50 protein-coding genes and 1 pseudogene are annotated in these 55,382 nt (G+C 73.2%); 29 read left to right on the top strand and 22 right to left on the bottom strand.

Translation table 11 applies throughout. The annotated features are described in order from the left end of the window. Window positions 1–188: 188 nt before the first annotated feature. Window positions 189–2,624: a carbon starvation CstA family protein gene (locus tag ACT3TZ_RS06685; RefSeq protein ID WP_444582620.1), complete on the bottom strand. Its 2,436-nt coding sequence runs from the start codon at window positions 2,622–2,624 to the stop codon at window positions 189–191. 373 nt (window positions 2,625–2,997) lie between these two features. Here ACT3TZ_RS06685 and ACT3TZ_RS06680 point away from each other — a divergent pair, with 373 nt between their 5' ends. The 3 genes from ACT3TZ_RS06680 to ACT3TZ_RS06670 are packed head-to-tail and all read left to right on the top strand — an operon-like array spanning window position 2,998 to window position 6,057. Further along, window positions 2,998–4,695, top strand: a complete 1,698-nt coding sequence (locus ACT3TZ_RS06680; protein WP_444582637.1) for a sodium:solute symporter family protein — start codon at window positions 2,998–3,000, stop codon at window positions 4,693–4,695. 25 nt (window positions 4,696–4,720) lie between these two features. Continuing rightward, the gene (locus tag ACT3TZ_RS06675) at window positions 4,721–5,065 is read left to right on the top strand and encodes a hypothetical protein (protein WP_444582619.1); all 345 of its coding nucleotides are present in this window, start codon (window positions 4,721–4,723) and stop codon (window positions 5,063–5,065) included. A 14-nt stretch (window positions 5,066–5,079) separates the two neighbouring features. Next, window positions 5,080–6,057 carry an arsenic resistance protein gene (locus ACT3TZ_RS06670; RefSeq protein WP_444582618.1) on the top strand — a complete coding sequence of 326 codons (978 nt, stop codon included), beginning with the start codon at window positions 5,080–5,082 and terminating at the stop codon, window positions 6,055–6,057. Window positions 6,058–6,263: 206 nt separating this feature from the next. Here the strand turns inward: ACT3TZ_RS06670 and ACT3TZ_RS06665 are convergent, their stop codons facing one another. Together ACT3TZ_RS06665 and ACT3TZ_RS06660 are read right to left on the bottom strand one after the other, a co-directional pair. Continuing rightward, window positions 6,264–6,803 (bottom strand): TetR/AcrR family transcriptional regulator, encoded by a 540-nt coding sequence (locus ACT3TZ_RS06665; protein WP_444582617.1) that lies wholly within the window; start codon window positions 6,801–6,803, stop codon window positions 6,264–6,266. 22 nt (window positions 6,804–6,825) lie between these two features. Beyond that, complete coding sequence (locus ACT3TZ_RS06660) at window positions 6,826–7,734, bottom strand: alpha/beta fold hydrolase (RefSeq protein ID WP_444582616.1); 909 nt, start codon at window positions 7,732–7,734, stop codon at window positions 6,826–6,828. Between the two features lie 172 nt (window positions 7,735–7,906). On the opposite strand from ACT3TZ_RS06660, the gene ACT3TZ_RS06655 reads away from it, so the two are divergent. From ACT3TZ_RS06655 to ACT3TZ_RS06620, 8 genes and pseudogenes are all read left to right on the top strand, one after another. Then, on the top strand, window positions 7,907–8,515 hold the full coding sequence (locus tag ACT3TZ_RS06655; protein WP_444582615.1) for a class I SAM-dependent DNA methyltransferase: 609 nt from the start codon (window positions 7,907–7,909) through the stop codon (window positions 8,513–8,515). 25 nt (window positions 8,516–8,540) lie between these two features. Next, window positions 8,541–9,596: a hypothetical protein gene (locus ACT3TZ_RS06650; RefSeq protein ID WP_444582614.1), complete on the top strand. Its 1,056-nt coding sequence runs from the start codon at window positions 8,541–8,543 to the stop codon at window positions 9,594–9,596. Window positions 9,597–9,869: 273 nt separating this feature from the next. After that, window positions 9,870–10,679 carry a carbohydrate ABC transporter permease gene (locus ACT3TZ_RS06645; RefSeq protein WP_444582613.1) on the top strand — a complete coding sequence of 270 codons (810 nt, stop codon included), beginning with the start codon at window positions 9,870–9,872 and terminating at the stop codon, window positions 10,677–10,679. Then, window positions 10,666–11,520: a carbohydrate ABC transporter permease gene (locus ACT3TZ_RS06640; RefSeq protein WP_444582612.1), complete on the top strand. Its 855-nt coding sequence runs from the start codon at window positions 10,666–10,668 to the stop codon at window positions 11,518–11,520. The genes ACT3TZ_RS06645 and ACT3TZ_RS06640 overlap by 14 nt, the downstream gene beginning before the upstream one ends. A 20-nt stretch (window positions 11,521–11,540) precedes the next feature. Beyond that, complete coding sequence (locus ACT3TZ_RS06635; RefSeq protein WP_444582611.1) at window positions 11,541–12,974, top strand: ABC transporter substrate-binding protein; 1,434 nt, start codon at window positions 11,541–11,543, stop codon at window positions 12,972–12,974. Window positions 12,975–13,042: 68 nt separating this feature from the next. Then, window positions 13,043–14,263: a trans-sulfuration enzyme family protein gene (locus ACT3TZ_RS06630; RefSeq protein WP_444582610.1), complete on the top strand. Its 1,221-nt coding sequence runs from the start codon at window positions 13,043–13,045 to the stop codon at window positions 14,261–14,263. 229 nt (window positions 14,264–14,492) lie between these two features. Further along, window positions 14,493–15,073: pseudogene (locus ACT3TZ_RS06625) on the top strand (sugar O-acetyltransferase). Between the two features lie 1,152 nt (window positions 15,074–16,225). Continuing rightward, entirely contained in the window at window positions 16,226–17,617 is a 1,392-nt protein-coding gene (locus tag ACT3TZ_RS06620) for a heparan-alpha-glucosaminide N-acetyltransferase domain-containing protein (protein ID WP_444582609.1), read from the top strand. Between the two features lie 183 nt (window positions 17,618–17,800). On the opposite strand, the gene ACT3TZ_RS06615 is transcribed toward ACT3TZ_RS06620, so the two are convergent. Further along, the gene (locus ACT3TZ_RS06615) at window positions 17,801–18,409 is read right to left on the bottom strand and encodes a LysE/ArgO family amino acid transporter (RefSeq protein WP_444582608.1); all 609 of its coding nucleotides are present in this window, start codon (window positions 18,407–18,409) and stop codon (window positions 17,801–17,803) included. Between the two features lie 70 nt (window positions 18,410–18,479). On the opposite strand from ACT3TZ_RS06615, the gene ACT3TZ_RS06610 reads away from it, so the two are divergent. The 5 genes from ACT3TZ_RS06610 (at window position 18,480) to ACT3TZ_RS06590 (ending at window position 23,527) form a co-directional block, all read left to right on the top strand. Continuing rightward, window positions 18,480–19,430 (top strand): LysR family transcriptional regulator ArgP, encoded by a 951-nt coding sequence (locus ACT3TZ_RS06610; protein ID WP_444582607.1) that lies wholly within the window; start codon window positions 18,480–18,482, stop codon window positions 19,428–19,430. Then, the gene (locus ACT3TZ_RS06605; RefSeq protein WP_444582606.1) at window positions 19,387–19,704 is read left to right on the top strand and encodes a DUF3870 domain-containing protein; all 318 of its coding nucleotides are present in this window, start codon (window positions 19,387–19,389) and stop codon (window positions 19,702–19,704) included. Before ACT3TZ_RS06610 ends, ACT3TZ_RS06605 begins: the two co-directional genes overlap by 44 nt. Window positions 19,705–19,871: 167 nt before the next feature. Further along, window positions 19,872–21,023, top strand: coding sequence for a DUF819 family protein (locus ACT3TZ_RS06600; protein ID WP_444582605.1), 1,152 nt, complete (start codon window positions 19,872–19,874; stop codon window positions 21,021–21,023). Further along, entirely contained in the window at window positions 21,023–22,237 is a 1,215-nt protein-coding gene (locus tag ACT3TZ_RS06595; protein WP_444582604.1) for a dipeptide epimerase, read from the top strand. Before ACT3TZ_RS06600 ends, ACT3TZ_RS06595 begins: the two co-directional genes overlap by 1 nt. 60 nt (window positions 22,238–22,297) lie before the next feature. After that, a complete protein-coding gene (locus tag ACT3TZ_RS06590; protein WP_444582603.1) occupies window positions 22,298–23,527 on the top strand; it encodes a C40 family peptidase in 1,230 nt (409 codons plus the stop codon). Between the two features lie 4 nt (window positions 23,528–23,531). Here the strand turns inward: ACT3TZ_RS06590 and ACT3TZ_RS06585 are convergent, their stop codons facing one another. From ACT3TZ_RS06585 to ACT3TZ_RS06565, 5 genes are all read right to left on the bottom strand, one after another. Next, on the bottom strand, window positions 23,532–24,320 hold the full coding sequence (locus ACT3TZ_RS06585; RefSeq protein ID WP_444582602.1) for a serine hydrolase: 789 nt from the start codon (window positions 24,318–24,320) through the stop codon (window positions 23,532–23,534). A 132-nt stretch (window positions 24,321–24,452) separates the two neighbouring features. Then, on the bottom strand, window positions 24,453–24,962 hold the full coding sequence (locus tag ACT3TZ_RS06580) for an NUDIX domain-containing protein (protein ID WP_444582601.1): 510 nt from the start codon (window positions 24,960–24,962) through the stop codon (window positions 24,453–24,455). Further along, on the bottom strand, window positions 24,959–25,573 hold the full coding sequence (locus ACT3TZ_RS06575; RefSeq protein ID WP_444582600.1) for a hypothetical protein: 615 nt from the start codon (window positions 25,571–25,573) through the stop codon (window positions 24,959–24,961). The genes ACT3TZ_RS06580 and ACT3TZ_RS06575 overlap by 4 nt, the downstream gene beginning before the upstream one ends. Window positions 25,574–25,742: 169 nt before the next feature. Beyond that, window positions 25,743–26,414, bottom strand: a complete 672-nt coding sequence (locus tag ACT3TZ_RS06570) for a class F sortase (RefSeq protein WP_444582599.1) — start codon at window positions 26,412–26,414, stop codon at window positions 25,743–25,745. An 88-nt stretch (window positions 26,415–26,502) separates the two neighbouring features. Beyond that, the gene (locus tag ACT3TZ_RS06565) at window positions 26,503–27,552 is read right to left on the bottom strand and encodes a GNAT family N-acetyltransferase (protein ID WP_444582598.1); all 1,050 of its coding nucleotides are present in this window, start codon (window positions 27,550–27,552) and stop codon (window positions 26,503–26,505) included. A 378-nt stretch (window positions 27,553–27,930) separates the two neighbouring features. Between ACT3TZ_RS06565 and ACT3TZ_RS06560 the strand changes: the two genes are divergently transcribed. The 3 genes from ACT3TZ_RS06560 to ACT3TZ_RS06550 are packed head-to-tail and all read left to right on the top strand — an operon-like array spanning window position 27,931 to window position 30,808. Beyond that, window positions 27,931–28,959: an NAD(P)/FAD-dependent oxidoreductase gene (locus ACT3TZ_RS06560; protein WP_444582597.1), complete on the top strand. Its 1,029-nt coding sequence runs from the start codon at window positions 27,931–27,933 to the stop codon at window positions 28,957–28,959. Next, complete coding sequence (locus ACT3TZ_RS06555) at window positions 28,941–29,759, top strand: class I SAM-dependent methyltransferase (protein WP_444582596.1); 819 nt, start codon at window positions 28,941–28,943, stop codon at window positions 29,757–29,759. Before ACT3TZ_RS06560 ends, ACT3TZ_RS06555 begins: the two co-directional genes overlap by 19 nt. Window positions 29,760–29,815: 56 nt before the next feature. Continuing rightward, on the top strand, window positions 29,816–30,808 hold the full coding sequence (locus ACT3TZ_RS06550) for a DMT family transporter (RefSeq protein WP_444582595.1): 993 nt from the start codon (window positions 29,816–29,818) through the stop codon (window positions 30,806–30,808). Here the strand turns inward: ACT3TZ_RS06550 and ACT3TZ_RS06545 are convergent. Beyond that, complete coding sequence (locus ACT3TZ_RS06545) at window positions 30,780–31,352, bottom strand: PTS sugar transporter subunit IIA (protein WP_444582594.1); 573 nt, start codon at window positions 31,350–31,352, stop codon at window positions 30,780–30,782. The two genes, ACT3TZ_RS06550 and ACT3TZ_RS06545, sit on opposite strands and share 29 nt — an antisense overlap. A gap of 225 nt (window positions 31,353–31,577) precedes the next feature. Here ACT3TZ_RS06545 and ACT3TZ_RS06540 point away from each other — a divergent pair, with 225 nt between their 5' ends. Then, complete coding sequence (locus ACT3TZ_RS06540; protein ID WP_444582593.1) at window positions 31,578–32,534, top strand: sugar-binding transcriptional regulator; 957 nt, start codon at window positions 31,578–31,580, stop codon at window positions 32,532–32,534. Window positions 32,535–32,649: 115 nt separating this feature from the next. Here ACT3TZ_RS06540 and ACT3TZ_RS06535 read toward each other — a convergent pair whose 3' ends face one another. From ACT3TZ_RS06535 to ACT3TZ_RS06515, 5 genes are all read right to left on the bottom strand, one after another. Beyond that, window positions 32,650–33,543, bottom strand: a complete 894-nt coding sequence (locus tag ACT3TZ_RS06535; protein WP_444582592.1) for a phosphotransferase family protein — start codon at window positions 33,541–33,543, stop codon at window positions 32,650–32,652. A 241-nt stretch (window positions 33,544–33,784) separates the two neighbouring features. After that, window positions 33,785–34,783, bottom strand: coding sequence for an aminotransferase class IV (locus ACT3TZ_RS06530; RefSeq protein WP_444582591.1), 999 nt, complete (start codon window positions 34,781–34,783; stop codon window positions 33,785–33,787). An 8-nt stretch (window positions 34,784–34,791) separates the two neighbouring features. Next, complete coding sequence (locus tag ACT3TZ_RS06525; RefSeq protein ID WP_444582590.1) at window positions 34,792–35,613, bottom strand: hypothetical protein; 822 nt, start codon at window positions 35,611–35,613, stop codon at window positions 34,792–34,794. A gap of 212 nt (window positions 35,614–35,825) precedes the next feature. Then, entirely contained in the window at window positions 35,826–37,115 is a 1,290-nt protein-coding gene (locus ACT3TZ_RS06520) for a galactokinase family protein (RefSeq protein ID WP_444582589.1), read from the bottom strand. Beyond that, on the bottom strand, window positions 37,112–37,963 hold the full coding sequence (locus tag ACT3TZ_RS06515; protein ID WP_444582588.1) for a nucleotidyltransferase family protein: 852 nt from the start codon (window positions 37,961–37,963) through the stop codon (window positions 37,112–37,114). The genes ACT3TZ_RS06520 and ACT3TZ_RS06515 overlap by 4 nt, the downstream gene beginning before the upstream one ends. A 145-nt stretch (window positions 37,964–38,108) precedes the next feature. On the opposite strand from ACT3TZ_RS06515, the gene ACT3TZ_RS06510 reads away from it, so the two are divergent. Beyond that, window positions 38,109–39,590 carry a glutamate--cysteine ligase gene (locus ACT3TZ_RS06510; RefSeq protein WP_444582587.1) on the top strand — a complete coding sequence of 494 codons (1,482 nt, stop codon included), beginning with the start codon at window positions 38,109–38,111 and terminating at the stop codon, window positions 39,588–39,590. Window positions 39,591–39,604: 14 nt separating this feature from the next. Here the strand turns inward: ACT3TZ_RS06510 and ACT3TZ_RS06505 are convergent, their stop codons facing one another. Both ACT3TZ_RS06505 and ACT3TZ_RS06500 read right to left on the bottom strand, forming a co-directional pair. Continuing rightward, window positions 39,605–40,738 carry a WXG100 family type VII secretion target gene (locus tag ACT3TZ_RS06505; protein ID WP_444582586.1) on the bottom strand — a complete coding sequence of 378 codons (1,134 nt, stop codon included), beginning with the start codon at window positions 40,736–40,738 and terminating at the stop codon, window positions 39,605–39,607. Window positions 40,739–41,577: 839 nt separating this feature from the next. Then, entirely contained in the window at window positions 41,578–42,252 is a 675-nt protein-coding gene (locus tag ACT3TZ_RS06500) for a hypothetical protein (protein ID WP_444582585.1), read from the bottom strand. Between the two features lie 418 nt (window positions 42,253–42,670). Between ACT3TZ_RS06500 and ACT3TZ_RS06495 the strand changes: the two genes are divergently transcribed. Then, a complete protein-coding gene (locus ACT3TZ_RS06495) occupies window positions 42,671–43,210 on the top strand; it encodes a hypothetical protein (protein ID WP_444582584.1) in 540 nt (179 codons plus the stop codon). 51 nt (window positions 43,211–43,261) lie between these two features. Further along, window positions 43,262–45,892, top strand: a complete 2,631-nt coding sequence (gene hrpB, locus ACT3TZ_RS06490; protein ID WP_444582583.1) for an ATP-dependent helicase HrpB — start codon at window positions 43,262–43,264, stop codon at window positions 45,890–45,892. 37 nt (window positions 45,893–45,929) lie between these two features. Here hrpB and ACT3TZ_RS06485 read toward each other — a convergent pair whose 3' ends face one another. Both ACT3TZ_RS06485 and ACT3TZ_RS06480 read right to left on the bottom strand, forming a co-directional pair. Next, window positions 45,930–46,523 (bottom strand): short chain dehydrogenase, encoded by a 594-nt coding sequence (locus ACT3TZ_RS06485; RefSeq protein WP_444582582.1) that lies wholly within the window; start codon window positions 46,521–46,523, stop codon window positions 45,930–45,932. A 28-nt stretch (window positions 46,524–46,551) separates the two neighbouring features. Then, window positions 46,552–47,181 (bottom strand): GOLPH3/VPS74 family protein, encoded by a 630-nt coding sequence (locus ACT3TZ_RS06480; RefSeq protein ID WP_444582581.1) that lies wholly within the window; start codon window positions 47,179–47,181, stop codon window positions 46,552–46,554. 145 nt (window positions 47,182–47,326) lie between these two features. Between ACT3TZ_RS06480 and ACT3TZ_RS06475 the strand changes: the two genes are divergently transcribed. The 5 genes from ACT3TZ_RS06475 to ACT3TZ_RS06455 all read left to right on the top strand — a co-directional run bounded on the left by ACT3TZ_RS06475 (window position 47,327) and on the right by ACT3TZ_RS06455 (window position 52,006). Further along, complete coding sequence (locus ACT3TZ_RS06475; protein ID WP_444582580.1) at window positions 47,327–48,529, top strand: methyltransferase domain-containing protein; 1,203 nt, start codon at window positions 47,327–47,329, stop codon at window positions 48,527–48,529. After that, on the top strand, window positions 48,526–49,176 hold the full coding sequence (locus tag ACT3TZ_RS06470; RefSeq protein ID WP_444582579.1) for an SRPBCC domain-containing protein: 651 nt from the start codon (window positions 48,526–48,528) through the stop codon (window positions 49,174–49,176). Before ACT3TZ_RS06475 ends, ACT3TZ_RS06470 begins: the two co-directional genes overlap by 4 nt. Further along, on the top strand, window positions 49,173–50,195 hold the full coding sequence (locus ACT3TZ_RS06465) for an asparaginase (RefSeq protein ID WP_444582578.1): 1,023 nt from the start codon (window positions 49,173–49,175) through the stop codon (window positions 50,193–50,195). The genes ACT3TZ_RS06470 and ACT3TZ_RS06465 overlap by 4 nt, the downstream gene beginning before the upstream one ends. A gap of 101 nt (window positions 50,196–50,296) precedes the next feature. Continuing rightward, entirely contained in the window at window positions 50,297–50,767 is a 471-nt protein-coding gene (locus ACT3TZ_RS06460) for a hypothetical protein (protein ID WP_444582577.1), read from the top strand. A gap of 78 nt (window positions 50,768–50,845) precedes the next feature. After that, window positions 50,846–52,006 (top strand): ATP-binding protein, encoded by a 1,161-nt coding sequence (locus ACT3TZ_RS06455; protein ID WP_444582576.1) that lies wholly within the window; start codon window positions 50,846–50,848, stop codon window positions 52,004–52,006. Between the two features lie 41 nt (window positions 52,007–52,047). Here the strand turns inward: ACT3TZ_RS06455 and ACT3TZ_RS06450 are convergent, their stop codons facing one another. After that, a complete protein-coding gene (locus ACT3TZ_RS06450; RefSeq protein ID WP_444582575.1) occupies window positions 52,048–52,968 on the bottom strand; it encodes a hypothetical protein in 921 nt (306 codons plus the stop codon). A gap of 282 nt (window positions 52,969–53,250) precedes the next feature. Here ACT3TZ_RS06450 and ACT3TZ_RS06445 point away from each other — a divergent pair, with 282 nt between their 5' ends. After that, the gene (locus tag ACT3TZ_RS06445; protein WP_444582574.1) at window positions 53,251–54,195 is read left to right on the top strand and encodes a PadR family transcriptional regulator; all 945 of its coding nucleotides are present in this window, start codon (window positions 53,251–53,253) and stop codon (window positions 54,193–54,195) included. A gap of 291 nt (window positions 54,196–54,486) precedes the next feature. Here ACT3TZ_RS06445 and ACT3TZ_RS06440 read toward each other — a convergent pair whose 3' ends face one another. Beyond that, window positions 54,487–54,969, bottom strand: coding sequence for a hypothetical protein (locus ACT3TZ_RS06440; protein WP_444582573.1), 483 nt, complete (start codon window positions 54,967–54,969; stop codon window positions 54,487–54,489). Then, complete coding sequence (locus tag ACT3TZ_RS06435; RefSeq protein ID WP_444582572.1) at window positions 54,966–55,376, bottom strand: hypothetical protein; 411 nt, start codon at window positions 55,374–55,376, stop codon at window positions 54,966–54,968. The genes ACT3TZ_RS06440 and ACT3TZ_RS06435 overlap by 4 nt, the downstream gene beginning before the upstream one ends. Window positions 55,377–55,382 lie beyond the last annotated feature (6 nt).

The following is a 55,382-nucleotide window of genomic DNA, read 5'->3' as shown; positions in this document are numbered from 1 at the left end:
TCAGGATCCTCCCCTGCGCGACAGCCCTTTCCCGGACCTCCGGATCCGAATGCACGAGGTCATCCACCGGAGCCGTCTGCACGAGCGCATTCACCGGGTGGGGAGGCACGAGCACATCCGTCGCACCCGTCCGACGGGACCTGTCGGACCCGCCCGGCGCCTCCGTCACCCCGCGCATCCCGACCATCTCAGTGATGCCCGCCCCGCGTGAGGTCCTTCTCCGGATGCGCGGCCAGATAGGTCTTCCACCGCGCACCGAGCGCCTTCTCGTCCGCCGTCGCGACCATGCCCGCCGGCGCGAACAGGTGGGACTCGTGGCGCGGCTCCTCGGTGTCCTGGAGGTTCACCCCGCGCAGCGCCTGGACGGTGCGCCACAGCGACACCACCATCACGATGATCGCGCAGGTCACGAACAGGATCGACAGCGACCCCTGGACGAAGGTGTTGAAGACGACGGCCTGCATGTCCTCGACGCTCTTGGCCAGGCCCAGCTCGGTCTTGCCCGCCGCGAGGGCGTCCTTGTAGGCCATGTGGTTGGCCCAGTAGCCGATCTTGGGGTTGGAGGAGAAGATCTTCTGGAAGGACCCGGTGATGGTGACGACCGCCGTGAACAGCAGCGGCGCCACGATGATCAGCAACGACCAGCGACGTCCCTTGCAGGCGAACACCACCAGGCAGATCGCGAGCGCGATCGCCGCGAGCAGCTGGTTGGCGATGCCGAACAGCGGGAACAGCGTGTTGATGCCGCCCAGCGGATCCATGACGCCCATGAGCAGGATCGATCCCCAGCCGGCGACCATCAGGCCGGTGGTCAGCCAGGCGCCGATCCGCCACGAGGGGTCTCGGAAGCGCTTGTGGAGGCCGCCCAGGAGGTCGGCCATCATGAAGCGGGCCACCCGGGTGCCGGCATCGACGCTGGTCAGGATGAACAGCGCCTCGAACATGATCGCGAAGTGGTACCAGAACGCCATCATCCCGGCGCCGCCGACGACCTTGTGCATGATCGCGGCGAGGCCCACGGCGAGGGTGGGGGCGCCGCCGGTGCGCGAGACGATCGACTCCTCGCCGACGTCCTTGGCGGTCTGCTCGATGGTCGCGGCGTCGACCTGCACGCCGGTCAGGCCCAGGGAGTTCACGAAGTCCGCGGCGCCCTGGGGGGTGCCGCCGGTGGCGGTGGCCGCGGAGTTCATCGCGAAGTAGATGCCGCGATCGATCGACACCGCCGCGACCAGCGCCATGATCGCCACGAAGGACTCCATGAGCATGCCGCCGTAGCCGATCATGCGCATCTGCGATTCCTTCTCGACCAGCTTGGGCGTGGTGCCCGAGCCGATCATCGCGTGGAACCCGGACAGGGCCCCGCAGGCAATGGTGACGAAGAGGAAGGGGAACAGCGCGCCGGTGAACACCGGGCCGTCGTCCCGCGAGGCGAACTCGGAGACGGCGGGCGAGGTGATGACGGGCTGGACCAGGATGATCGCGGCCGCGAGCATGACGATCGTGCCGATCTTCATGAACGTCGAGAGGTAGTCGCGAGGCGCCAGCAGCACCCACACGGGCAGCACCGCGGCGAGGAAGCCGTAGATCACGATGATGATCGCCAGCACGGGACGATCGAGGTGGAACACCGACTGGCCCCAGTCGGACTCGGAGACCCAGCGGCCGCTGACGATCGCGAACATCAGCAGGACGACGCCGATCACGGACACCTCGAACACCTTGCCGGGGCGCAGGTACCGCAGGTAGATGCCCATGAACACGGCGATGGGGATGGTCAGGCCCACGCTGTAGACGCCCCAGGCGCTCTCACCGAGGGCGTTGACGACGACCATCGCGAGGATCGCGATGATGATGAGCATGATCGTCAGGGTCGCGATGAATGCGGCGATCCCGCCGATCAGGCCGAGCTCGTCACGAGCCATCTTGCCGAGCGACCTTCCGCGGCGCCGGGTCGAGATCACGAGCACCAGGAAGTCCTGGACGGCGCCGGCGAGGATCACGCCGACGATGATCCAGATGGTCCCGGGCAGGTAGCCCATCTGCGCGGCGAGCACGGGGCCGACGAGGGGGCCTGCGCCGGCGATCGCGGCGAAGTGGTGGCCGAAGAGGATGCGCCGGTCCGTCGGCGCGAAGTCCTTGCCGTCGGCGGCGTACTCGGCGGGTGTCGCGCGGGTGTCGTCGGGGCGCACGAGGCGGCGCTCGATGAACTTGGAGTAGAAGCGGTAGCCGATCAGGTAGGTGCTGACCGCGGCGAAGACGAACCAGATGCCGTTGACGGTCTCGCCGCGTGCGAGGGCCACGAAGAACCAGCCCACCCCGCCGGCGAGCGCGATCGCGGCCCACAGGGCGATCTTCGCGGGGGTCCAGCGCGGCGTGCGCGGGGTGACGGCGGGGGGCGGCTCGTCCTCGACGACGGCGGTGGTGGTGGCGGTGCCCGCGGCGTCGCGGGAGGTCGTGCGCGCTCCGGCGTCCGCGGAGTCGGAGCCGGCGCGAGCACCCTCGGCGGCGCCCGTGAGCTCGGAGTCGTGGCGGGTCACATCGTCGGCAGCACCGGACCTGAGCTCGGCGGGGTCGCTCGATGGATCGTGCGGGGAGGGGGGCATGAGGAGGCTCCAGAGCGTCATCGGTCTGAGGGTGGGGCCGGACGCGGGGGGCGTCCGAGGGATCGGCGTGGGTGGCGCCGTCGTCGTGACATTACACGTCGATCGGGCGGAGCCGGGGCCATACCCCGAGACCGCTCCCACCCCCTCGTCCCACCCCCATCCCGGAGCGCCCGAAGGGGCCACCGTCGCGATCCCGGCGCCCCCGCGTGCGCCACCGCCGCCACGTCCGGCGCATCGTCACCCGGAGCCCCCTCCACGCGTCCCGCCCGTCCACACCCCTGCCCCTCGCGCCGCCCCGGTGGTAGCGTCACCTGCGCCCGGGCCACCCACCCGAGCTCGCCCGACGCCGTGCGAAGGCGCCGGACTCCTCCCCCATTCCCCAGAGGAGCCGATGATGGTTTCCGTCAGACTCGACGCACAGTGGATCGACTACCTGATCGTCGCCCTGTACTTCGTCTTCGTCCTCGGTGTGGGGTGGTTCGCCAAGCGCGGTGTCTCCAACTCCATCGAGTTCTTCCTGTCCGGCCGCTCGCTGCCCGCCTGGGTCACCGGCCTCGCGTTCATCTCCGCGAACCTCGGCGCCGTCGAGATCATGGGCATGTCCGCCACGGGTGCCCAGTACGGCTTCCCGACCATGCACTACTTCTGGGTCGGCGCGATCCCCGCGATGCTGTTCCTCGGCGTCGTGATGATGCCGTTCTACTACGGCTCGAAGGTGCGATCGGTCCCGGAGTTCATGCGGATGCGCTTCGGCACGGGTGCCCATCTGGTGAACTCGCTGTCCTTCGCGGCGGCGCAGCTGCTCATCGCGGGCGTGAACCTGTTCCTGCTGGCCACGATCGTCAACCGCCTCCTGGGCTGGCCGCTGTGGGTGGGCCTGGTGCTCGCCGCGGCCTTCGTGCTCTTCTACATCACGGTCGGCGGGCTCTCCGCCGCGATCTACAACGAGGTGCTGCAGTTCTTCGTGATCGTCGCGGCGCTGCTGCCGCTGACGCTCATCGGCCTGCACCGCGTGGGCGGCTGGGGCGGCCTGAAGGAGAAGATCACGAACGACGGGATGCTCGGCGCTGAGCAGCTGCACACGTGGCCCGGCGAGCAGCTCTCCGGGTTCTCCAACCCGATCCTGTCGGTCGTCGGCATCGTCTTCGGTCTGGGCTTCGTGCTGTCCTTCGGCTACTGGACCACCAACTTCGTCGAGGTCCAGCGGGCGATGGCGTCCAAGGACATCACCTCGGCCCGGATGACGCCGATCATCGGCGCCTTCCCCAAGATGTTCATCCCCTTCATCGTCATCATCCCCGGCATGATCGCCGCGGTGCTGGTCAGCGACATGAAGGAGTTCAAGGAGCTCTCCTACGCGGGTGACACCGCGGCGGCCGGGGCCATGGGCATCTCCTACAACGACGCCCTGCTGCTGCTCATGCGCGAGGTGCTGCCCAACGGCCTGCTGGGCCTGGCGATCGCGGGCCTGCTCGCGGCGTTCATGGCCGGCATGGCCGCGAACATCTCGGCGTTCAACACGGTGGTCAGCTACGACCTGTTCCAGCAGTACGTGAAGAAGGACGCGCCCGATCACATCTACACGCTCGTGGGTCGGATCGCGACCGCCGTGGCATGCGTGGTCGCGATCTTCACCGCCCTGATCGCCGGGCAGTTCTCCAACCTCATGGACTACCTGCAGACGCTGTTCGGGTTCTTCAACGCCCCGCTGTTCGCGACGTTCATCCTCGGCATGTTCTGGAAGCGGATGACGGCGACGGCCGGGTGGGTCGGGCTCGTCTCCGGCACGCTCTCGGCGATCGTGCTGTGGTCGGCCTCGACGTTCCTGGGCGCGTTCACGCTGCCGGGGCAGGGGCTCGCCTTCCTCGCCGCGGCCACCGCGTTCGTGGTGGACATCGTGGTCTCGGTGGTCGTCACCTTCGTCACCGAGCCCAAGCCCGCGTACCAGCTCAAGGGTCTCGTGTACTCCGAGACCCCTCGGGCCGACCTCGTGGACCCGGATGAGAAGGGCCTCGCGATCTATCGGCGCCCGGTGCCGATGGCGCTGTTCGCGCTCGGCCTCGTCATCATCCTCAACATCCTCTTCGCGTGAGCGCACAGGGACCAAGGAGCAGACCATGAGCGCCGACAAGAACATCGACACGACCGGCACGGCCGACACCACCGGAGCCGGCCACGAGCCCTCGCACGTCGAGACGGCCGGGGCCTTCGACATCCGGATCTTCATCGGCAGCCTGCTTGGGCTGTTCGGCATCATCCTCACGCTCGCGGGCCTCATCGACTTCACGCCCGTGGAGTCCGCGAAGACCGACGGCCTCAACGCCAACCTCTGGACGGGCATCCCGATGATCGTCGTCGCGGTGCTGTTCGTCGTGTGGGCCAGGGTCGCCCCGATCCGGATCCTCGTGCAGGAGAACGAGCCCGGGGCCGAGACGGAGAAGGACATCTCCCCGGTCGACTGAGAGGACTCCGGCCGATGACGGGAGCCCCCGCCTGGTGGGACGCCCACCAGATCCCCCTCTACCTCGCGGCGATCGCGCTCGGCGCCGGCGTGGGCCTCGTCGCACCGCAGGCGGCACCCGCGCTCGAGCACGCCATCGAGCCGGTGCTCATGCTGCTGCTGTTCGCGACGTTCCTGGGCGTTCCGCTCATCGAGGTGGGTCGGGCGTTCCGCGATCTGCGGTTCCTGGGCACGGTGCTGGTGGCGAACTTCGTCGCGCTGCCGCTGGTCGCGTGGGGCCTGTCGCGCTTCGTCGCCGACGACCAGGGCCTGCTCCTGGGCGTGCTGCTGGTGCTGCTGACGCCGTGCATCGACTACGTCATCGTGTTCACGGGGCTCGCCGGGGGCGCGCGGGCCCGTCTGCTGGCCGCCGCGCCCCTGCTGATGCTCGTGCAGAGCCTGCTGCTGCCGGTGTACCTCCTCGCGTTCGTGGGGCCGGAGGTGCTGTCGGTCATCGACGTCGCGCCGTTCGCCGAGGCCTTCGTGCTGCTGATCGTGGTCCCGCTGCTCGCGGCAGGGGCCGTGCAGGCGATCGCGCGCAAGCATCGGGTCGGGGCGACGATCGAGCGCATCATGGCCCAGGCCATGGTGCCGCTCATGATGACGACGCTCGCGACGGTGGTCGGGTCCCAGATCGCGGCGGTGGGGGCGCAGCTGCGGTCGCTGGCCGTGCTGGTGCCGCTCTACGTCGCGTTCGTGGTGATGGCCGTCGTGATCGGACTGCTCGGCGCGCGGGCGGCCCGGCTGGACGTGCCCTCGACGCGGGCGGTCATGTTCTCCGCCGCGACCCGCAACTCCCTGGTGGTGCTGCCGCTGGCCCTGGCGCTGCCGGCCTCGCTCGCGATCGCGCCGCTGGCGGTGGTGACCCAGACGCTCGTCGAGCTCGTGGCGATGGTGGTGCTCGTGCGGGTGGCGCCGGTGCTCGCGCCTGAGGAGCGCGGCGCACACCGCTGACGGCGCGAGGGGCGCATGCGTCAGGAGCTGCTGGCGGGGATCGTGATCGATCCGGTGCCGCACCTCCACGACGTCGTCGCGGTGGGCCACCACGCCGGAGTACCGGACGTCCGCGGACCAGCGGGTGCAGGGGTGCTCTCCGAACGGGTCTGGGGTCGAGGCCATGGTGTCCAGGGGGCCAGGACCGTAGTGGACGGTGAGTTCCCTCAGTCCTTCCCCAACTCCCTCAACGCCGCATCGAGCGCGGTCATCAGCACGTCGAAGCTGCGGTCCACGGGCTCGACCATCCCGAAGCCGTCGCGCAGCTCGAGGTCCACGAAGCCGTGGAGCGTGGACCGGGCCAGACGGATCGCGTCGATCCGAGACGCCGCCGGGATGCCGTAGCCCGAGAGCGCGGCGGCGACCACGTCCAGGGCACGCCCGGCCTGCACGCGGTACTCCTCGCCGGTGGTCGACTGCGCCTCCTGGGTCAGCGGGTACAGGCCGGGGCTGTGATGGGCGAAGCCGCGATAGGCCCGTGCGAGGGCGCGCAGCGCATCGGCACCCGCGAGCCCTTGGACGGCCGTGCCGATCTCGTCGGCCAGGCGCTGTGCGGCGACGACAGCGACCCGGGCGCGGAGCTCCTCGAGGCCGCCGACGTGCTTGTAGAGGCTCGGCGTCGCGATGCCCAGCGCCGCGGCGACCCCGGTGAGGGTCAGGGCCGCCGCTCCGTCCTGCTCGACGATGCCGACGGCGACCTCGAGCACCCTCTTCGGCGTGACCCCGGCCCTAGGCATCGGTGGCCTCGGGGGTTCCCGGTGCTTCGGCGGCCTCGATGGCGTCGGGGATCTCCGGGGCGCCGCCGGCCTCGATGGTCCCGCCGGCCTCGTCGGCCGGCGCGGTGAGGCGGCGGGCGAAGGCGATGACGGGCTCGGCGACGAGGTCGGGGCGTTCGAGCATCGGGGCGTGACCCGCTTCGGGCACGTGCACGACCGCGCTGTCGGCGAAGCGCGAGGCCACCCACGCCGCCTCGGCGGCCGGGTCCTTCCAGTCCGGGTCTGCCTCTCCCATGACGACGAGCACGGGTGCGAGGACCCCGATGATCCAGGGCTCGACGACGCGGTGATCGGCGCCTGCGACCGTGGCCCGGAACGCCCGCCAGCGGCCGGGGCGCGTCGCACGGCGGGTCAGCGCCGCGGCACGCTCGCGCGCGGCATCGGCCCCGAGCCCCGGCCAGAGCCGGCGCGAGTACAGCCTCCAGATCGCGGGACCCCAGGGGCGCAGCAGCAGGGCCTGCATGATCGCGGCGAGCGCCCCGCCCCCGCCGCGGAGGAAGGGGCCCAGGAGCACGAGACCTGTGACGAGGTCGGGCCTGCGCGAGGCGGCGATGACCGCCGCGGCCGCCGACATCGACGCGCCCGCGAGGATCGCGGAGCCGCCGCCTGCCCACTCGATCACGGCGATCAGGTCCTCGGCGGTGGGCTCGTCGCCGTACGCGTCGCAGGCGGCGGAGCTGTCCCCGTGGCCGCGGAGGTCGACCGTGGCGACCCGGAACCCGGCGGCGACGAGGCGCTCCGCCAGCGGCGCGAAGGCCGAGCGTTCGTCGCCCATGGCCGGCGAGCAGACGACGAGGGGGCCGGTCCCCGCGATGTCGACGGCGAGGGTGCCCCCGCCGATGGCGAGTTCCTGAGGTGTCATAGCCCCGAGGCTAACTGGATTAGCTTTCGGTGTCCAGGCCCGAGCCCGGGGGCACGGCGGCATCTCGAAGGCACCGTGGCTGGGCGACGCAGGACGATGCCGACCGGCCCCGGCGAGGCACGACGGCCACGCGCGCCGGCCCGTGCCGTGCGCAACCCGCTACGGTGACGCGATGACCGACCCGGTGCCCGATGCCTACGACCGCCGATCGGCCGAGTACGCGGACCTGTTCGGCACGATGGAGGGCGTCCACCCCGCCGACCGCACGCTCGCCGAGGCCTGGAGCGCACGCATCACCGGCCCCGTGCTCGATGCCGGCTGCGGGCCGGGCCACTGGAGCGGCCACCTGCAACGGCGGGGCCTCGCCGTGACCGGCATCGACCGCTCGACGCGCATGGTCGAGATCGCCCGAGCCGCCCATCCCGGCGTGCGGTTCGAGGTCGCCGATCTCGCCGAGCCGCCGGGAGCTCCGGGGAGCTGGGGAGGGATCCTGGCCTGGTACTCGCTGATCCACCTCGCCCCGGAGACGATTCCCGGTGCGCTGACGGCCCTGGCCACGGCCCTGCGGCCGGGAGGGTCCCTGCTGCTGGGATTCTTCGACGGGCCCGGCGACACCGGGGTCCGGGCGTTCGACCACGCCGTGGTCACCGCCCACACCTGGCCCGTCGACCATCTGGCGCGCCTCCTCGACGCCGTCGGCCTCGAGGTCGAGGAGACGCATCGGCGGACGGGACCCGGGTACCGGCCCCATGCCGCGATCACCGCGCATCGACGATCCTGACCGCGCCCCCCCTACGCTGGATGCCATGGCGATCACCGTGCAGGACCTTCTGATCGGACCCCGAGGCCGTCGCCTGCTGCTCGAACTCGCCCTGCGCTGCGAGCCCTCCGACACCCTGCGGCGGGCGCTGTTCGGCACGCTGACCAGCACGGACGACGCGCGACGCGTCCGGTACACGCGACCCCTCGCGGACCCGAGCGCTCGGGAGCGCGGCAGCGGTGGCGACGCCGCGCCATCGGCCGCATCATTCGCGGAGCTGCTCGCCCGCACGCCCCTGGCGACCCCGACCGCCGAGGACCTCCTGCTCGCGCTCGCCGAATCCGTCGAGCACGCGATGTCCTGGGAGCCCCCGGACAGCGAGGACGTCCTGGCCGCGCACCCCGCGATGCACACGGCGCTGATCCACGTGGCCGGGCACGCCCTGCCCCACCTGCCGCCCTGGTGGGAACAGCCCGTGACGGCCGATGACCATCCCGTGGTGATCACCTTCGAGACGGACCGCGCGCCCGTGCCCCCGGCGCCACCGCGCACCATCGCCCAGATCCTCCGTGCGGGTCGTCGCGATGCCGTGGAGCGCTCGGGGACCTGGTGGTCGACCCCTCCCGATGCCCTGCCCGCCACCTCGCGGACCACGTCGGACGGCACGATCCCCGGCCTCTCGCTCGTCGAGGACGGGCACGGCTGGACCGCGGCGCGCTGCACCCCGGCGCAGGCGGCCCCCGGCGCGGAGCCGTTCGAGATCGACGGACCCGAGGCGTGGATCGAGCTGTGCCGCCGGTTCCCGCTGGACGTCCACGCGGCGCGGCACCGACTCTGGGATGCCGCCACCGGAACCCGTGCCCGCTGGGTCCAGCCCGACTGGGAGGCCGCGGCAGCCGAGATCGACGGGATCCACGTGACCGTGCGCGGATATCTCACGAGCGCGGGTCGCGCCCTCGACCTCGGCGGCGGGCGCGCGAGCGTGATGGCGGGATGGACTCCCGACGGGATCGTCTGGTTCCGGGCGGTCACGACGGACGAGGCGCGGTCCCGGCGGTGGGTGACGGGCCCTGACGACCTGGGGCCATGGCGGCCTGCGTGACCAGCGCACACCCTGTCGTGTGACGCCGCCGCCCGGCGCCGGACCGCGTGCGGGCTGGCCAGCGCCCTGCCCCGGTGCCCGCCCTCGACGGTGCCGCCGAGCACCCGGCCCCGGCGCCACCCAAGTTCACCTACTGCTACATGAAAGCAGTCCTTGGCCTCTGGCTGACTAACGTCACGCGCCATGACCACATCGCACCTGCGGACTCGCAGCACCCGCAGGACGCAGGAGGTCCTCGCGGCCTAATCGCTGCTGGCCCCCGCGCTGCTGGGGATGCTCGTGTTCCTGCTCCTGCCGATCCTCGTGGTCCTCTGGCTCAGCACCCAGTCGTGGGACCTCATCTCCCCCGCACGCTTCGTCGGACTCGACAACTTCGGGGCCGTCCTCGGCGACGGACGCTTCGTGCGCTCCCTCGGCGTGACCGCGCTGTTCGTCGTCGTCGCCATCCCGGTGCAGACCGTCCTCGGACTCGTCCTGGGCGCCGTGCTCTCCTGGCGCCTGCCGGGCACCTCGGCGTTCCGCCTGGTGCTGCTCCTGCCGTGGGTGTGCGCGCCGCTGGCGATCGGCGTCGTCTGGCGCTGGGTGCTGGCCCCCGGCAACGGCGTCGTCGCCTCCCTCCTGGGCCACCGGATCACCTGGCTGGACGATCCCTCGCTCATCCTGTGGATCGTCGTCCTGGTCACCGTGTGGTCGAACGTCGGGTACGTCGCGCTGTTCTACGCGGCAGGGATCTCGGCGATCCCCCGGGAGACCTTCGAGGCCGCGGAGATCGACGGGGCCTCACCGCTGCGCCGGTTCGTGGCGATCACCGTGCCGCTCGTGCGACCCACCACCTACTTCGTGCTCATCACGGGGTCGATCGGGGCGTTCCAGACGTTCGACACCGCCTACGCGCTCGCACCCAACGGGGGCCCCGAGCGCGCCGCGGACCTGGTCGTCGGCCGCATCTACTACTCGGCGTTCGGCTCCTTCGAGTTCGGCAGCGCAGCCGCCGCCTCGCTCGTGCTGTTCCTCCTGATCGGCGGCGTGACGCTCCTGCAGCACCGGATCCTGGGCAGGAGGACCACGCATGAGCTCGCGTGACACCGAACGCCCCGTCTACCGCCCCGGACCCTGGGCGCGCCTCGGCGGCTACACCCTGCTGACCCTCGGGGCCCTCGCCGTCCTCGTGCCCATCGGCCTGAGCGTCGTCGTCTCCCTGACCTCCCGCGGCCAGTTCGCCCGCGCCGGCTCGGTCGCCCTGCCCGACCCGGTCACTCTCGACAACTACCGCGAGCTCCTCGGACGGGGCGACTTCCTGCAGTCGATCGTCATCACGGCCGTGATGGTCGCGACGATCATCGTGGTCCAGGTGACCTCGTCGGTGCTGGCCGCCTACGCCTTCGCGCGGTTGCGCTTCCCCGGACGCAACGCCCTGTTCGCCCTCACGCTGGCCACGATGATGATCCCCGGTGTCGTCACGATGGTCCCGCTCTACATCATGCTCACGGCCGCGGGCCTCCGCGCCACCTTCGCAGGTCTGGTCCTGCCCTTCCTGCTGATCTCGCCGTACGCCGTGTTCCTGCTGCGACAGCACTTCCTCAGCATCCCGGCGGACCTCCTGCACGCCGCTCATCTCGACGGCGCGGGCCACCTCCGCACGCTGTGGTCGATCGTCGTGCCGATCTCCCGCCCGATCATCCTCACGCTCGCGATCGTGACCGCTGTCAGCCACTGGAACTCGTTCCTGTGGCCTCTCATGATCGGCGGCAACGGGCGCCTGCAGGTCCTGACCGTCGCCACCGCGAACCTCCAGACGCAGTTCAACAACGACTGGACCCTCGTCACCGCGGCCACCACCCTCTCGATCCTCCCCCTCGTCGCGCTCTACCTCGTCTTCCAGCGCCAGATCGTCGGATCCCTCGCGATCCGCGGCTACAACTGATCCCGAAAGGACCTCCCACCATGCATCCCTCCCCCGAGTCCCCCGACTCCGTCGTCTCCCCTGCTCGCGGAGCACAGCCGGCTCCCACCCGCCACTCGACACCGGCCCCCACCCGCCGCTCGACACCGGCCCCCACCCGCCGCTCCCTGCTCCTGGGCACCGGGGCCGCCGCCACCCTCCTGGCCACCAGCTGCAGCTACCTCAACGGCGGTGGCGCCTCCGACGGCGACGGGATCCAGCTCCGCCTGCGGATCTGGAGCGACGACGCCGTGGCCGCCGCCTACGAGAAGTCCCTGCAGGGCTTCACGAAGGCCCATCCCGGCGTGCACGTCACCGTCGAGCAGATTCCGTGGGCCTCCTACTGGGACTCCCTGCGCACGGACATCGCCGCCGGCGATGTCGCCGACGTCTTCTGGGTCAACGCCTACAACTTCGCCGCCTACGCGGACAACGGCAACCTGGTCGACGTGACCACCGCGCTGCCGGACGCGGCCTCAGCATGGGACACCGCGGCCATCGACCTCTACACCCGCAAGGAGGTCCTGTGGGGCGTGCCCCAGCTGATCGACGGGGGCAAGGTCCTCTACTACAACCAGGACCTCCTCGAGAAGGCCGGCGTCGACCCCTCGAACCTGTCCTGGGACCCGACCGCCGACACGGACTCCCTGCGCCATGCGGCGACGGCCCTCACCCTCGACGCCCAGGGCCGACATCCCGGTGAGGTCGGTTTCGATGCCGCGACCACCACCCAGTTCGGGTTCAATGCGGCGTACGACTTCGACGCGATCTTCGGCAACTTCGTCGGCTCCAACGGCGGTCTCTACCAGGCCGACGGGAAGTACGTCTTCGCCGACGACGCCAAGTCCGTCGAGGCCATCGGCTACGTGGTCGACCTCGTCGACATCGACCACGTGGCACCCGCCGCCGCAGACACCAACGCCGATGGCTCCTACAGCCTCACCCAGTTCCTCGCCGGGAAGATCGGACTGTTCCAGTCCGGCGCCTACAACCTCAAGACCATCGCCGACGGCGCAGACTTCACCTGGAGCCTCGCCCCGATCGCCGCGGGACCCGCGGGGCGCATCCCCGTCACCAACAGCATCATCGCGGCGGGCTCGGCGCAGTCCGAGCACCCGGAGGAGACGAAGGCCCTCCTGGCGTGGCTGGGCACCGCGGAGGGCAGCCGTCCGCTCGGGGAGTCCGGCGCCCTGATCCCCGCCGTCACCGAGGCCCAGGAGTCCTACTTCGCGTACTGGAAGGAGCAGAAGGTCGACGCGCAGATCTTCACCGAGAGCCTGTCCGAGGGGGTGCTGAAGAACGACCCGATCCCCAACGCCCAGGCCGCGAGCGAGGACCTCGAGTCTGCGTACCACGAGATCTTCGCGGGCCGGGCCGGAGAGCTGCAGCCGGCGCTCCAGGCCGCCCAGGACCACGCCAACGAGCAGATCGCCTGACTCCCAGGACGACGCGATCCACCGGTCAGGGCTCGCCTCGAACCGGTGGATCGAGGCAGGATCGGACCATGACGGCAACACCCCCGGACAAGCACGACGCCCCCACCGTCCACGACGCCACCTGGGCCGTCCACGGCGGCAACGGCGGCGACCACGAGGCCGGAGCGATCCGCACGCCGCTGGTGATGGCCAACTCCTACCGGCTCCCGGAGGACCCGGCCTCGCTGGACTGGTCCGCGACGGACCGCCTGATCTACACGCGCAACGGCGCCGTCAACCAGACGGGCCTCGAGGTCAAGCTCGCCGCGATGGACCGCGGGGAGGCCGCGGTGGTCTTCGCGACCGGTGTCGCGGCGCTCCACGGCGTGTTCTTCACGCTGCTGCGCAGCGGCGATCACGTGGTCGTCTCCGACGTCACCTACGAGGCGGTCTGGCGACTGTTCGCCGAGCTGCTGCCGGAGCGCTACGGCATCGAGGCCACTTTCGTGGACGCCTCCGACCTCGCGGCGGTCGAGGCCGCGATCCGGCCGACGACGCGGCTGGTGCACGTCGAGACCATCGCCAACCCCACCACGCGCGTCGCGGACATCGCGGGGCTGGCCGAGCTCGCGCACCGGCACGACGCGCTGCTCACGGTCGATGCGACCTTCACGCCGCCGCCCCTGTTCCGGCCGCTCGAGCACGGGGCGGACCTCGTGATCCACTCCCTGACCAAGTACATCAACGGCCACGGGGACGCGATGGGCGGCGTGGTCATCGGGGACGCGGCGCCGGTGCAGCGGATCCGGGGCGATGCCCTCGTGGACGTGGGCGGCGCGATCTCCCCCTTCAACGCGTGGCTGATCCAGCGGGGCTCGGTGACGCTGCCGCTGCGGCTGCGCCAGCACCTGGCCTCAGCCGCGCGGATCGCCGAGCACCTCGCCGCGGATCCCCGGATCGCCTTCGTCGCCTACCCGGGCCTCGCCTCGCACCCCCAGCACGAGCTGGCCCGACGCCAGTTCGGCGAACGGGGCTTCGGGGCGATGATCGCCTTCGCCCTCGACGGCGGCCCGGACGTGCAGAACACCTTCGTGAGCCACCTGCGCGTCGTGACCTCGGCCGTGTCGCTGGGCCACGACGAATCCCTGATCGTGCACGTGGGACCCGCCGGGCGCGGCGGCGCCGAGCACTACCCGGAGGAGTTCCGCACCTACGGCCACCTGCGCTTCTCGGCGGGCCTCGAGGACGTCGAGGACCTGCTGGCGGACCTCGATCAGGCGCTGGATCGGGCGCTGCCCCGCCGGGGGTGACGCCGGGGCCGCCGCGCGGTCGGTGACGCGGTCGAGGATCACGCGAGCGGTCGCGCGGGGCGCTGCCGCTCGGGCGCGTCCGCCGCACCGACGCCATCGCGCGGATCGGACGATCTGCGGGACTTGCGCGATGGGCGCGGCGGGTGGGGCCGACGACTCCGGCGGGAGCGGCGCGATCAGAGCCGACGCCCGCTGGACGCCCGCTCCCCACAAGCGTACGCTCGTACACATGACCACCGAGTACTTCGCGGGCGACCCCCGCAGCAACCGCGAGCGCATGCTCGCCGGGGACCTCTACATCTCCGACGACCCCGAGAACGCCCGCCTGGCCCAGCGCGGCGTGCGGCTGGCCGACGAGTACCGCCGCGCGAGCGTCGAGGACGAGACCGCCGCCCGTCCGATCCTCGCCGAGCTCGTGGGCACTCTCGGCGAGGGCGCCTTCGTCAAGGCACCGCTGTTCGTGGACTACGGCGAGAACCTGCACATCGGTGCCCGCACCTTCATCAACTACAACCTCACGGCGCTCGACGTCGCGGCGATCACGATCGGCGAGGACTGCCAGATCGGCCCGAACGTGCAGCTGCTGACGCCCACCCATCCCATCGAGCCGCAGCCCCGCCGCGACGAGCTCGAGGCGGCCCGTCCCATCACGATCGGCGACAACGTGTGGCTGGGCGGTGGGGTGATCGTGTGCCCGGGCATCACGATCGGCGAGAATTCCGTGATCGGCGAGGGTCCGTGGTGACCCGTGACGTGCCCGCGGGCGTCGTCGCGGTGGGCAACCCCGCGCGGGTGATCCGCTCGGTCTGAGCGCGGGAGTGTGAGAGGGCGGGGCCTCGTCGAGGACGGGCTGCGCACTGTCGATGCCCGTGCTGGCGGCTCACCCGCCGTTGCGCATGCCGGCTCCTCGCCCGCCGTGGGGCACTTCGGCTGCTGGGGACGACGAGGCGCTCCGGGGCCCGACCGGGGGGCATTCGCAGTTCCCGCACGTGCTCGCGAGGGCATCGGTGGCTCCGAGGTTGACGTGAGGCCGCCTCGAGCACCACACGAGAGCGGCGGGCGCTCGACCCGGGATCCGCTGTACACGAACCGGCGCCCTGTGCACCCAGGTCTGCACCGGTGACGAGGTGTTCTCACCTCACGCCGGTGAGTGCACACCCCCGCCCTCGCCACGCCGACTCCCGACGGATTCAGATGCCGCGGGCACAGGTGCACGAGCCCGAGTGGACTCCGGCCCGGCGCGAGCACGTGTGAGCGGCCCCGGCACGAAGTGAACCGCTCCGAGCAGACTCCAGGCAGACGAGAACCGCTCCGAGATGAAGGCGGAGAGCGGCCCGGTCGCCCTTCGACCCTCGGGCTCGTGTACACAGACCGGAGCCCTGTGCACCCAGGTCTGCACCGGTGACGAGGTGTTCTCACCTCACGCCGATGAGTGCACACCCCGCCGTCGCCACACCGTTTCGCGGGGCGCACGATCGCGGTCGGTGACCGCGACGGGACCGCGAGCGCGCCCGGCGACGTGCTGGCGACACCCGGGGCCCGTCGCCCCCGGTCACCGGGCATGGCGCTCGAGCCTGGCGCGCGCCCCACTTTCACGGCAGCCACGGCGGCCACGGCGGCCACGGCCCCGGCCTCCAGGCCGTGCAATCCGCACGCCTGCCACCCACGCGGCCACCAGACCCCGTCAATCTGCACACCCGCCACCACCGCGGCCACCAGACCCCTGAAAGCCGCACGCCGAACACGGCCGTGGCCACCAGACCCCTTGGACCCGCACGACGGCGCATGCTGCGCACCCTGCCCTGGCGACCCGACCACCCCACTGGTCTCCGCCGAGCACCGCCCGGTGATCCCTGACATCCTCCGCACGTCAGACCTCCGGGGATCCCGAATCCACGGTTCCGGGAGCAACCCGTGCACGACCGGCGGACACGGAGGGCTGCGCCGCTCTACGCTCCGCGGATGACGACCTCCTCCGTGGCGCTCCCCTCGCCGACCCTCCACGCCGCATCCGGCCCCCGCGCCCGCCTGCAGCGACTGGTCTCCCCGCCCCGTCTCACCGGCATCGACGCCGCCCGGGGCCTCGCGATCCTGGGCATGATCGTGGCGCACACCGCCGCACTGCCGCCGCTGTCCCTCGGGGACCCCCTGAGCTGGCTTCAGGTGGTCAACGGCAACTCCTCGATCCTCTTCGCGGTGCTCGCCGGGGTGTCGATCGCCCTGCTCACCGGGCGCGAGCGACCCCCGGACCCGGCCGACCTGCCCCGTCTGCGCCTGGCGCTGCTCGGCCGGGGCGCGGCGATCTTCGTGATCGGCCTCGTGCTCGAGCTGCTCGGGATCGGGATCGTCGTGATCCTCACCTTCTACGGGCTCCTGTACGTGGCCGCCCTGCCGTTCCTGCGCCTGCGCCCTTCCCGGCTGATCGCGGTCGCCGTCCCGCTGGCTCTCCTGGGGCCCGTCACGGTGGCGATCCTCGGCGTGCTCGCGCTGGAGCCGATGTCCGCGGGCAGCGGCCTGCTGGTGACCGGCACCTATCGCTTCACCACATGGATGCCGCTGATGCTGCTCGGGATGGCGGCCGGGCGCCTTCCCCTGACCCGGGCGAAGGTCGCGGCGGCGATCGCCACGATCGGCGCCGCCCTGGCCCTGCTGGGGGTGCTGATCAGCGCGTTCGTGACCGGCCTGGTCGGCTTCGTGGCGGCCGAGACCGGCGTCTGGTCCGCGTCGTCGAGCTCTGCCGCCGAGGAGGAGCTCGACCCCGTGCCCTTCGGTGAGATCGATGGGACGGCCCTGGTCTGCTATCCCCCGAGCGACGAGTTCCGGGAGGTGTACTGCGTTCCCGAGGACGAGGTGTCGACCACGGATTCGGAGGACCCCTCCGCCGTCATGGGCGGGGGCTGGTCCGGCTACGGCGAACGGCTGCTGCAGACCGATCCGCTGCGGATGGTCGCCACGGCGGCGCTGGATCCGTCCCCGCACTCGGGATCCACGCTCGAGATCATCACGTCCGGTGGGCTGGCGCTCCTGGTCATCGGCCTGATGATGCTCCTGGGCAGGCCGTTGCGCTGGGTGCTGCTGCCGCTGTCCGCACCGGGGTCGATGCCGCTGACGGCCTACACCGGGCACGCGCTGGTGATCCTCGCGATCATCGGCCCGGGTGGAGTCATCATGGATTCCCTGGTGTCGCTGGCCCTGGTGGTGGGAGTGGTCCTGGCCTGCACGGCATGGGCCGCCTTCGCGGGGCGAGGGCCGCTCGAACGGCTCGCCGCGGCGTCGTCGCGGTGGTTCACAGGCGAGGCTCGCGGCGCACCGGATCAGCAGCTCGCGCCGCGCGAGGAAGCACCGCGCGCCTGATCGGCCGCCACCGCCAAGGAACGCGTCACGCCGCGCCGGGCCGGTCGCGCGCACCTTCCGGGGCGTCTCCTTGCACCGGGTCGGTCGCGCGCACCGCCGGGGCCCACCCCGCACGTGACCACCCGCGCCCCCAGGAGCACGTCGCGGAGAGTCGATCACCACGCAGGGCCCCACCGCGCCCGATCATCCGTGCACGCCACCGACGATCAGCTTCGCGGCCAGGGCCAGCATGACGATCCCGCAGCCCAGGTCCAGCAGCTTCCACGTCAGCGGCCTGCTCAGCGGCCCCGAGAGGGCGCGCGCGCCGAGCCCCAGCCCGCCGAACCAGAGGATGCTCCCGAGCACGGCGCCGGCGGCGAAGAGCCAGCGCAGGTCGGGCCCCTGCTGATTGGCGAGGCTGCCCAGCAGCACCACGGTGTCGAGGTACACGTGGGGGTTCAGGAAGGTCAGCGCGAGGGTGGTGACCAGCACCGATCCCGAGGAGCGCGGCGCCTCCTCGGTCAGCGCCGAGGGCTTCAGAGCAGACCGGAACGAGCGCACCGCGTACCAGATCAGGTAGCAGGCCCCGCCCCAGCGCAGCACGTCCAGCGCGACGGGGAACCTTGTCACGAGTGCCCCGATCCCGGCGGTGCCGCCGAGGATCAGCAGCACGTCGCCGACGACGCACACCGCCACGACGACGCCCACGTGCTCCCGCCGCAGACCCTGGCGCAGCACGTACGCGTTCTGCGCGCCGATCGCCACGATCAGCACCAGCCCGGACATCAGTCCGCTTCCCCAGACGCTCCACATGCCGGGGACGCTAATGAGTCGCATCGATGAAGACAAACGACGGATCTTCACTGTGCCTTAGCATCGCTTCATGAACTTCGAGCACTTGCGGACCCTCCTTGCCGTCGTCGACGAGGGCAGCTTCGAGGACGCGGCGCTCGAGCTGGGCATCTCCCCGTCCGCCGTCAGCCAGCGCATCAAGGCCCTCGAGGGCTCCATCGGCCAGGTGGTCGTGCGGCGCACCGCGCCCTGCACGCCCACCGACACCGGCGCGGTGCTGCTGCGGATGGCGCGTCAGATCCAGGCGCTCGAAGCCGAGACCCGCGAGGAGCTCGGCGTGGGCGGCGAGCGGCGCACGGCCACCCCGATCGCGATCAACGCCGACTCGCTGGCGACTTGGTTCGTGCCGGTCCTCGCCGCGGCCGCGACCTGGGAGGACACGACCATCGACCTGCACGTCGAGGACCAGGACCACAGCAGCGACCTGCTGCGGCGCGGGGACGTGCTGGGTGCCGTCACCTCCGACCCTGTCCCGGTCACGGGGTGCCGCGTCGAGCCGCTCGGCGCGATGCGCTACGTCCCGCTGGCCTCCGCCGAGCTCTGTCGCCGCTTCACCCGCGGGACCCGGATCGACTGGGCGCGCATGCCCGTGCTCGCCTTCAACGCCAAGGACGAGCTGCAGCGCCGGCTGCTGCTGCGCCATGGCGTCGACACCTCCCCGCCGTCGCACATCGTCCCCTCCTCCGAGGGGTTTCTCGCCTCGGTCAAGGCCGGCCTGGGCTGGGCGATGATCCCGCAGACCCAGCTCGGCACCGAGCTGGCCGACGGCTCGCTCGTGCTGCTGGACCGACGGGGACACGAGGACGTGGACCTGCACTGGCAGACGTGGACGCTGTCCTCGGCGCGGGTGGAGAGGCTGACCGCGGCGGTGCGGCGGGCCGCGGAGGCCGGGTTGCGGAGTTCACGCCCCGCGGACCGCCCCCCGATAGGCTCCCCGGATGCCCACGATCTACCTCACCGGCGAGGCCAAGTCTCCCGGTAACAATCCGATCACCACCCAGTACGGCATGTTCTTCGTCGGCCTCGTCGTCGATACTGGGTCCCACGTCATCCTCGATGCGGACTGCACCGCCACCCTCCCCCTCACGGTCTCCTTCGTGAAGGAGCTGCTGGTGGGACGGCCCCTCCTCGAGGACGACGCCCTGGCAGGGTCCATCACCGAGAGGTACCACGGCTCCTCGCAGAGGGCGCTCGTCGCATCCGTGCGCAGCGCCGCCGCGAAGTACCGCGACCTCTCGGCGGATCCCGCCGCATAACCCCATACCGCTGTCCGTCCGCCCGGGACCTCACCGAACCGGAACCCGTCGGGAGCACCACGACCCCACCTCGTCCGAGGTGCCGGTCCCTGGTGCTTCCGATTTTCTTGTCCCCGGATCCGGGGCGCGACGGCCGGCGCTTCCCGTCCCCGTCCCCGAGGAGAACCATGATCACCGACGGCCTCATGATGCTGGGGGTCCTGCTGGGCCTGTCCTGCGTCATCATCGTCCTGGAGCGCACCACCGGCTGGAAGCTGTTCCGCTACGTCCCCGGCATGGTGCTCATGTACCTGCTGTGCGCCACGCTCAACTCCCTGGGCGTGTTCGGCCAGGACGAGGCGACCCGCGAGCCGATCAAGCAGGTCAAGGACGTCGTGCTGCCCGCAATGATCTTCCTGTTCCTGTTCGGCTGCGACCTGCGCAAGATCATCAAGCTGGGCCCCAAGCTCCTGCTCACGATGTTCGTGGCCTCGGCCTCGATCACCGTCTCGATGATCGGCGTCTACGCGGTGTTCCGCGCCGCCCTGCACCCCGAGGCCTGGAAGGTGCTCGGCGCGCTGCTGGCCTCGTGGAACGGCGGCAGCGCCAACATGGTGGCCGTCCAGGACATCCTGCAGGCGCCCGAGAACATCTTCGGCTACGCCCTGATCACCGACACGATCATGTACTCGATCTGGCTCATGCTCATGTTCGGCTCCGTGCCGCTGTCGGACCGCTTCAACCGCTGGACCAAGGCCGACACCTCCTACCTCGACGTCCACGCGGGCGCCGAGGAGGAGGAGAAGAGGCCGATCACGGTCGCATCGCTCGCGATCACCGCCTTCGGATCGATCCTCGTCTCGACGTTCTCGATCTGGCTGGGCCAGCACCTGCCCGAGATCGGCGTCGTCATCAACGCCACCACGTGGTCGATCATCTTCGTGTCCGTGCTGGGGCTGGTCGTCGCCGTCACGCCGCTGGGCCGGACCGCCGGATCCGGGGAGGTCGCCTCGCTGATGCTGTTCGTGGTGATCGGTCAGATCGCCGCGGGCTCGGACTTCTCGGCGATCACGCAGGCACCGCTGTACCTGCTGATCGGCGCGATCGTGCTGGTGATGCACGCGGCGATCATGGTCGTCTACGCCAAGCTGTTCCGGGTCGAGCTGTTCTCCCTCGCGGTCGCCTCGACCGCCAACGTCGGCGGCATCGCCTCGGCGCCGGTGGTCGCGAGCGCCTTCAACCGCCAGCTGGTGCCCGTGGGCGTGCTGTTCGCGCTGATCGGGACGTTCATCGGGACGTTCGTGGGGCTCTTCGCCGCCCGCATCATGGGGTCCTTCTGATGCGCGGCGCCCTCATCCGCGAGGCGCGTCCCGTGACGGTCGTGGCCGTACGCCATCACCGGCACAGGGCGCCCCTGCTGCGTCCCTTCGTGACCGCCGCGCGGCGCACGGAGTCCGTCGAGTACGTCGTCGCTGAGGTGGAGCTGGCCGACGGGACCGTGGGCCAGGGCTCCGCCGCCGAGACGGTGGCCGTGACCGGGGAATCCGCCGCGACCATCGCCGCCGCGCTCGCGGGGCCGCTGCGCCAGGCCCTCGAGGGCGCCACCGGCACGCCGGGCGAGCTCTCCGACCGCATAGCCCGTGCGCTCGACGGCGCGACGAGCGCACGCAGCGCCCTGGACGTGGCCCTGCACGATGCCGTGGCCCGCAGCCTCGGGGTGCCGCTGGTCGAGCTGCTGGGCGGGCACCTGGGCGGGACGCTGACCAACGACATGACCATCTCGCTCGAGGATCCCGAGACCATGGCGGCCCATGCCCGCGACGCCGTCGCCTCCGGGGACCGGATCCTCAAGATCAAGCTGGGCCGGGACGTCGAGCACGACCGTCGGCGCCTGGCCGCGGTGCTCGACGCCGCGCCCGAGGTGCGCCTGCGCCTGGATGCCAACCAGGGCTGGGACGCCGACCAGGCGATCGAGATCATCGGCGGTCTGGAGGCCGACGGCCTGCCCGTGGACCTCGTCGAACAGCCGGTGCCGGCCGGGGACCTCGCGGCGCTGGCCCGGGTGCGTGCGGCGGTGCGCACGCCGATCATGGCCGACGAGGCCGTGTGGACTGCCGACGATGCACGCCGGATCGTGGACGCCGATGCCGCGGACATGCTGAACATCAAGCTCGCCAAGGCCGCCGGGCTGGGCCAGGCCCTCGCGATCGCGGACGTCGCGCAGGAGGCGGGCCTGACCTGCATGGTCGGCGCGATGATGGAGCCGCGGATCTCCATCACCGCGGGAGCCCACCTGGCCTTCGCCCACCCGGCGATCACCATGATCGACCTGGACCCGCCCGCCTGGTTCACCTCGGACCTCCCCCGCGGCGGCTACCGGCAGGACGGCGCCGAGCTCGCGCTGCTCGGCGGGCCGGGGCTCGGTCTGGACAGGCTCGAGCCAGGGGCCGATGTGGGGTCGGATCCCGCGGCAGCTCAGACGCCCGACCCCGGTATCGATGCCCCGCAGGGGCCTGAAGGGGTCGACTCCCCGCCCGGGATCAGGGAGGGTTGACGGGCACGACGACCCGACCGCGACCCCGCCCATGACGGCACCGCCCCGAAGGAGACCCTCGTGACATCCTCCCCCCGCACCCCGGACTCGCAGGCCCTGGACACCACGGCCAGCACGCCCGACGCGCAGGCCGCGCACCGCCCGACCAGCACGTGGCCCATGTCCGGGGCGCCGCGCATCGACCGCCGCACCGGGCTGCGCCTGGCCGCGACGGGCGCCCTGGGCCTGGCCACCGCCGGGCTCGCCGCCGGCCCTGCGGCCGCGACGACCGCGGCGCGCGCCGCCGACGCGGCCGGAACCCGGGGCGGGCCGGTCGCGCCCGGCGCGCTGTCCGCCGCGGGCATCCCCGTGCGACGCCCCGCGCCGGGCGCGCACGCGGTCGTCGCCGTCACCGCCACCACGGTGTGGACCGAGCCCGGCCTGAACCGCCCCGGGACCGACGATCCCGCGATCCTCGAACGGGTGGACCTCGACGCCTGGAACGCGAACCTGCCCGACACCGAGAGCCGCCGCTGGCTCACCGGGAAGCTCGAGACGCAGGCCGTCCTCGGCAGCGCCGTGATCGTCGACGAGATCGACGGCGACTGGGCACGGATCGTCGTGACCGCACAGCCCACGCCCCGCGACGAGCGCGGCTACCCCGGGTGGGTGCCGCTGTGGCACCTCGTGGTCGACGAGGAGTTCTCCCACCGCGCCCGGTACTGGGCCACCGCCACCGTCACGGCCCGCACCAGCACCGTCACCGCCGGGGAGGTCACCCTCCCGGTCTCCTTCGACACGGTGCTGCCCATGATCGCGGTGCACGGCGAGAGCGTGGAGGTGGCGGTCCCGGCCCTCGGCGCCGCCTCGATCCCCGCCGCCGACGTGGTGGTGCGCGATCACGACGAGCTCCCGCCCTCCCCCACGGTCGAGGACATCATCGCCACCGGCGAGCGGTTCCTGGGGCTGCGCTACCTGTGGGCCGGCGTGAGCGCCTACGGCTTCGACTGCTCCGGGTTCACCTACACGCTGCTGCGCCACCACGGGATCACGATCGCCCGCGACGCCGGTCCCCAGCGCGACGTCTCGGGTCTGGCCCCGGTCGAGCGCGCGGACCTCCAGCGCGGTGACCTGGTGTTCTTCTCCTCCGGGGCCGGCACCGAGAAGATCCGGCACGTGGCGGTGTTCGTGGGCGACGATCGGATCCTGCACGCCCCGAACGCGGCCCGCAGCGTCGAGATCGTCTCGCTCACCGAGTACGACACGGCCGGGGAGTACGCGGGGGCGCGACGGCTGGGACTCGCGGGCTGACCGCTCAGCCCGCGAGATCGGGCAGGAGGCCCCGTGCCACGCGCCCGATGTGCGCATCGGCCCGTACCTCGGGCCATCCGGCGGTCAGAACCGCGAGCACGCGGGCTCCCGCATCGGGGTCCCCGACGGCGGCGACATCGTGCCGGAAGCCGTCGATCGAGCCGGACTTGGTGAAGGTGGGCACGGCCGTGTGCAGGGCGGCCGAGATGATCCGGATGCGCTGCGCGGCGAGCGCGGCGCGGGCCAGCTCGCGCGACGGCGCGGCCAGGCCGTCCCCGGTGATGATCGCCCGCATCGTCCGCGCGAGGTCCCGGGCACTCGTCTCGTTGGTGAGGCCCCGTGCCAGGGCGGCGGGATCGCCGATGCCCCGCTCGACCCGCGTGGCCCGCAGGCCCAGGCCGGCGATCTCGGCCGCGACGGCGTCCAGGCCCACGAGGGCGAGCACGTGGTCGGTGGCCTCGTTGCTGGAGCGATCGATCATCCGCACCAGCAGCTCGCGGAGGGCGATCGGGGTGCCCTCGGCGGGATGGGTGGGGTCCAGGTGGTCGCCGCCCAGGGTGAACGCGGCGCCGTCGACCCCCGTGAAGGTGCGGGTGGCCGGGACCTGGGCGTCGAGGTCGAGCGTCCCCGCCTCCACGGCGCGCAGGGCGGCCAGGAGCACGTGCAGCTTGATCGTGCTGGCGGCGTAGTACGGGCGGTCCGCGTCGTGGGAGGCGAGCTCGCGGCCGTCACCGGCCAGGAGGCACCACGAGATCGCTGTCGCGGCGGGGGCGGCGGCGGTCGGGATCGGCATCGGCGTCCTCTCGGGTGGCGGGGCGGTGGTGATCGGCGGGGGCGTCCTCGGGCGCACCGGGCGGGCGGCGTCGGCTTCGACCCCTCGGGCTCACTGGGCGGCGCCAGCATCGGCGTCCGGCTCTCCGGCTCGTCAGGCCGACAGGCTGCCCAGCCACACCGGGCGTGAGCTCGGGTCCGCACGCAGCCACGCGGACAGCTCCACCGGCAGCACCGTGTGCTCGCCGAGGTCCCGGATCGGGAGCCATGCGACCCCGACCTGGCTGTGGTCCGGAACCGTGCCCAGGCCCGGCTCCTCCCCCGGTGCCAGGCCGCACCAGCGCACCACGTCGAGCTGGTGGAACAGGCCGATCTCGTCCCCCGTGCGGGGGGCGTGGTCGACCAGCCGCTCGTACATGCAGGCGAGCCCGTAGACCGTCACGCGCGCGCCGATCTCCTCGACGCACTCGCGGATCAGGGCGCTCTCCTGCGTCTCGCCGTGCTCTTGGCCGCCGCCGGGCAGGTCATAGACGTCCTGCCCCCGCACGCGATAGTGGTTGAGCAGGATCTTCGCGTCGCGGACGATCGCCGCGCGCACGCCCACACGGGGACCGTCGGGATGCAGGGTCCCCGCGCCGCCGGAGCTGTCGACCGTCGCGCTCACCGACCGGTGGGACCGCCCGCGAGGGGGTCCTCCCCGTCGACGTCGCCCGTGAGGTCGGCGGCGGCGCCGTCGATGTCCAGGCCCTGGGCCAGGCGGTCCTCGTCGGCCGGCTCATCGGACTCGCGCACGGCGTCGACGTCCCAGTCGTCCCCGCCCAGCTCGGCGACCTCGCGGGCGTCGTCGCCCTCGGAGACCATCTCGTCCTCGTCGCGGTTGCCCTGCTCGGCGGCCGCGGAGTCGTCCTGGCCGTCCTGGTCCTCGAAGTCGCCCCACTCCTGGCCCTGCGTGCCGTCGGCGCGGACGCGCTCCTCCTCGAGGATCTGATCGGCGCCCTCGATGCCGGAGCCGTACCGGCCCTCGGCTCCGGGCGCGATGCCGTCGTCCTCGGGCGCCTCGTCGGAGCCGCCCACCTCGAAGGACACGTCGTCCGTCGTCGGATCCTGCTTCTCCTCCTCGGCGACCTCGGCGTCGGAGGGGCCGTCGTCCTCGTCGAGGATGCCGTCCTCGGGGTCGGCGCCGTCGTCGACGGCGCTCTCCAGGCTCGACTCCTCGGCCGGATCGCGGCCGTCGGTGTCCTCGCGGTCCCAGTTGTCGGATGCGGACGGTGCCATGGGTGACCTCCTGGTTCGGTGTTCGGTGACGGCGTCGAGTCTACGGACCTGCGGGAGGCGCACGTCCAGCGGGCGCTTGACGATCGAGCGGACACGGATCGCGCCGTCGTCGTCGCTCCAGCGGTCCTCACCTTCCGGGCGGACGGCACCGTGGGGCGATCCGCGGTGCTCAGCCGTCGAGCTGGGCGATGATCACGGCGTTGTCCAGGGACCGGCCCTCCGTGCGCTGGAGGCACGTGATGAGCACGAGGCGCCCCGGGTCGTCGCTCCACAGATCCGCGCGGGAGGCCAGCTCGCCCTTGCCGACGGTCAGGGAGCCGGTGACCGTGTAGTGCAGGTCCCCCACCTGGATCTTCGCGCCGTCCGCGACGGAGACGGCGCCGGTGTCCACGTCGATCACGGCGTTGCCGGGGGCGTTGCCGTGCTGGACGGAGTGCATGACGACGTAGACGGTGCCGTCCGCGGCGTGCTCGGTGCCGACCCCCAGGTTCCGCACCGCGTACGCCTGGGTGAAGCCGGGCGGGGTGATCTCCCCGTCGACCGCGAGCAGCGAGCCCAGCGGCACGTCGAGGGAGGCCGACGGGATCGCGAGCCGCGGCCCGCCCTGGGCCGGGGCGTCCTGGACCTCCATCCGGTCCGCCACCTCGGGCGGCGGGACGTCGGCCGGTTCGAGCTGGACGGCGTTGCCGTCGAGGTCCTTGGGCGCCTCGGACGTCTCGACCGCCTGGTGGGTCAGCATCACCGCGCCCGCGACGACCGCCAGGACCGACAGCACCGCGAGGACGATGGTCAGGGCGCGCCCGGAGCGACGAGGGCGCGCCGCGTGGCGTGTGGGGGGCATGGGCAGGTCCTTGTCGGGGGGTGTGTCAGGGGGGCGGACCGATGAGAAACGTTGCGGTCGAGGGTAGCGGGGCGGGAGCGCGGCCGGATCACAGCGCCCGGCGGAGCACCCTCATCCGGGCGGCGCGGCCCTCCTCGTCCGTGTCGATCTCCGAGACGATCTCCCGTACCGGCCGGAACCCCGCACGTTCGGCCACGCGCAGCGAGGCGACGTTGTCGAGGTCCGCGCGGATCACCGCGGCCACTGCTCCCTGCTCGCGGAGCCGCGCGCAGATCAGCTCGACGGCGCGCACCGCGACGCCGCGTCCCCGCGCCCAGGGATGCACCCCGTAGGCGAGGTTCACGTCACCGGGATCCAGGCCGTCGGTGACCTCGGCGTCGTGGTCGATCGAGCCGGCGACCCTCCCGTCCAGCCGGATGGTGAACGCCCGCTTGGCGGCGCCCCGTGCCGAGCGCGCGTCGAGCTCGCGGATGAAGGCGCGGGTGCGGTCGACGGTGCTGCGGCCGCCGCTGAGCCACCGCACGATCTCCTCGTCCTCCCCGTCGACGTACGCCTCGGCGTCCTCGACCACCAGCGGCGTGAGAGAGACCCGGCCCGGCAGAGGCGCGTCGAGCAGCGGGGCGAGACGGTCGGTGACCTGGTCCAGGCTCCCGCCGGCGTCGATCAGTGCGGCGCCCGGTCGCGTGCCGACGAACGCGGCGACACGCTCGACGAGGGACGGCGCATCGGCCGCTCCCACCAGGGCGTTCAGCGCGGCGTGCTCGGGGCGGTCCGGGGTCTCGTGACGCTCGCGCAGGCGCTCGGCGAGCGGTTCCGCGTCCAGCACCAGGCACGCCTCGGCGAACCGTACCCCCAGCTTCGCCGCGACCGCACGGAGGTCCTCGGCGAACTCCGGGCGGACGAGGAACTGCGGGACCACGACGTCGTGGCCGTCGGCGAGGTGGCGGTGCGCGAGGGCGAGCGCGAGGCGGCGCGCCTGGCGTCCCGCGGCGTCGAGGTCCTCGTCCCAGCGGCCCAGGTCGTGTCGGATCCGGTCCACGTCGAGCAGGAGGGCGAGGGGACGGTCGCGCACGAGTGCGGCGGCGACGGTGGACTTCCCGACGCCGGGCGGGCCGTGGACCAGCAGCAGGGTGGACATGGCGGAAGCCTAGGCGGCGACGATGTGCGGCGAGTCGGTGAGGACCGAGGTCGCGTCCGCGTCCCGTCCGCGCCGACGTCCCGCGCGGGCGCGCGTCGGTGGAGGACGAACGACATGCCTGCACCAACCTGACTCAGGACGCCCGAGCCCTCTGAACTCGGAGGGCGTGGGCCTGCACAGTCAGGTTCATGCAAGCTCCTCCGCAGACCGAGGTCGACAGCCCGCGGACGGTCGACGGGACCCGCGGGCCGCACGCCCTCGAGATGACGGTCCCCGTGAATCCCCCTCGCACCCGGGCCGCGGGTTCGCACCGCGGCGCGCTTTGCCGTTCCCGCAAGCGATCTTGCAGCACGCCCGTCACCCGGGGACCCTGAGCCCATGACGGCTTCGACCACCCCCGCCCACGACGCTCCCGGCCACGCCACCCCCGCGCATGGCACGCCCGATCACGCTCCCGAGCACGACATCCACACACCCCACGCGATCGCCGCGGACGCGCCACGCGCATACGACACCGTCGTCATCGGCGGCGGCACCGCCGGTCTCAGCGCCGCCCTGCTGCTCGGGAGGGCGCGCCGCCGCGTGCTCGTGATCGACGCAGGGAGGCCCCGCAACCGCTTCGCCGCGCACATGCACGGCGCCTTGGGACTCGACGGGATGCCGCCCCTGGAGCTCCTGGCCCGGGGCCGCGCCGAGCTGGAGCACTACGACGTGGAGGTGGTCACCGGCGAGGTCGCCTCCATCCGCGAGGTGACGCGGGGACTCGCCGTCCGCCGGGAGAAGGACATCGGGAACGGCGACGGGAACGAGGACGGGCACGGGCACGGGCACGGGCACGGAAATGTGGACGGCGACGACGGCGAGGGGAACGTCGTGTACACGCGCTCCGTCCTCGTGGCCTCGGGCATCGAGGACCACCTGCCCGGGATCGACGGCCTCGACGCCCTGTGGGGCGGCGACGTGTTCGCCTGCCCGTACTGCCACGGCTGGGAGGTGCGCGGACGCCGCCTGGGGGTCCTGGCCACGTCCCCGATGTCTGCACACCAGGCGCTCCTGGCCCGCCAGTGGAGCGAGGACCTCACGGTGTTCCTGGCCGCCGGGGCGGAACTGCCCCGCGAGGCCCGCGGGCGGCTGGCCGCACGCGGCGTCGTCGTCGTCGAGGACCCGGCCGTCGCCGCCGAGAGCACCGGGGGACGGCTCACGGGGATCCGCACCGCCGACGGCACCGTGCACCCGCTGGACGCGCTCCTCGTGTCACCCGCGCTGCAGCCGCGCGACAGGTTCCTCGCGGAGATCGCCCCCGTGCGCGTCGACACCCTGGTGGGCTCGTTCCTGCAGGTCGACGCGAACGGACGCACCAGCCCCCCCGGATCTGGGCGGCCGGGAACGTGGTCGATCCGCGGCTGAACGTCCCCGGTGCCGCCGGTCAGGCGTCGATGGTGGGCGGCGCGGTCAACGCCGCGCTGGTCGAGGAGGACGGGGACCTCGCGCTGTTCGGGGCGACGACCTGGCCGGACCTCGCCGAGGACGGCTTCTGGGAGGACGTCTACTCCCGGACCGCCCGTCGCTGGACGGGTCGGGCCAACCCGGCACTCGTCGAGGCGCTGTCGTCCACGTCAGGGCCCGCCGACCGCGCGGCCCGTTCGCACGGCGAGACCTCCGCGCACGACGAGGGCTCCGCAGAGCGCGAGGTGCCCGTCCGCGGCACCGCGGTGGACATCGGCTGCGGGGAGGGGGCGGACGCGATCTGGCTGGCCCGTCACGGCTGGGACACCACCGGCGTGGACGTGTCCTCGACGGCGATCGCCCGGGCCCAGGAGGACGCTCGCGCCGCGCACGTCCCCGAGGACCGGCTGCGCTTCACCGCGGACGGCCTGCGCGGACTGCCCGCGGATGCACGGTTCGACCTCGTGACGACGAGCTACCTGCATGCTCCGTCCCAGGACCTCCGGGAGAACCTGCTGCGGGATGCGTCACGGCTCGTCGCCGAGGACGGCCGGTTCTTCGTGCTCTCTCACGTCCTGCCGTCCGTCGACGCGGACACCCCGGCCCGGGCCAGCACGGGCGTCGAGACCGTCGCCGAGCTGGGCCTGGACCCCGCGGTCTGGGAGGTCGAAGCCCTGTGCGAGCACCGCAGTGCGGTGATCGTGCCGACCGGCGAGGTCGTCGAGCGGCTCGATCGTTCGCTGCTGCTGCGTCGGGTCTGATGCCCGGGGTCGCCGAGGCACCCACGGGCTCGCCGCCAGGCCTAACATCGGAACGCGTGACCCCTGCTTCCGCTCCGCATGGCACAGCACCCGCCGCCCCCCACCGCTCCGGCTCCCCCGCCTGGGCCCTCCCGCTGGCCGTGGTCGGCGGCGTGCTCGCGTCCGTCCAGTCCCGCATCAACTCGCGCCTGGCCACGGACATCGACGACGGGTTCACCGCCGCCGCGATCTCCTTCGGGACCGGGCTCGTGATCGTCCTGGCCATCGTGCTGGCCTCCCGGGCTCTGCGCGGGCGGACCGCCGCGTTCCGGCACGACCTCCGCACGGGCGCATTCCCGTGGCCGCTCGCCCTCGGCGGCGTCGGCGGCGCGACCTTCGTGCTCGGGCAGGGTCTGTCGGTCGCGATGATCGGGGTGGCGCTGTTCATCGTGTGCGTCGTGGCCGGTCAGACCGTCACCGGGCTGATCGTGGACCGGGTGGGTCTGGGTCCGGGCGGCTCCCGGGCACTCACCCCGCCGCGCGTGATCGGTGCGGCGCTCATGGTCGCGGCCGTCGCGCTGGCGATGTCCGGCGGCGTCTCGACGTCGGCCCCGTGGTACCTGCTGGCCCTGCCGATGGTCGCGGGCGTCGCCATGGGGCTCCAGCAGGCCGTCAACGGCCGTGTGTCCCAGCACAGCGGGCACTTCCTCGTGGCGACGCTCGCCAACTTCGTCATGGGCACGGCCGCGCTCGTCGTGGCCGCGCTGGTCCACGGCCTCGTGGTCGGTCGCGGCCCGTCCGCACTGCCCGCGAACCCGCTGCTGTACCTGGGTGGGGTGATCGGTGTCGGCTTCATCGCGATGGCCGCCTACCTCGCGGCGCCGCTGGGTGTGCTCACCCTGGCCATGGCGACGATCGCCGGGCAGATCCTCGGCTCCGTGGCCCTGGACCTCCTGGCCCCGGCAGCGGGCGACCACCTGCAGCTCACGACGGTGCTGGGTGCGGCGCTGACGCTCGTCGCGGCGCTCGTCACCGCCGGGATCAGGCCCCGCCGGCGAGCCAGCCGCTGACGCGCGCGGTGAGATCGGCGTCGTCGTGGGCCGCGAGCACCTCGGTGACCGCGGCCTCGTCCTGCAGACGGCCGATGAGCCGCTGGAGGCGCAGGGGCTGGGTGTGCAGACCGTCGGCGTCGAGCACGAGCATGACCACCAGGCGCACCGCGACGGTCTGCGCCGGCGCGCCCATCTGCCGGAACTCCACGGGGGCCGCGAGGGTCGCGACGGCGACCCCGGGGACCCGCACGTGCTCGGGATCCGTGTGCGGGATGGCGGTGCCGATCACGGTGGGCAGACCCGTCGGGTAGCTCTCTTCGCGAGCGATCACCGCGTCGCGGAATCCTGGGGTCACGGCGCCCAGTCCCCGCAGGCGATCGGAGAGCTCGCCGAGCAGCGCGGCGGCGGTCCTCGCCCCGGATCGGGCGATGAGCGCCCCGGGGATCGGCGCGAGGACGGGGGCGTCGTGGGCGCCGCCCGAGCCGTCGACCTCGTCGCCGGTGCCGGTGCCGGTGCCGGTGCTCAGGCCTGCGTCCGTTCCGCCATCGCTGCACGTCCCCATCGGCCGCCCCTCGTCTCGTGTGGCCCGCCAGGGTCTCATGCCGCGGGTGTGCACGTCCGTGCGTACCCTGGCACCCGGAGGGCCGACCTCCGACGCACCCGCGGCGCACGTTCGGGGCCGAGCCGTCCGCCACTCCGCCCCCCCCCCCGCCCATCCGACCGCCGCATCCCGCCCTGTTCGCTCCACCCGGCTCGACCGCCCGTCCCCCTCCCCGAAGGAGCCCCGATGCCCGCACCCCGCGACACGGCCACCGTGGTCCAGGCCGCGCGGCTCTACCACGAGGACGGCCTGTCCCAGACGGAGGTCGCCCGCGTGCTGGGGCTCTCGCGCTCGAACGTGTCGCGGATCCTCGCCCAGGCCAAGGAGCGGGGCATCGTCGAGATCACGATCACCGACCCCGACGCGCCGCCCGTACGGGACGATGCCCTCGGCGAGGCCCTCGCCGCCCGCTTCGCGCTCACCGAGGCGGTGGTCGTCACCGGCGGGCGCGGTCAGGCGCTGGACTCGGTCGCGCGGGCCGCCGCGGCCCTGCTGCGCGAGCGTGCGCCGTCCCTGCGGTCGATCGGCGTGTCGTGGGGCCAGAGCGTGCAGAGCGTCGTGGCCCACCTCGAGCCCGTGCGCCTGCGGCCCGCGCCGCGCGTGCTGCCGCTGGTGGGCGGCATGAGCGACCTCGATCAGCTCGACTCCGGGGATTCCGTGCTGCGGGTCCTGGCCGCGCGGCTGGGCGCGCGTCCCGAGCCGCTGTTCGCCCCCGCGATCCTCGAGTCCGCCGCGGCGTCCTCGACGCTCCTGCGGGAGACGTCGATCCGCAGCGTGCTCGCGGCGGCCGCCGAGGTCGAGCTCGCGCTCGTGGGGATCGGCTCGACGGGGCTGCACTCCTCCCCGCGGCTGCTCGAGGCCATGGCCCTGACCGCCGAGGAGCGCGCGATCGTGCATGCCCAGCGACCCGCGGGCGATGTCTGCGGGAGGTTCGTCGACCTCGATGGCACTCCCCTGGGACCGCCCACCGCGGACCGCGTGCTCGCGGTGTCCTTCCCGCAGCTGGCGCGGATCCCGGAGGTCGTCGCCGTCGCGGCGGGTGCGGAGAAGGCACCCGGGGTGCTCGGGGTGCTGCGGTCCGGGGCGCTCGACACCATCGTGCTGGACGTGCATCTCGCGCGGGCGGTGCTCGCCGGCGCGTGACCCCGCCGCGAGGGAATCGGGCCGCGCCGCATCGCCGACGGACCGGGCGGCATCGGTCTCCGTCGGGGCCGGTCGGGGCGAGCCGCGCGCCCGGTCGGGCGACACCCCGAGCAGGTCAGCCCGCGCGCCGCAGCGTGCGGGCGACGGTCTCGCGCATCCGCCCCGCCATGCCCGGCCCGTCGACGGGCACCCGTCCGGCCACCTGCGCCGGGAGGAACCGGGGCCACGAGGCGTCGAAGTTCAGCAGTCGCCGCAGGTCCGCGGCGGGATCCACCTTCCGCCCCGAGAGCTCCTCGTAGCCGTCGAGGAATCGCATCGCGAGGTCGACGGAGAACAGCACGGCGATGTTCAGCCGGCAGTGCCCCACGTCCAGCCCCGGGTCCGCGAGCCCCGCCGTCGGCCAGTCCACGACGGCCGAGACGTCGCCCTCGTGCCACAGGACGTTGAAGTGCTGGTAGTCGCCGTGGGCGAACACCTGCGCGGCCGGGTCCGCGGGACGCGCGGCCAGCGCCCGGGCCTCGCGCGCGAGTCCCGGGTCGAGGTCGAGCCAGGCGTGGTCCTCGGCGGTCCACTGCTCGCACGGCGTGAGCTCGGGCGGCGGCACCGCGTGGATCCGCGCGAGCATCCCCGCCAGGTTCCGGACCCACGTGCCGGGGTCGGCAGGTGTGAGGTCCACCTGACCGGGCAGGAACGTCGTGACCGTGGTGGGACTCCCCGTGCTCGCACCGTCGGGATCGGCGGCGATCAGGCGCGGCACCGGCAGGTCCGTCGCCGCGAGCGCCTCGAGCCCGGCGATCTCCCGGCGCACCCGCACCCCGTGGTCCTCGCCGTCGACCGGCCAGCTCCGCACCACGAGGTCTCCGGTCCCGTCGAGCGGACGGATCCGGACGTTCTGCCCCGTGATGCCGCCGATCAACGGGCCGACCAGCGAGAACGCGCCGACCTCGCGGGTCAGCCAGGCGCGCAGAGCGGGATCGATGCTCGCGGCGGAGTCAGGGGTCACCGGCATGACATCGACCCTGCCAGACAGGAAGGCCGGAGGCCATCGAGTTCGGGCCATCGCCGCGCTGAGCCGGCGGACGGGTGCCTTTCCTCGCGAGGATGGCATCGCGGACCACCCACGACCACACCGACCGGATGTGCTGCATCTCGATCCGGGCCGCACCCACCGGACCACGCCCTGACGCTCGAGAGGCCCTGCTCGAGGATCTCTCGGTGTCGCGCTCGGACGCGGCGGTGCGCGCGGCCCCTCAGACGCTCCGGCCCGCGATGATCGCCGACAGTCGCGCGCTCGTCGCGTGGTCCACGGGGAGTTCCGAGGCGTCCAGGTGCGTGATCGGGGCCGCGAGCCGTGCGCTCGACAGCAGCCAGGCGCCGTCGGAGGCCACCACCTGCTCGGGGGTCAGCAGTGTCTCCTCGCACACCACGCCCTCGGTCCGCAGCGCCTCGAACACCGTGCCCAGGCTCGTGCCCGGCAGCACCCCGGCGTGGTCCGGCGTCGTCACGTACCGGTCCCCGAGGCGCACCAGGAGGGTGGAGGTCGGGCCCTCGAGCGCGTACCCGTCGGAGGAGACGTACAGGACGTCGTCCACGCCGCGGCGGGCGGCCTCGCGCAGGGACGCCATGTTCACGGCGTAGCTCAGCGACTTCGCCCCGGCGAGCAGCCAGGGGCTCGTGGCCGGTGCCGTGGTGGGCAGGCCGCGGTCCAGCACGGTCACGCGGATCCCCTCGCGCTCGGGCCCGTAGTCAGGGGCCACCTTGGCGTGGACCCACGCGGTGGGGCGCTCCGGCCCGGGCGTGCCGTGCTCGGGACCGGCGGTCACGAGGATCCGCACCATCGCCTCCGGGACGGCCCCGAGAGCGTCGATCGCGGCCGCGACGGCCTCGGCGAGGACGGCACGGTCCAGGACCGGGAGCTCCTCCATGTCGGCGCTGCGCTGCAGGCGTGCGAGGTGGGCGTCGAGTGCCATCGGCCGGCCGTCGAACACGCCGATGGTCTCGAACACGCCCTCGCCGCGGGTGACGCCGAGGTCGGTCACGAGCAGCTGGGGTGCGGCCGGATCCGCAGGATGGAACGGCGCCTCGCCGTGGACGGCGCCGAGGATCCCGGGCACGAGCAGCAGCACGGGGGCGGGGGCCGCGGTGGGCACGGCCTTTGCTGCCGCGGGAGCGGTGCGTGCGGCGAGGTCGGTGCCGTCGGTGCTCGGCTCGATGGTGGCGGTGGTGTCGGTCGTGTCGGTGGTGCTCATGATCGGGGTCAGTCCTCTTCTGCGACGACGGCGATGACCTGACCGGCGTGGTCCCAGGCCAGATGGAAGTAGACGGGGTCCCCGGGGAGGTCGGCGTCCATGACGGCGACGCTCGCGTCGAGAGGGGCGTCCCGGAGGTCGGCGACGGCGAGGGTGCCCTCGGGCAGGTGCTCCTCGGCGATGTCGGCGGCACCCACCGCGTGCACGGGCACGGTGATGCGCTCGGCCTCGGGCAGGGCGCCGAGGATCGTGCGGAACAGGTGGGCGTCCATGAGCTCCGCGGCGACGTCCGCGCGCGCGTGGTCGTCCGCGACGGCGTCGGCACCGCGCGTGCGGGCGATCTCGGCGTCGAGGGCGTCCAGCGTCGCGGTCAGCGCCTCGGCGTACCGCTCCAGGAAGGCGCCGAGGTCCCGGGCGGCGAGGGTCGGCGCGAGATCCTCGCCGATCCCGTAGACCGCGCCGGGGGCGCCGTCCTCGCCGATCGTCAGGACCACGGCGACGTCCTCACCCTCGTGGAGCGGGTAGTACGTGGTGGGCGCACCCAGCAGCGTGTAGGGACCGAGGTCGGTGCGCTCGTCGACGAGCAGGGTGAGCCCGGCGCGACCGCGCACCGTGATGCCGCCGAACTCCTCGACCACCTGCTCGAGGGAGGGCGGAGGATCGGTGCTCTCGTCGACCTCGCCGTCGTCGTCGACGCGGGTGGGCAGAAGGGACACGTCCTCGGGGTGGCGCAGGGCGAGGGAGGCGAGGCGTTCGAGCACCGGCCGCAGCGGCTCGACGGGCAGGACACCGGCCGCGTCGGGCCAGGGCAGGGTGGTTCCGGAAGGCATGACGTCACTCTCGCACATGGCATCGGGCCCTGCGGCCCGCTCGCCGATGTCCTCGGCGTCCGCCGAAGGAAGCGGCCCGCCGACCATGCCCGATCCGGCGTCCGGGCCGGCATCGGATCATGGCCGATCCAGCGTCCTGGGCGGCACCGGACGGCGTCGGATCCGGCCTCCGGGCAGACGTCGGGACGTGCCCGTCCTGCCTCGGGCCGAGCTCAGATGCCGTGCGCGGCCGCGCCCGGGCGGGTCACGAGCCAGGTCGCGGCGTCGCCCACGGCGGGGAACTCCTCGGCGTAGGCGTCGATCCATTCGCGGGCGAAGTCGTCGGCGCCGGCGCGATCGACCATGGCCCAGACGCTCCCGCCGAAGCCTGCGCCGAAGGCGCTCGCGGCGTGGGCCCCCATCATCCGGGCCAGGGTGCACAGGCGCATCGTCTCGGGGGTCTGGTTCCCGAGCCCCTTCTCCGCGTGGTACTGCGAGAGGTCGACGATCCGTCCGAACTCCCGGACGTCGCCGGCCCGCAGGGCCTTGAGCGCCATCGGCACGATGAGCTCGGACTCCACGAGGAACTGCTCGAGGCGGCCCTCGAGGTACGCGTCGCCCTCGACGAGCGTGCGCAGCCGGGCCGGGGCCCCCGGGCTCGAGGCGACGGCGTCCCCGAGCGTCGGATCATCGCGGTGGGTCGCGCCGTTCCATCGGCCCAGGATCTCCCGGGCCGACATCGACACCCGGTTGTAGCGGTCCTTGGCGGCGCCGGTCTTCTCCGCCTGGACGCCCGAGACGCCCACGACCAGCGCGGCGTCCTCGGGGAAATCCACCTGCTCCTCGAAGCGCACGGGGCAGAAGGCGTACTGCAGGAGCCGCCCCTCGCGGGCGCACAGCATCGCGGTGTGGTCCTCGCTGCCGCCGAAGGTGCCCACGCCGCGGTGGCCGGCCAGGGTGCCGTAGCTCTGCCCGTTCTCGACGGTTCCGAGGTACTCCCCCAGACGCTCACGGTCCGGGACCTCGGCGAGGAAGCGCGGGTCGGTGGCGATCCCTCCGAGCTCGAGCAGCGTCATGGACAGCCCCACGACGAGCGCCGAGGAGCTCGACATGCCGGCGGCCAGCGGGAGGTCGGACTCGATGGTGATGTCGGCGCCGCGCAGCTGCTCGGGGAAGTTGGCGTGGAGGCGGCCGGCCACGGTACGCACGTACCCGGACCAGTGCCCGGGCGCCCGGTGCGCGGGGTCCTCGCCGTCCAGACGCAGGACGATGGTCTCCCGGGCGATCGTGGAGGTCACCCGCAGCAGGTCGTCGTCGCGGGCCGTGGCCTCGACGGTGTGCCCGCGGTCCACGGCCGCCAGCAGGGAGCGTCCGCCCGCGTAGTCGGTGTGCTTGCCCAGCACCTCGACGCGACCGGGCACGAACCAGCCCACCCGGTCGGGGCGCGCCGTGGCGGCCCCTGCGGCCTGCGCGGTCGCGGCGGGCCCCTCGGGGTGCGCGAGGGCGGACCGGGGTTCTGTCACAGGGCCACCTCGACGCCGGCCAGCGCCTCCTGCACGGCGGCGACGTCTCCGCGGGAGGACATGTCCAGCACTCCGGCGGCGACGGGCACGACGGTGAAGGTCTCCCCGTGCTCGCGCGCCAGCATGACCGCGTCGATGATCTCGAGCTCACCGCGCGGCGACGGCGCCACCTGCGCGCTCGCGCGGAAGATCGCGGGCGTGAACAGCCAGGCGTTCATCGACACGGGCGTGTCCTGGCCGTAGGCGGCCAGCTGCTCCTCGTCGGGCTTCTCGACGAGCCCCGTGAGCGCCCCGTCGGCGTCCTGGGTGACGAGCGCGAAGGCCCGCACCCGGTCCGCAGGGATGTTCGACTGCTCGACGAGGGCCTGCCGGTCGAAGCCCAGCAGAGCGCTTCCCGGAGCCTCGGCCAATCGGGCCAGAGCGGGGACGGGGTAGTAGTTGTCGGAGTTCAGGACGATCACGCGGTCCTGTCCCGCGAAGTCCTCCGCCGCGGACACGGCGCCGGCGGTGCCCCGGGGCTCGGCCTGGACCGCCGTGGTGACGGCGACGCGGCCCCCGCTGGTGCGGGCGGCGTACTCCCGCAGGACATCGTGCTCGGGACCGATGACCAGGCACACCTCGGTGATCCCGACGTCGGCCAGCGCGGAGATCACGTAGTCCAGGAAGGGTCGGCCGACGTCGATCATCGCCTTGACGCCCGAGGCCGCGACCTGCGCCTGGCGTGCGTCCAGCACCGCGCCCTCGTCGGCGCGGCGCATCCTCGTCCCGAGCCCCCGGGCCAGGATCACGGCCTTGGTGGGAGGGGTGGGGACGGCGTGGTCGGTCGTCGTGTGGCTTCGCTCGTGCACCTGTGCAGTGTACGGAAGACGGCTCCGACCGACAGGTGACGGGTCTCCGTGGGGACCTGATCGGCATCGCGCCCCTGGCTAGACTGCGGTGCACTCCCGGAGCGTCCAGCGGCGCACCGGGCCCCGATCCGACGCAGGAGGCCTCATGGGACGCGAGGTCGGAAGCAGCGTGTACACACGCAGCCAACGCACGCGCTACCGGCGCGAGCTGCGCCGGAACCTGGACATCTTCGAGACCTATCTCGACCACGCGGAGTTCCGCGACGAGGGCACCGTCGGCGTCGAGCTCGAGCTGAACCTGGTCGACGCGCAGGACCGCCCGGCGCTGACCTCCCCGCAGATCCTCCGGACCCTCGACGACGAGGACTTCGTCCACGAGATCGGTGCCTTCAACCTCGAGACGAACCTCCCGGTCACCTCGCTGGGCGGGCAGGGGCTGCGGGGCCTGGAGGGCGAGCTGTCGGCGCGCATGCGGCAGGCCGAACGCGCCGCCGAGGAGTCCGACACGCACGTGCTGGCGATCGGGCATCTGCCCACGCTGACCCAGGACGTGCTGAGCGACGCCTCGTGGCGCTCCCCCGGGACCCGCTACGCGGCACTGGACGCCTCGGTGCTCGATGCCCGCGGCGAGGAGATCCACCTGCTCGTCGAGGGCGAGGGCTCCGGTCTGGACGTCGAGTTCGACTCGGTGGCCCCCGAGGCGGCGTGCACCTCGATGCAGCTGCACCTGCAGGTGGCGCCCGAGAAGTTCGCGGCGACGTGGAACGCGGCGCAGGCGATCGCGGGGCCCCAGGTGGCGCTCGCCGCCAACTCCCCGTTCCTGCTGGGCCGGCGCCTCTGGCACGAGACCCGCATCCCGGCGTTCACCCAGTCCATCGACACCCGGCCACCGGAGTACGCGGAGCAGGGGGTGCGGCCTCGCGTGTGGTTCGGCGAGCGGTGGATCACCTCGTTCTTCGACCTGTTCGAGGAGAACGTGCGGTTCTTCCCCGCCCTCATCCCCGAGTCGCGGGAGATGGCGGCCGAGCCCCTGCTCACCGAGGGCGCGGCGCCCCGACTGCACGAGCTGATGCTCCACAACGGCACGGTGTGGCGCTGGAACCGCCCCATCTACGACCCCGGCACGGATCTGCCCCACCTGCGGATCGAGAACCGTCTGCTGCCCAGCGGACCGACGGCGATCGACATGGCCGCCAACGCCGCATTCTTCTACGGCCTCGTGCACCACCTGGTCGACGAACGGCGCCCCCTGTGGTCGCGGATGGCGTTCCCGACGGCCCGCGACGCGTTCACGACCTGTGCCCGCCGCGGGCTCGAGGCCCGCATCGCCTGGCCGCGACTGGGGTCCGTGCAGGTCTCGGACCTCCTGACCGAGCAGCTGATCCCCCGCGCGATCGAGGGGCTGCGCGATCTGGGCGTGGACGAGGACCTCATCGAGCGCCACGAGCACGTGCTCATGGGGCGGGCGGCATCGCGTCGCACCGGGGCGCGCTGGCAGATCGACACGGTCGCGACGCTCGAACGCGAGGGCCTGGACCGTGCCGAGGCGCTCGCCGCGATGACCGAGCTCTACCGCGGCCACATGTGGTCGGACCGTCCCGTCCACGAGTGGCCCATCGGCCGCTGAGGGACCGGCCCGCATCAGGGACCCCCGAGGGAATCCGGACCCCGCCGCGGCAGCTCTGCGGTGCGGCGCGGCACCGCCAGGCCCTCCCGGAGGAACGGCACCTCATCCTGGGCCTTCTCGCTCGTGACACGGCCCACGTCGTCGATCGTGCGCTCGAGGCGCTGGTGCTCGGCCACCACGCCGTCCGCGCCCACGCCGAGCGCCGCGCCCGCATGCCCTCCGACCCACTCCGCAACCGGACGCACCCCGTCCTCGGCGAGGATCCGCGGGAGGGAGAACACCAGGCGCGAAGGTGAGCTGTCCTGGCTCGCGCCGCTGTCCTCACGGTCCATCGCCGCGCCGCGCAGCCTGTGCCACGCTCCGTTCACGGCGCCCGTGACCTGGGAGGCGGTGGAGCCGACCGGAGCCAGCGGGGTGAGCTCCAGGGCGTTGGCGGCGGCGTCGAGACCTGCGAGCTTCTCGGTCACGTACCCGTCGACCACCGTGAACGGGTCTCCCTCCCGCAGCCCCTGGATCTTCTCGTAGCGCCCGAGCTGCACGTTGGTCATGCCGACACCGACGGCCTGGGCCGCGCCGACCACGGGAGCCATCCCCGCCACCGCGCTGCCCTGGGAGATCGTGTTCCACTCCCTCTCGGTGACCGATCCGTGCTCCGGACCGAGCGCGTCGATGATCAGCCCGTCCGACGGCGCCTCCCCCTGCGGCAGCGGCGAGGGCGGCCGGGGCGAGTGCCAGCTGCCCAACCGATCGGCGAACGGTGCCGCCATGGCCCTCGGGTCGCCCTCGCCCACGACCGCGCCGGAGCCATCGGCAGAACCCGGGATCACCGTCGCGGGCGTTCCCGGCGAGAGGTTCGGCGCGGGGCCGGCGGCCGGCGGCGCGTCCTGGGCCGAGGAGGCATGCTCCTGGGCATCGGCCTCCGCACGCAGGCTCGTGGCGCGCGCCCGCAGGGATCCGACGAGGGCGAGGCGGAGCAGACCCGAGGTGGTCCGGGCCTCGGATCGGTACGCGTCGGCGTCCGGGCCCTCCCACTCGACCGCCGTGATGCCCTCCTGCAGCGCGGCGGCGAGCGTCTCGATCCTGCCGGCGTCGACGTCCAAGGACGCCGCCGCGTCCCAGAGCTCCTCCGGATCACAGCCTCGGAACATCCCGTGCCTCCTTCCCCTGCGGCTCGGACCCGCCGGGCGTCGGTGTCGATGTGCCGGGACCCGGGCGTTGGTCCGGGCCCACCCCGTCCTGTCGAGGCGAGCGGGGGTCGGCTGCGATCGCTCCCGAGCGCAGTCCGACAGGTCGATCCTGGCCTGGCGCAGGAGCCCCCGCACGGCGCGGCATCGCATGGTGGGCAGGTCGTCCCTGGGGAGGGAACGCGGCTTCTCAGGGAACTGGTAGCCGCGCCCCAGTGAAAACTCCGGAGAGGCCGTTTGACTGTCCTCAACGCATCGCAGGACGGCCCGCCCACTGAGGAGGGGGCAGGGCCCACGAAACTCCTCGATGCGGGGGAAAAGGGATGGCCCCGGCGCGTGGGGACGCGCCGGGGCACTTTTCTGTCCGGGACGCGTTCGACGCAGAGCGCTCCGCCCGGGGCGTGACCGACGACGGGCGGGTCTGCGGGCGGTGCGGCCCGACGACGGCGCTCCATCGCGGTCCGCCCGCGACGTCGCTCAGGGAACCGGAAGCGCGCACACAGAGGAATCACGGGCAGGACATGTTGAGTGGTCCCCACGCATCGCAGGACGGCCCGCCCACTGAGGAGGGGGCAGGGCCCACGAAGCTCCTCGATGCGGGGAAAAGGGATGGCCCCGGCGCGTGGGGACGCGCCGGGGCGCTTTTCTGTCCTGGCCGACCACGTGCCGTGCACGCCATCGCGGACCACGAACCCTGATCGATCCGCCGCGTCGTCCGCAGGGCTCGCAGGCAACCCCGCGCGTCCATCGGTCCCCTCCACCACCTGCGTTCGGGCAGACGGTCCGAGCCCGGTGACTCCCGGTCAGCGCCGCAGGTCGATCCCGAACACCCGGCGGATCTGCGCGACCGCGTGGCGGGTGTACCGCACGTCGGAGGGGGTCGAGGCCAGGGGCACGAACAGCCCTGGATGCTCCGGATGGGTGATGCGGCCGTGCCCGGATCCGGCGGTCACCACGAAGCCCGAGGCCTCGAGCGCACGCAGCAGCTCCGTGCGGGTGGTGGGGACCCGGGTGCCGGCCCCGCCCCGGGTGGATCGGCCCGCCATGTCGCGAGCATGCTCGTCCCGGTCGTCGACCGCCTCGGGCCGGACGGCCAGTGCGTATCCGCGCGCGAAGACGCCGATCACCGTGCTGTCGGCGCGCCGGACCTGCACCACGATCCCGCCGTGCAGGAAGTGGTCGCTGGTCCCGGCGTCGGAGGTCCACGCCTGCTCCGGTGAGGCGACCGCCTCGAGGATCCGCTCGGCGGTCACATCGGGGACGCCGACGATCCGCAGCTCGTCCTCGGCGATGCGCAGCGGTCGCGGTGCGGGACGGGGATCCTCCGGTCCGAGCGCGTGGACCGCGTCCGCGGCCGGCGCGAAGGGGACCCGCGGCAGCGCGACCGTGCGGGGGCGCCGAGCCGGAGCAGGCGTCCGGGCGACGGGGACGTCGGGCACCGTGGGCGCGACGACCGAGCCGTCGGCCGTCCAGTCCACCGGGCGGACCCGTGACGCCGGGTCGGGCCGATCACCGAGGGCACGGGGGGTGGGCCGCGCCGGGGATGCCGCGCCCCGTGGTGGGACCGGTCCCCGGGATGCCGTGGGCGTCAGGTCCCGCGGCTCCGTGCCGCGTGCTCTGCGAGCCATGGGTTCCCCTTCGTCGGTGTGCGGCGGCGTCCGCGGATCGGCGGCGTGCCCGCGGGAGGGCGGCGGTCACGTGACGTCCGACGACGCCGGGACAGGTCCACCGTACGGCGCGGGGATCGGGCGAGCGATCGCGGGACGACGAATCCCCCGCACACGGACATATCCTGACACGCGGACGGCCGTGGCACCCGCCCTCGGCGGACGATACGGTGACCACGCCCCGGAGCCGCGAGCACCGGACCCGTGACCGACCGGAGGACACCCGTCCATGACGAAGCTTCGCCACCGCACCGCGCATCCTGCCCACCCCTCGACGCGCCTGATCTCCGTGCTGTCGTCCACCGCCGCCGTGCTGGCGCTCGCCCTGGCCGGCTGCTCGCAACCCTCGCCGACGGCGTCGGGACCCGACGCACCCGCGACGACGACCGGGGCCACGGCGAGCGACGCCGGGGGTGCGGCCCCCGAGCCGTCGACCGCCGCGGCAGATGCGCCCATCGGCGTGACAGCACCTCCGGAGCCCCCACAGGTCCCGGATGCGTGCACGGGCGAGGGCATGCACGCGGTCTCTCTGGGGGGCGGCATCGATCCCGCGCTGCCCGAACGTGAGGGCTCCACGCTCGAGCTCTCGCTGGTCCAGGTGGCACAGCGGGACGGAGCTCCTGCGGCGCACCTGACGGCCTCGGTCGATGGCGATGACCCGCGCGTCATCCAGCCGGCGATCATCGGGGACGTCTTCACGGTGGACGTATGGACCTTCAGCGTCACGAGCGTGTGCGCCGACACGGTCGAGGTCGACCTCATCGACTGACGACGCCGGTCGCAGGCGGTCCGCGACCCCGCTCCCTGCGAGACTGCTCGCGTGTCCCCCGACCCGTCCACCTCCCCCGGCCCGCGCCCCTTCGATCTCGCGGTGATCGGCCGCGGCCTGCCGGTGGCCGCCGCCCTCGGGGACCTCGCGTCCGCGGCGGCCACGGGCGCCATGGTCGTCACCGCACCGCCCGGGACCGGCAAGACGACGTTCGTGCCCCCGCTCCTGGCCGACCGCTCCCCCGGGCCCGTGCTGCTGGTCCAGCCGCGGCGGGTGGCGGTCCGAGCCGCCGCACGACGCCTCGCGGCACTGGACGGCACCGCCGTGGGCGACCGCGTCGGGTTCACGGTCCGCGGAGAGCGCCGGATCTCGGCGAGCACCCGCATCGAGGTGCTGACCCCGGGTGTGCTGCTGCGCCGGCTCCTGCGCGACCCCGTCCTCGAAGGCGCGGGAGCGGTGGTCCTGGACGAGGTCCACGAGCGCTCCCTCGACGTGGACCTGCTGCTCGGGATGCTCGCGGACGCCCGCACTCTGCGGGAGGTCCTGCAGGTCACGGCGATGTCCGCGACCCTCGATGCGGAGGCGGTCGCCCGGGTGCTGGGCGGCGGCACCCCCGTGCCCGTCGTCGACGTGCCGTCTGCGCTGCACCCCCTGACCATCCGGTACGACGCCCCGGGGACACCGCGCCTGGACCGACGCGGCGTCACGTCCGCCGTCCTCGACCACCTCGCACGCATCGCGTCGCACGCCCACACGGCGGCGGGCGATGACGATGCCCTCGTGTTCGTCCCGGGCGCTCGTGAGGTCGACGAGGTCACGCGTCGCCTCCGCGGCCTCACCGGAGCGGAGGTCCTGCCGCTGCACGGACGCCTCCCGCCCCGCGAGCAGGACCGTGCGACCCGGGGGCGCGCTCCCGGGGAGGGGCCTCGGATCATCGTGTCGACGGCACTCGCGGAGTCCTCCCTCACGGTGCCCGGGGTGCGCCTGGTGATCGACGCGGGGCTCTCCCGCGAGGTGCGCCGCGATCGTGGACGGGACATGACGGGTCTCGTGACCGTCAGCGCCTCCCGCGCGAGCGCCGAGCAGCGCGCCGGCCGCGCCGCCCGCGAAACGCCCGGCACGGTCGTGCGCGCCTACGACGAGACCGACTTCGCCCGGATGCGCGCGGCCTCGCCCCCCGAGATCACGGCGGCGGACCTCACTGACGCCGCACTGCTGCTCGCGTGCTGGGGGACTCCGCGCGGCGAGGGCCTGGGACTGCTCACACCTCCACCCCCGGCGGCGATCGCCGACGCCGAGAGCACCCTCCGAGGGCTGGGACTCGTGGACGACGACGGCAGGGCCACGCCCGCCGGACGCACCGTCGCGGGCCTGCCCGTGGGGGTGCGCGAGGCACGCGCGCTGCTGGACGGCGCCCGCGAGCTCGGTGACGCGGAGGTCGCCGCCGAGATCGTCGCCGCACTGACCGACGACCTCCGGGCCGAGGGCGCGGACCTGACGCGCGCCCTGGTCGACCTGCGGGCGGGGAGGTCCCCGGCGACCCAGCGGTGGCGCCAGGAGACCCGGCGGCTGCGGGGCATCGCCCGCGAGCACGCCGCGCGGGAGGCGAGCCCGGCCGGTCCCGGCGGCCCGAGCGCACCGCGCGCCGCCCGCGGCACGAGGGGCTCGCCGGACCTCGCCGCAGGCACGATCCTCGCCCTCGCACGGCCCGAGCGGATCGCCCGCCGGGTCGCCACGGGGTCCCGCAGCCTCCTGCTGGCCTCGGGCACCCGTGCCGCGCTGCCCGAGGGCAGCACCCTCGCGGATCGGGAATGGCTCGCCGTGTGGACGGTCCAGCGTGCGGAGGGGCGCGCGGCCGACGGGACCGGCGCGGTGGTCCGGCTCGCGGCACCGCTCGACGAGGGGACGGCGCTGCGACTCGGGGAGCCCCTGATGACCCGTGGACGCATCACGCGCCTCGACGGCACCAAGGTCGTGGCCCGGGAGGAGCACCGGCTCGGAGCGATCGTCCTGTCCTCGACGCCGGTCGCGGCCGCTCCCGAGGACGCGGTGCCGGCGCTCCTGACCCACGTCCGCGAGAACGGCCTCGAATCTCTGACCTGGAGCGATGCCGCGCGCACGCTCCGGGGGCGCCTCGCGCTGCTGCACCGCGAGCTCGGAGCACCGTGGCCCGCCATGGACGACGACGCCCTCCTGGGGAACCTCGACGGGTGGCTCGCTCCCACCCTCGCCGGCATACGGGGGCCGGTCCGCGCCGACCGCGTGGATCTCACCGCCGCACTGCGCACCCTCCTGCCCTGGCCCGAGGCCTCGCACCTGGACTCTCTCGCGCCCGAGCGGCTCGCCGTGCCGTCGGGCTCCTCCGTCCGGATCGAGTATCCGGACCCGCAGGACGCGGCGGGACGGCCCGTCGTGGCCGTCAAGCTCCAGGAGTGCTTCGGCCTCGCCGAGACGCCCCGGCTGGTGGACGGCCGGGTGCCCGTGCTGTTCCACCTGCTCTCCCCCGCACGACGGCCCCTGGCCGTCACGGACGATCTGCGGTCCTTCTGGACCGGCCCCTACGCGGAGGTGCGCAAGGAGATGCGCGGGCGGTACCCGAGGCATCCGTGGCCCGAGGACCCGTGGAGCGCGCCCGCGACCGCGCGGACGACGCACGGACGGGGCGGGATTCGCCGACCGTGAGTCCAGGAGCGTCTGGGCGGAGGGCTCGGCTTCTCCGTCAGTCCACCGCCAGCACGAGCCCCGTCTCGACGCCCTCGACGCTGCGGCGGAACGCCGCACCCACGACGTCCGAGGCCACCGGGACGAAACCCGGGAACGCGTCGTGGTAGTCCGGGGCGTCGGCCAGGACGGTCGGGCTCACGGCGTTCAGGCGCAGCCTCCGCGGCAGCTCGGTGGCGGCGGCACGGACGAACGCCTCGAGCGCACCGTTGGCCAGGGCGGCGGCGGCACCGGTCGCGATCTGCGCACGGCCCACGATGCCGCTGGTCAGGGTGATCGAGCCGGCGTCGCGCACGAAGGGCGCGGCGATCCGCACGAGGCCCACCTGGCTGAGCACCTTGCCCTCGATGCCCGCGAGGTAGTCCTCGCGGCGGAGGTCCGCGAGCGGCGCGAAGGGCACGGAGCCGGCCGCGCTGACGACGGCGTCGACCTCGCCGAGCTGTTCGAACAGCGCCCGGATGGACGCCGGATCGGTGAGGTCCACGGATGGTTCCGTGCTGCGGCCCACCTCGATGACCTCGTGGCGGGGCCCGAGGGCGGCGGTCGCGGCGCGGCCCACGTGGCCGGATGCTCCGATGACGACGATCTTCATGCTCGGACTCCTCGGGTGATGGTGTCGGTCAGGCGTTCGCGATGACCCCCAGCGCCATCGCCGTGGCGCGCGCCACGCCCGTGACGAGGGGATCCTTCCGGACGATCCGCTGGAGCCGATGGTTCAGGCCGCGTCGGCCCAGCTCCGGGGCGGTGCGCCGCAGTACGGCGTACGCCGTGCGTTGGGACTGCAGCAGGCCCAGCTCGATGCGGTCGTGGTCCAGGGGCTCCCGCTCCTCCCGCAGCACCGCGACGAGGTGGCCCAGCAGAGTGGCCTTGACGGACTCCTGGGCGAGCGGCCACGAGGTCCCGAGCAACCCCCTCTTCCGCGTCACGATGCCCTCCTTCTCGAGACTCTCGGCGATGGCCGTGGTGGGGTCGAGGCGTCGTGCCCGGAAGGCCGCGCCGAGCCGCGGCGGTGTCGCGGTGTCCCCCAGCCCGGCGAGCACGCCGTCGAGCACCGGGTCCCCCGTGGGGGTCCGGTCCCGGAGCACGATCCGCGGGTTGGAGCCCTCGTCGAGGCCGATGCGGCCCGCGGCTCGCAGGTCTGCCAGCGCGCCCCCGAGCAGGGCGAACTTCCGGAACTGCTGGGCGCTGCGTCCCTCGTCGTGGGTGAGCAGCAGGAACATGTCGCGGGACACGGACGCGGAGGCGGTCATCCCTCGATCATCACGGGGAGGCGGCCCGGAGGCAAGCGCCCCGGGCACGCCGGTGTGCTCCCGCGTCGGGCCCCGCTCGTAGACTCCTGCGGTGCGGTGCCAACATTTCGACGCGGGGACCTGCCGTTCCTGCACCCTGCTCGAGGTGCCGCACGCCCAGCAGATCGCGGGCGCCCAGGCCGAGCTCGACCGGCTCCTGTCGCCCTTCGTCGCTCCGGACCCTGCGGATCGCACCGTCTGGGACGCCCCGGTCCGCAGCACCGATGCCGCGTTCCGCAACAAGGCCAAGATGGTCGTCACCGGGACCGCGAACGCGCCGATCCTCGGGATCCAGGGCCAGGGCGGGGGCGATCACCGATCCGGCCCCGACCCCCTGCTCGGCACCGCGGACCTCTCGGACTGCCCGCTGTACCCACCGGGGGTCGAGGCGATCCTCACCCAGGTGCGCGCCCTGATCCGTCGCGCCCAGGTCCCTCCGTACGACGTGGCACGGCGCCGCGGTGAGATCAAGAACGTCCTGGTCACGGTCGCCCCGGACGGTACGGCGATGCTCCGCCTGGTGCTGCGCGGTGACCGGGCGCTGGAGCGGATCCGCGAGCATCTGCCCACGCTGCTCGCCGCCTGCCCGGAGGTCCGTGTGGTCACCGCGAACCTCCATCCCGACCACGCCGCGACCCTCGAGGGCGACACGGAGATCCACCTCGCCGGTGCCGAGGCGATCGACCTGCCGATGGGGCCGGTCACGCTCCGTGCCCGGCCACGCTCCTTCCTGCAGACCAACACGGAGGTCGCCGGTCACCTCTACGCGCAGGTCGGCGCCTGGATCGACGCCATCGAGACGGAGCGCGGCGCACGGGACACCCCGTTGCGGGTGTGGGACCTGTACTGCGGCGTCGGCGGCTTCGCGCTGACGGCCGCGCGTCCCGTCGGCGCCGCGGACCCTCGCGAGGTGACCGGCGTCGAGATCTCGGAGCAGGCGATCGTCTCGGCCCGGGAGTCCGCCGGGCGCGCAGACCTCGACGCGCGATTCCACGCCGCCGACGCGACCGCCTGGGCGATCGAGCAGGCCCGCCGCACCGGGCCGCCGGACGTCGTGGTCGTGAATCCTCCGCGGCGAGGCATCGGCCCCGAGCTCGCGGCCTGGATCGAGGCCTCCGGCGTCCTGGACGTCGTCTACTCGAGCTGCAACCCGCGCACCCTCGCGACGGATCTCGCGGCCATGCCGAGCCTGCGGATCGTCCGTGGACGCCTGGTCGACATGTTCCCGCACACGCGCCACGATGAGGTGGTCGTCCGCCTGCGGCGCACCGCCGCCGACGCACCCCCGACCGAACGGAGCACCCCGTGACCTCGATCGACCTCCCCGCAGCGCTCGCGCACCAGCTCGAGGCCACGGCCCGCCACGTGCGCCACGATGCGGACGACCTCGTGGACGTGCGCCTGACCGAGACGTTCCCCGTCCCGATCGACGAGGTGTGGGCGGCACTCACCGATCCGGCGCGTCTCCCGCTGTGGTTCAGCCCCGTCGAGGGCGAGCTCGGCCTCGGGCGAAGGGTCCGCATCGCGGCGATGGGCATCGAGGTCGAGATCCTGGCCTGCGAGGCCCCCCGCACGCTCACGCTCTCGTGGGACGTCGGCGGGGATCCCAGCGCCCTGGACCTCCAGCTGGTCGACGAGGTCTCGCCGCACGGACCTGCGACGACGCTGTCCCTGCGCCACCACGTCCACGACAACGAGCACTACCGCACGTACGGCCCCGCCGCCACGGGCGCGGGCTGGGACGGCGCCCTGCTGGGCCTGGCGCTGCACCTGGCCGATCCCTCCTCGGATCTCGTGGGCGCCCTCGCGGACTTCCCGACCTCCCAGGAGGGGCTGCAGTTCACGATCGACACGTGCGCCGCGTGGGAGAGCGCCCATGTGGCCACCGGCGCGGACGCCCTCGTCGCGCACGAGGCCGCCCAGCGCACCTCCGCCTTCTACCGCGGGGTCGCATGACCCTGGGCTCGGCGCCGCGCGTGCTGGTGCTGTCGGTCGGCGGCACCATCGCCATGTCCCAGGACGCCTCGGGGACCCGGGCGACGCCGACGGGCGGCGGGCTCGCAGCCCTCACGGGCGCAGGGGGCCCGGTCGGCGACGAACGCATCGACGGGATCGCGATCGCCCACGAGACCGTGGCCGACGTCGGCTCGCCTTCGGTACGCATCGCACACCTCGCGGAGGTCCTGCGCCGCGCACGGGCCGCGATCTCCGCGGGCGCGACGGGCGTGGTGGTGACCCACGGGACCGACACCCTCGAGGAATCCGCCTTCTGCCTGGACTGCTGCTGGGGCCTCGACGCCCCGCTCGTGCTGACGGGGGCGATGCGCCCGGCCAACGCCCCCGGCGCCGACGGCCCCGCGAACGTCCGGGACGCCCTGCGCACCGCCGTCGCGCCCGCGGCCCGCGGCCTGGGGGTCCTCGCCGTGCTCGACGGGCAGGTGCACCTCGCCGAGCGGGTCACCAAGGCGCGCTCGCGCGGGATCGGCGCCTTCGTCTCCGAGCCCTCGGGTCCCGTGGCACGGGTGGGTCGCACCGACCTCGACCTCGCGTACCGCCCGGTGCGCCGCGTCCCGCCGACCCTCACGGAGCTCCCCGCCGCGCTGCCGCGCGTGCCGGTCCTCGCCCTCGGCCTGGGGGACGACGCCGACGTGCTCGGGCTCCTGCCCGCCGGCGCGATCGACGGGCTGGTCGTCGCGGGCGTCGGGGTGGGTCACGTCCCGGCCGCGGCAGTGCCGCGGATGCGTGCGCTGGTGGAGGCCGGCGTCCCCGTCGTCGTCGCGACCCGCATCCCGCGCGGCGGGACCGCGCGCGACGAGTACGACTACCCGGGCAGCGAGACGGACCTCCTGGGCTCGGGCTGCGTGATGGCCGGCTCCCTGCGCCCCGCGTCGGCCCGGATCCTCCTGCAGCTGCTGCTGTCGACCGGGGCCGATGCTCCAGCGATCACCGCTGCCTTCGCCGCCCACGGGGGGTGACCGCCCGGTCCCGTGCCTTCCGTGTGTCGGTGCCCCGTGCCACAGTGGGGCATCCCGGCGGTCGTCCGGACCGTCGGCCCGTTCCGAAGGAGCGATCCGCCATGACCTCGTCCCTGCACGAGCCCACGCCCGAGAACCCGACCACGGTGACCCCGCGTCACGGGGACGATGCGACCGCCCGCCCCGCCCTCCGTGACCTCTTCGCCCGGCAGCTGGCGCGCCTGGACCTCACCGCCGACGGCGAGGCGGTGCCCGGCGCGATGCCCGACCTCGAGATCGCCCCCTCGGAGGTCACCCCCGAGATCGCCCGCGAGCTCGAAGGCCTGACGATCGCGATCCCCAGCGTGGAGACCTGGGGCGTCTTCGGCGGCCTGCGCTCGACGGGTACGGGTGCCTGGGCCGTCGTCATCGGCGACAGCACCTTCGACATCCCCGATTCCGCCCGCCTGCACGTCTCCTCGAAGGCCTGGCGCGAGGCCGGTGAGGGAGAGGTCGAGGTCCCCGCGCCGATCGAGGCCGAGGTCGACGCGGAGGAGGAGCGGCAGGCCGAGGACGCACAGCGGGACGACTGACCAGCCCCTCCGGCACCCTCGCTTGATAACATCGCTAACATGCCGCCTCGCGGCTCCCCATCGGCCCCGGAGGCGACGATGCCCAACCCGTTCCGAGCCTCGTTCGGTGCCGTGCCGCCCTTCCTCGCCGGGCGCGACGGCGCCCTCGACGACTTCGAGCTGGCCCTCGATCACGGTCCCGGCGCCGAGGGCCGCGCGACGCTGATCATGGGTGCCCGCGGCACCGGCAAGACCGTGCTGCTCACCGAGATGGAAGCGATCGCGCGGGACCACGACTGGCAGGTCATCAGCCTCCACACCTCCGCGCCGTCCCTGCTCGACGAGGCGCGCACGGCAGCGATCGAGATCCTCCGCGAGCTGGACCCCGACGCCTCCCGGTACCGTCCCACGGGTGCCTCCGTCGGGCGCATCGTCTCGATCGACGGGACCTGGCAGGACGCCTACGGCGATCCGACCCTCTCCCCCGGCGCGACGTTGCAGCGCCTGACCGACCTGATGGGGAGCGAGACGGGACTGCTGCTGACCCTCGACGAGGTGCAGTCCGTGGACCTGGATCGGCTCGCGGCCTTCGCGCAGATCTACCAGGACCTCGTGCGCGCCGAGCAGAACGTCGCCTTCGTCGCCGCCGGGATCGGGGCCGGAGTGCGCGCTCTGCTCGACAGCCCCAAGACCACCTTCCTGCGCCGGGCCCGGCGGGTCGAGATCGGCGCCGTGGACATCGGATCGGCCGCCGCGGCGATCCAGGCGACCGTCGCGGCGACCGACAGGTCCATCGCGCCGGAGGCCGCGGTCCGGGCCGCGGAGATCTCCCAGGGCTATCCGTACCTGATCCAGTACGTCGGGGCCCAGGCCTGGTCGCACGCCGGCGACGAGACCACGATCCTCCTCGAGGACGCCCAGAGCGCCCTCGCGAGCGCGATCGAGCAGATGTCCACGAACGTCCACGAGCCGTCCCTGCGGGACCTCGCCCCGCGCAAGCTCGAGTACCTGCGGGCGATGCTCGAGGACGACGGCCCCTCCGCGGTCGCCGACATCGCCCAGCGCCTGGGCACGTACCACGGGTACCAGTCGGTCTACCGGGACCGCCTCATCGAGGACGAGCTGATCCGCCCCGCCGGCCGCGGTCGGGTGGAGTTCGCGCTGCCCTATCTGCGCGAGGCCCTCGTGCGCCGCAGCGCACGGGACGCCGGGCACGCCACGCCGCCGGCCCAGGGGGTGCGACCCCGGCGCACGCGGTGAGACAGGGGCCGGGACCGTCCCCCAACGGTGGCGGAGCCCGCTCAGCTGCTCTCGGTCGGCACGAACACGTAGAACGGGCGCCCGTCCGCCCCCGGGTGATAGGTGGCGCGGTAGGTGCCGTCCAGGCCGTCCGCGCCCTGCGGGATGCACGCGACCTCGAGCGCATCGTCCTTGAGCTCGCACTCGGCCGAGACGCCCTCGATGCGGGACGGGTCCTCCCCGTCCCCGCCCAGCGAGTATCCGTACACGAGGGTGTCCTCGAGGCCCTGGGCGGTCACGTCGTCCGGTCCCCCCTCGCCGTCGGCGTAGTAGGCCGCCAGGATCCCTTCGTCACCGGTCGCGAACAGCGGCTGATCGCCGTCGGACGAGCCCTCGATGTGGCCGATGACGATGGCGTTGTCGCCCCCGGCGACCTTGGCGTACACCGCCTCGCCCTCGAGGACCTCCCCGTCCTTGTCGAAGGTGCACGGCACGGGATCCCCACCGAGGGTCATCGTTCCCTCGCAGTCCGCCGTGTAGCCGCTCGAGGCGCTGTCGGAGAGCTGCTGGTTGTCGCTCGCGGTGACCGTGGTCCCGGTCGTGCCGGCACCGAGGGGCTCGCCGATGATGCCGTACCCGCCCGAGGTGGCGATGTCGCCGTCACCCGGGTCGCTCGCGCGGAACAGGAAGGACTCGGCCGCGTCCTCGGGGGTCTCGGCGGCGTCCGTGCGCTCCGAGCTCCCGCCGCTGCCGCTCGGTGTCCCGGAGGACCCGCCGTCCGTCCTCTCCGCCGTCGAGGACTCGGTGGCGGCGGTCGCGCCCCCGGCGTCCGAGGGCGCTTCGGCAGCGGTTCCGGCGTCCGCGGGCGGCTCCTCCGTCGTGGTGCCGGAGCATCCGGTCAGGGCCACGCCCGTGAGCAGGATGGTCGCGAAGGCGCCGATGGTGCGGGCATGCCACGGGGCGTTGCGGATGGTCGTATTCATGGGAATCTCCTCGTCGACAGCGCCCCGTCACGGGGCGCACGGTCTGGCGATTTCGGTGTGATGCGACGTCTCGGCGGCGACTTTACCCCGCCTTTACCATCGGACCGCAAGCCCCCCGTGGCCATCGGCAGCAACTCCGTCGAACCCCACCAGCCCCTCGGGAGGACATGCCCGCAGGTCGGAGGTGACTTCATGGCCCCTTACTGGTGTGACGCGCGCCACCTCGACAGGATCGAGTTAGCGATATATCGTGACAGCACACGATATGAAAGGAGTTGCCCCATGCAACGCCATCACCACCACACCGACAGGCCCGGCATGCCGGGCGACCCCCGGTCCGCTGTCCGCGGGACCCGTTCACGTCACGAGGGCTTCGGCCCTCTCGACGATCTCGATCCGCGCCGCGGCGGTCCCGGCGGCGGACGCCGCGGCGGACGCGGACGCGGCCCCTGGGGCCCGCAGGGCGGAGGCCACCCCTCCGACGACGCCGACCAGGGCGGATGGGGGCGACCGGGCCCCGAGGGCTTCCGTCCCGATCGGACCGGCCAGGAGGGCGGCCCCGGCCCCCGCGGCGGTCGCGGACGCGGAGGCTTCGGCCCGCGCGGCGGCGGCCCCTTCGGCCCCGAGAGCGGCCCCTTCGGCCCCGAGGGCGATCCCCGGATGGGGGGCGGGTTCGGCCGCGGACGGGGCCGCGGCCCCCATCGCGCCCCGCGCGGTGACGTCCGCACGGCCGTGCTCCTGCTGCTCGCGGAGTCGCCGATGCACGGCTACCAGCTCATGCAGACGATCGCCGAGCGCACGGGCGGCCGCTGGTCCCCGAGCCCCGGCGCGATCTACCCGACGCTGAGCCAGCTCGAGGACGAGGGCCTGGTCGACACGTCCAAGGAGGGCGGGCGCAAGCTCGCGAGCCTCACCGATGCCGGGCGCGCCCACGTCGAGGAGCATCGCGCAACCTGGGCGGACCCGTTTCCTCAGGCCGCGACCGATGCCGACGAGAACACCGTGGACCTGCGCACAGGGCTGCGGGATCTCACCAATCCGATCCGCGATCTGGTGCGATCGGGCTCCGACGCGCAGGTCCGGGAGGCCGCGACGGTCCTGGACGAGGCGCGCCGCTCGCTGTACCGGATCCTGGCCGGCGACACCGGGTCGACCGCCTCCGGGCCTGCGGCCGCGGATCCTGCTCCCGAGGATCCTGCTCCCCAGCAGCCCGCTCCCCAGGCATGACCGCATGACCGGGGATCGTCACCACGACGGTCCCCGGGCACGGAAGAGCCCCGGACGTCGTGAGAGACGTCCGGGGCTCTTCGCACGTGCGCTCCCGTCACCCGCAGGAGCACTCCCTCCCCCTCCGGGAAGCGTGCCGGGGACTCCGGCCCCGAGGCGCGCCGGCCGTCTCGGCGGCCACCGGCCGCAGGTCAGGTGGCCGCCGTGACGGCCAGCGGCCGCAGGTCACGTGGCGCCGGATCGCCCGGTGGGACCTCCGCCAGGCGATGACCGCGGGACGTGCCGAGCCCGTCAGCTCTTGATCTGCGGGACGTGGACGTACAGCCCCCGCCCGTCCTCGCCTGGCTGGTAGGTGGCGACATATCGGCCATCGGACTTCTCGTCGCTGCCTGCGAGCTCGCACTCGGCGTGCAGGCCCTCGTCGGTGGGCGTGCACGTCGTCGTGAGGGATGCCGGGCCGGGCGCGCGGTCCTCGAAGTTCGACTCATAGGTGCCCTTGAGACCGTCAGCGATGTCCGCCCCGGAGATCTCCGCAGGTGCCTGTCCGTCCGATCCCGCGTACGACACGAAGATCGGGGTGTCCCCGCTGGCGGCCAGCGGTGCGAGGTCGGCATCCCCGTCCTTGCGCACGATCACCGCGGCGGTCTTGCCGCCGCCGATGCGGACGAAGACGCCCTCACCCTCGGAGGCCTTCCCGTCCTCGGTCGTGAACGTGCAGGCGACGGGGTCACCGCCGAGCGTCAGCGGGTCGGCGCAGGCCACGTCGTAGGTCACGTCCTCCCGGACTGCACGGTGAACCCGTCGCTCTCACGGACCTCCGTCGTCGCGCTGTCCGCGGACAGGGGCTCCGTGAGGATCGCGTACCCCCCGTCCACGTCGAAGTCGCCGGGCTGGGCAGGGCCGGGTTCGTTCAGGTAGGACGTCGAGGCCGATGAGCCGGCGGTCGCGGAATGCGTCGCGTCACCGGAAGAGGTCGTGGCAGCGGATGGCGCTGTCGAGGTCTCGGGCGCGGGCGTTGCGCCTCCGTCGTCGGAGGCCGCCGTCGCGGCGGGCGCAGCCGCCGTCGCCGGGCTCCCGGTGGCGCCGGAGCAGCCCGTGAGGGCCGCCCCCGCGAGCAGGAGGGTCGCGAACACCCCGACGGAGCGTGCTCGCAGAACAGTGCGGTCGTGCATCGTGGTCATGACGGT

The organism is Brachybacterium sp. AOP25-B2-12, from assembly GCF_052378625.1.
Taxonomy (GTDB): domain Bacteria; phylum Actinomycetota; class Actinomycetes; order Actinomycetales; family Dermabacteraceae; genus Brachybacterium.
This window is presented reverse-complemented; position numbering and strand designations above follow the sequence as displayed.

What these genes read in the sequence shown, in the direction of transcription:
- ACT3TZ_RS06685 (WP_444582620.1), bottom strand. Translation starts at nt 2,624, where the DNA reads ATGACGCTCTGGAGCCTCCTCATGCCCCCCTCCCCGCACGATCCATCG.
- ACT3TZ_RS06680 (WP_444582637.1), top strand. Translation starts at nt 2,998, where the DNA reads ATGGTTTCCGTCAGACTCGACGCACAGTGGATCGACTACCTGATCGTC.
- ACT3TZ_RS06675 (WP_444582619.1), top strand. Translation starts at nt 4,721, where the DNA reads ATGAGCGCCGACAAGAACATCGACACGACCGGCACGGCCGACACCACC.
- ACT3TZ_RS06670 (WP_444582618.1), top strand. Translation starts at nt 5,080, where the DNA reads ATGACGGGAGCCCCCGCCTGGTGGGACGCCCACCAGATCCCCCTCTAC.
- ACT3TZ_RS06660 (WP_444582616.1), bottom strand. Translation starts at nt 7,734, where the DNA reads ATGACACCTCAGGAACTCGCCATCGGCGGGGGCACCCTCGCCGTCGAC.
- ACT3TZ_RS06655 (WP_444582615.1), top strand. Translation starts at nt 7,907, where the DNA reads ATGACCGACCCGGTGCCCGATGCCTACGACCGCCGATCGGCCGAGTAC.
- ACT3TZ_RS06650 (WP_444582614.1), top strand. Translation starts at nt 8,541, where the DNA reads ATGGCGATCACCGTGCAGGACCTTCTGATCGGACCCCGAGGCCGTCGC.
- ACT3TZ_RS06645 (WP_444582613.1), top strand. Translation starts at nt 9,870, where the DNA reads ATGCTCGTGTTCCTGCTCCTGCCGATCCTCGTGGTCCTCTGGCTCAGC.
- ACT3TZ_RS06640 (WP_444582612.1), top strand. Translation starts at nt 10,666, where the DNA reads ATGAGCTCGCGTGACACCGAACGCCCCGTCTACCGCCCCGGACCCTGG.
- ACT3TZ_RS06635 (WP_444582611.1), top strand. Translation starts at nt 11,541, where the DNA reads ATGCATCCCTCCCCCGAGTCCCCCGACTCCGTCGTCTCCCCTGCTCGC.
- ACT3TZ_RS06630 (WP_444582610.1), top strand. Translation starts at nt 13,043, where the DNA reads ATGACGGCAACACCCCCGGACAAGCACGACGCCCCCACCGTCCACGAC.
- ACT3TZ_RS06620 (WP_444582609.1), top strand. Translation starts at nt 16,226, where the DNA reads ATGACGACCTCCTCCGTGGCGCTCCCCTCGCCGACCCTCCACGCCGCA.
- ACT3TZ_RS06615 (WP_444582608.1), bottom strand. Translation starts at nt 18,409, where the DNA reads ATGTGGAGCGTCTGGGGAAGCGGACTGATGTCCGGGCTGGTGCTGATC.
- ACT3TZ_RS06610 (WP_444582607.1), top strand. Translation starts at nt 18,480, where the DNA reads ATGAACTTCGAGCACTTGCGGACCCTCCTTGCCGTCGTCGACGAGGGC.
- ACT3TZ_RS06605 (WP_444582606.1), top strand. Translation starts at nt 19,387, where the DNA reads ATGCCCACGATCTACCTCACCGGCGAGGCCAAGTCTCCCGGTAACAAT.
- ACT3TZ_RS06600 (WP_444582605.1), top strand. Translation starts at nt 19,872, where the DNA reads ATGATCACCGACGGCCTCATGATGCTGGGGGTCCTGCTGGGCCTGTCC.
- ACT3TZ_RS06595 (WP_444582604.1), top strand. Translation starts at nt 21,023, where the DNA reads ATGCGCGGCGCCCTCATCCGCGAGGCGCGTCCCGTGACGGTCGTGGCC.
- ACT3TZ_RS06585 (WP_444582602.1), bottom strand. Translation starts at nt 24,320, where the DNA reads ATGCCGATCCCGACCGCCGCCGCCCCCGCCGCGACAGCGATCTCGTGG.
- ACT3TZ_RS06575 (WP_444582600.1), bottom strand. Translation starts at nt 25,573, where the DNA reads ATGGCACCGTCCGCATCCGACAACTGGGACCGCGAGGACACCGACGGC.
- ACT3TZ_RS06570 (WP_444582599.1), bottom strand. Translation starts at nt 26,414, where the DNA reads ATGCCCCCCACACGCCACGCGGCGCGCCCTCGTCGCTCCGGGCGCGCC.
- ACT3TZ_RS06565 (WP_444582598.1), bottom strand. Translation starts at nt 27,552, where the DNA reads ATGTCCACCCTGCTGCTGGTCCACGGCCCGCCCGGCGTCGGGAAGTCC.
- ACT3TZ_RS06560 (WP_444582597.1), top strand. Translation starts at nt 27,931, where the DNA reads ATGACGGCTTCGACCACCCCCGCCCACGACGCTCCCGGCCACGCCACC.
- ACT3TZ_RS06545 (WP_444582594.1), bottom strand. Translation starts at nt 31,352, where the DNA reads ATGGGGACGTGCAGCGATGGCGGAACGGACGCAGGCCTGAGCACCGGC.
- ACT3TZ_RS06540 (WP_444582593.1), top strand. Translation starts at nt 31,578, where the DNA reads ATGCCCGCACCCCGCGACACGGCCACCGTGGTCCAGGCCGCGCGGCTC.
- ACT3TZ_RS06535 (WP_444582592.1), bottom strand. Translation starts at nt 33,543, where the DNA reads ATGCCGGTGACCCCTGACTCCGCCGCGAGCATCGATCCCGCTCTGCGC.
- ACT3TZ_RS06530 (WP_444582591.1), bottom strand. Translation starts at nt 34,783, where the DNA reads ATGAGCACCACCGACACGACCGACACCACCGCCACCATCGAGCCGAGC.
- ACT3TZ_RS06525 (WP_444582590.1), bottom strand. Translation starts at nt 35,613, where the DNA reads ATGCCTTCCGGAACCACCCTGCCCTGGCCCGACGCGGCCGGTGTCCTG.
- ACT3TZ_RS06510 (WP_444582587.1), top strand. Translation starts at nt 38,109, where the DNA reads ATGGGACGCGAGGTCGGAAGCAGCGTGTACACACGCAGCCAACGCACG.
- ACT3TZ_RS06505 (WP_444582586.1), bottom strand. Translation starts at nt 40,738, where the DNA reads ATGTTCCGAGGCTGTGATCCGGAGGAGCTCTGGGACGCGGCGGCGTCC.
- ACT3TZ_RS06495 (WP_444582584.1), top strand. Translation starts at nt 42,671, where the DNA reads ATGACGAAGCTTCGCCACCGCACCGCGCATCCTGCCCACCCCTCGACG.
- ACT3TZ_RS06485 (WP_444582582.1), bottom strand. Translation starts at nt 46,523, where the DNA reads ATGAAGATCGTCGTCATCGGAGCATCCGGCCACGTGGGCCGCGCCGCG.
- ACT3TZ_RS06480 (WP_444582581.1), bottom strand. Translation starts at nt 47,181, where the DNA reads ATGACCGCCTCCGCGTCCGTGTCCCGCGACATGTTCCTGCTGCTCACC.
- ACT3TZ_RS06465 (WP_444582578.1), top strand. Translation starts at nt 49,173, where the DNA reads ATGACCCTGGGCTCGGCGCCGCGCGTGCTGGTGCTGTCGGTCGGCGGC.
- ACT3TZ_RS06460 (WP_444582577.1), top strand. Translation starts at nt 50,297, where the DNA reads ATGACCTCGTCCCTGCACGAGCCCACGCCCGAGAACCCGACCACGGTG.
- ACT3TZ_RS06455 (WP_444582576.1), top strand. Translation starts at nt 50,846, where the DNA reads ATGCCCAACCCGTTCCGAGCCTCGTTCGGTGCCGTGCCGCCCTTCCTC.
- ACT3TZ_RS06450 (WP_444582575.1), bottom strand. Translation starts at nt 52,968, where the DNA reads ATGAATACGACCATCCGCAACGCCCCGTGGCATGCCCGCACCATCGGC.
- ACT3TZ_RS06445 (WP_444582574.1), top strand. Translation starts at nt 53,251, where the DNA reads ATGCAACGCCATCACCACCACACCGACAGGCCCGGCATGCCGGGCGAC.
- ACT3TZ_RS06435 (WP_444582572.1), bottom strand. Translation starts at nt 55,376, where the DNA reads ATGACCACGATGCACGACCGCACTGTTCTGCGAGCACGCTCCGTCGGG.